Below are 57,671 nucleotides of genomic sequence, written 5' to 3'. Positions count from 1 at the left end.
GAAAAGTCCGGCAGATATCGAAAAGCTTAAGCATTCAGAGGGTGGTGACATTCATGTTTGGGGCAGTAGTAAGCTCATTCAACTGTTACTTAAGCATGACCTGGCGGACGAGCTCCGGCTCAAAATTTACCCCGTGCTTCTTGGTGAAGGAAAAAAGCTGTTCGAAAACGGCACGATCCCGACAGCGTTTACATTAACAGAAAGCCATGTAACATCAAAAGGGGTTATTATAGCCTATTACAAGCGGGCCGGAGAAGTAGTAACAGGCGATGTTGAAGCTTAAGGAAGAAGGGTAAAACGTAATTATATAAGATCATAAATGTAAAGTGGAATGCAGCTAATAAGGGGCTGTATTCCACTTTTACATTTTTACTTTTACCTCACAATAAAAACCCCCCGCTGGTAAAAACCGGCAGGGGTCTCGTGTCAATCAAAATCTAAAGTCAGTCAATTCTCTCTTCTATCAATCATAACTCCAGGAATAGTTGCAGGACAGGTTTTATATAGGATAGGAGTATTTATTTGATCGCAAATTTGCGTGTGATCTTATCATTCATCTCCCGCAGGTGTATCCTGGTCATATTATCCAGGCCCGGGTTCAGCATATTCTTTTTGATCAATGCCTGCTGCTTTTGCAGCTCATCCCTTAAAATGCCCTGCAGGTCAGAGAATGTTGGGTGAAATGCCCCAAACAATATCTGGTACGGGTCGTCCGGGGCAAAAGCCTGTTCCAGCACGCGGTTCAGGTAGGCTTGCTGCAGGTTGCGGCGGTACACATCCACATTTTTGCCCTGGTATAATTCCGTATAAATGGCTTTATCCATATCCGTCAGGAACTCCTGCACGCCATAACCTTTTTTACCTTCTTCAATTTCTGCGGTTAACAGGCGGCTTAAGCGGTTACGGGTTACCAGGGTGCCAACAGCGGAAATTTGCAGCTCAGATAATTCCTTGGTAAAATTCACCTGGCATCTTTCAATCAGGCTTTTTTCGTTTAGCCACATAGGTGTGGTAAAAAATTCCTTTTTAAGAAATTCCATGGCCTCCTGCTGTTTGGCTTTAGACACAATTTCTTCCACCGGGCCGGGCTCCGCGCCTACTTTAGGCGTATGGTACACGCCGCCAATGTATTTTATTACGTGGCCGGTGTACATTACGTACTGGCTCCATACAGTACCTAACATCTCTTTGGCGGCATCAGACTCCTCCTGCGGTGCGGTGGTCCATGCGGCCAGCTGCGGCAGTATGCGTTTCAGGTTCTTAATACCGTACAAACTGGCTTTCATGGCATTATCGCCCAGGTCCTCATTCTGGCTGCGCGGGTCTGCAGGTTCCATCTCATTGCCAAAAAATAAACGGTGGTTCTTTTTCAGGCTGTCGGTAACCATTTTAGTAAATGCCAGCTGTTCTTCCCAGGGCGATCTGTATTCCGGATGCCAGCGGTACCCCCATGCAATGGCCCATTTATCATAGTCGTTAATACGGGGGAACAGGCCTGCTTCGCCGATATTATCTTCCGGCTGCGCCACGTAGTTGAAACGGGCATAGTCCATAATGGAAGGCGTATGGCCATACTTTTCCACCCAGCGTTTATTACGCAGGCTATCTACCGGCACGGTGGAGGATGCGCCAAAGTTATGACGCAGGCCTAGCGTATGCCCTACTTCGTGGCTGGATACAAAGCGGATCAGCTGCCCCATGAGCTCATCATCAAACTCACGTTTGCGCGCGCGGGGATCAACGGCAGCGCACTGCACCAGGTACCAGTCGTGCAATAATTTCATTACGTTATGGTACCAGAAAATATGGCTTTCAATGATCTCGCCGCTGCGCGGGTCTGCCACGTTAGGGCCCATGGCATTCATGATCTGCGAAGGGCGGTAAATAATGGCAGAGTGGCTGGCATCGTCCAGGCTCCAGGTGCTGTCTTCCTGTTCTGTTGGCGCCATGCGGGCATACACGGCATTTTTAAAACCAGCGCCTTCAAAAGCATTTTGCCAGTCGTTCACACCCTGTATCAGGTAAGGCACCCACTTTTTAGGCGTAGCAGGATCAATATAAAATACAATGGGCTTTACCGGTTCTACCAGCTCTCCCCTTTTATATTTTTCAACATCTGCCGGTTTAGGCTCCAGGCGCCAGCGTTTTGCATATACTACCTCTTTCACACCCTGCGGGTTGGCATCAAAGTCACGGAAGCCGGTGGCAAAATAACCCACGCGCTCATCCAGCAGGCGGCCCTGCATGGGCTTTTCAGGCAGCAGCACAAACGAAGAGTTCAGCTCCATGGAGTAATTAGGCCCGGAAGGGTTGAGCCCTGCTGCATATGTTTTCAGGGCCCGCACCTCCAGGTTTGTGGCATAGGTATGTACGTATTTAATATAGCTCCGGTCGTTCTGCTGGCCGCTTACACCGGCCCGTTGTTTTATTTTATCGCCATGGAAATATAAGATATCATTATCACTGTTCAGCAGCTCCGTTACATCTATCACCAGCGCAGTAGAATCCTGGTTAAAGGCGGCAATGGGGAAAGCATATGCAATAGGCTGCACATTGTTCTTCTGCACTGCATTGAACATAGCGCGGGAACTGTCTGATGTATATTCCGTGAACGACAGCCTTCTCATAAACAGCTTGTTGGAAGGGCCTCTTTCAAAGCTGTAAATGGCCTCCCCTATTTCATCGCCCGCCAGGCCCCAGGGCCCGTTACGCATATCTACAGAGGCTTTGGCAATCCTGTTCACCGTCATAATATAGCGGCCGAACAGGGAAAAGGGGATCTCGAAATAATACTTATCCTCTTTGGTATGCACAGTAATAAAACCCTTGCTGCTGCGCATGTCTTTGGTGATCACCTCCTCATACTTTTTAACAGGCTGCGGACCGGTTTTCTTTTTAAGGGAATCCGCATTGTTCTTGTCAGCAGCTGCAGCTGTTGTGGTGTCTTTTTTATGCTTCTGGGCTATTGCCATGCTGCTAATACTCATTACAGCGCATAACAGCAGAGCCGCAAAAGATCCGGATCTTCGTTGCATCATAAAATCTATTAATGGTGTTGTGTGTGAATTATCTTGGGTTAGGTGTTATTTCAGGATTCAGTTTTATGTATATGTTGGCTATCGGGAACACATAACGGTTGCTGTTAGGCGCCAGCGTATAGGTTTGCCCGCGGAAATTACTCCGGGTTACCGTGGTGGCAAAGTCTGCTTCCCGGTTCAAACGTTTCTGGTCAAACCAGCGGAAACCGCGGCCCATCAGCTCTCGGCTGCGTTCATTCAATACCTGGCGTAAAGCTGTTTTCGCGTCTGTAACACGCAGGTCCGTATAGTCGGCAGGTTTATAGCGGTGTTTGCGCAGCTCATTCAGCACATCCAGCGCAGGACCCACATTACCGGCACGCGCTTCGGATTCTGCTTTGATCAGCATCATTTCCGGCACACAGGGGCCGGTATACACGCCCTGGCTGTTAATACGCATACGGTAATAACCGCGGCCAATAAATCCATTTCCGGGAAAGTTAGCCCCATCTGCCGTAAACAATGTGTAACGCAGGTCGGTATTCTCCAGCAGCGCCAGCAGGTCATCACTTAGCGGAAAGGTGGGCAGTGCAAGGGTCATTGATTTTAGAAAAATGATCTCAGGATCCTGCAGCTTCAGTGGCAGCCCGGCGGCATTATCAGCATAATCTGCCAGGTTTAACAAGGTATGCTGCCTTGCAAGCGCACTATCCGCATACTTTCCTGCATCTGCATACAATCCCTGCTGCAGGCTGGCCCTGGCCAGTATAGCATATACTGCTGCACGCGAAGGGATAGAAGAATAGGACGCTACATCTGCCAGCTCAGGCAGCGCTGCCTGCAGATCGTTTTTTACCAGGTCATACACTTCTTTAACAGATGCTCTTTTCAGGCTGCCGGTAAAATCGGGCACCGTTAATACCGGTACGCCCGCATCGCCGGCTGCAGTAGCAGCATCATATTGTTTGGCATAAATATTCACCAGCGTGTAAAAAGCATACGCACGGTGCACTAACGCCTGTGCATATATGTTCCTTTTCTCCATTTCCGTACCGCCATCGCTGTCCAGCACACCGGCAGTTACCAGGTTGCAGTAATACACCTGTTTATAAAGCCCGTCCCAGTCCCCGTCATTTACATCAATAAAAATCTCCGGCGCCCAGGTATAGCCTTTTACATCAAGGTCCCGCATATTTTTCTGGTAGTTGGTATCGCTGATATTCACTTCATCAGACGCCATCTCCGGGTAGTAGTATGTTTTTTCCATTACCTGCGAATAGTTCAGCAGGGCCTGGAAATCTTTTGTATAATGCAGGGTACGCGTGCCCACCTGGTCTATTTCCACGTATTTGCGGCAACCGGCTCCTGTTAATAAAAAAAGAGCCGCCACAGTTATATATATGATCCTGTTCATTATTGGCAAGTATTTAGAAAGTAACATTGACATTGAAAGAATAATTCCTCACCGGCGGCCAGCTGGTATAAGATCCTGAGAACATGTAATCCGGGTCTATATGCTCTTTATTCTTACGCCAGATGATGCCCAGGTTATTAGCGGAGGCCCGCACGCTCAGCGACTTCATTACCTTTATGCGGTTCAGCATTGTGGAGGGCAGCGTATACCCCAGCGATACCATCTGCAGGCGTATATGATCCCCGTCAATCACATTCACTGACGACGTCATGTAACGTTGTATGCTGGTGCCATTGAAGTTCATAAGGCCCGGTACATTGGTAAAGGCTTCATCACCAGGTTTGCGCCAGCGGTTCACCAGGGTTTTGCTGGTGCTAAGAAATCCGCTGGACTCACTGCCGGTAGGGTAATTACTAATGCTGATATCATTTTTCAACACCTTGTATCCCATGTAATAAGAGAGCTGCATACCCAGCGAGAACTGCTTCCAGCGCAGGTTCTGCGAAAAGCCGCCAAACCAGGGTGCTGTAGTGCGCCCGGCATATAACAGATCCTCCGGCGTAAAATCCGTTGTTTCGGAAGAAGAAATGATCTTACCGTTGCGGTCATAGATCTGCGACTGCCCCTGGTTATCCAGACCTGCCCAGCGGTATACAAACAGGTTATCCGTAGGGTAACCGGTGGCAACAACAGGTGATCCTGATGGCGAGGTGGTTTTGTTCGGGAAACGGTTGTCCGTTACTTTATTAGTGCTGTAAGTAATATTAAAGCTGGCATTCCAGTTCCAGTCCCTGCTTCTCAGCACATCCCCGGAAACGCTGAATTCCACACCATGGCTGCGCATATCCGCAGCGTTATAGGATAAGAAATCCCAGCCATAGGTAGGGTTAATGGGCAGGCTGGATAAAATGCCGTAAGAATGTTTGTTATAGATATCCAGGGTTACCATTAAGCGGCTGGCAAACAGCGTTGCATCTGTTCCAAAGTTCAGGGTACGGGTAGTTTCCCAGCTCAGGTCGCGGTTCGCAGGCAGCCCCACATAAGCACCGGGTAACGCCTGTGTAATGCCATCCGGAGCTACCAGGCTAATAATCGCAAAAGGTGTGGCAGACATGGGAATGGTGCCACCGGTGCCCAATGAAGCGCGTACATCCAGGCCATTTACCCAGCGCACATTTTCCAGGAACGATTCCCGTTTCAGATCCCATTTCAAACCTGCTGACCATAATGGTTTGGCCCTGTTCCTGCGCTCCACGCCTACCAGGTTATGATCATCAAACCGCAGGCTGCCTGAGGCCGTGTAACGGTAATCATAGGTATAGGAAGCATTTCCGTAATAGGAAAGGTAACGCGCCTTGCTCACCAGTATGTTGGATTGCTGCGCACCAATGGTAGCAGTGCTGCCATAAAATGTTTTATACGGTGTGGTAGGGTTTACGGATACAGAGTTATAGGTATCTTCATCAAATCCAAAATGCCCCTGGCTGTAACCGCTGGCGGTAGATTGGCGGATCTCAGTACCGGCAATCATATTAAGCTGGTGCTTGTCGCTAATGCGTTTGTCAATGCTTAGCTGCCCCCGCAAAGAATAATCTTCCGTTGCCGTATGGCTGGTATACATAATGCCTCCCAATGGAACGCCGTAAACAGGTTTGCCATTGGTGAAGGAAGTGCCGGTATTAATAAGGCTTTTCACTACATAAGAGTTCTGCTTCTGCAGGTTGCTCATGTCTACCAGGTTACGCTGGTACATACCGGAAAAGTCCAGGTGCAGCCATTCTGTGATATTACCCCTGATCTGGGAAGTAAGGCGGGTGGCCGTGGTTTTGTAAACGTTGCTGGATTGCAGCTCCTCCAGCGGGCTGTAGGTCCAGGGGATCATACCCAGCCTGGTAAGGCTGTCAATCACATGCGGCATATAATCAATGGCGCGGTTTATAGGTTTGCCCTGCTCATCCACCAGCATATCATAAGGCCGCAGGCCCAGGTTACCGGGGCTCATGGCTGTTTGCGCAGCACCATTCACCATACGGTCACTATACACCTGGTTTAAACCGGTGGTGATGGTCAGGCGCCTGTTAAAGAAATCGTTGGTAAGGTTGGCCAGTAATGAATAATTTTTGCTGCTGTTGTTCTTAAACACCGGTGAGTTGGCGGAGTAATTGCCGGAAATATAATAGCTGGTATTACCTGCCCCGCCGGAGAGGGACAAATTATATTGCTGTGTAACCGCCTGCTGCATCAGGTATTTGCGCAACTGGCTGCTGTTATTACGCTGTGAAAGCTCCTGCAGCTTTGCATCCAGCTGCGTGGAGCCGATGTCTCCGCGCTGGGCTGCATACATAGCCAATACGGCATCATCTACATTTTGATAGCGCCAGTACGTGGTAGGATCGGATTTAAAATATCCCTTATCATACAGCTCTTTCTCAAAATCCACATATTGCGCGCTGTTCATCATATTGGCCTTGCTCATATCCGGTGTGGATGAAACACTGATGGTGGAGCTGGCCGTTACGCTGGTACGGCCTTTCATACCCTTTTTAGTTTCAATCACTATTACGCCGTTAGCAGCCCTGGATCCCCAGATAGAGGCTGCTGCCGCATCTTTCAGGAAGGTAATGCTCTGGATATCGGCCGGGTTAAAAATGCTTAATATGGTAGCGTTGCTGACGGGTATTCCACTGCGGGAGTTTGGGCTTACAGCACCTTCACCCAAAGGAGAGCCGGGATAGTTAGCCAGGTTCTGCTCAATGGCAGGGAAACCATCAATAACGATCAGCGGCGTGCTTACATTTGGTACATTCCCGGTGGCAAAGTTATTGGCGCCCCTGATCTGTATCCGGTTATTGGCCAGGTCAAAATGTACGCCAGGCACTTTGCCTTCCAGCCTTTCAGCCAGGTTAATGGAAGGGTTGGCATCAATTTCTTTTGCAGTAATAAGGGTGTAAGACCCGGTGGATGTATAACGGTTGATCTTCTGATAACCGGTGCTGGCAACGCTTACCTCTACTGGTCCCAGCTCAAGCCTTTGTTTGTACATCACCAGGCGAAGGTCTACTGTTTCCCCTTTTACCTTTATTTTCTTTTCCAGCTTTGAATAGCTGATGTGGGTGATCACCAGCGTATAGTTACCCGGCGGCACTTCACCAAAGGAAAAACTGCCTGCCGGATCTGTTACAATGTGCAGGTTCAGCGGCTGTAAGGTCAGGGATGCATTTTCTATCGGCTGGCTTTCCTCATCCAGCAAACGGCCAAAAATATACTGCGGTTTTTCCTGTGCAGCACGGTCCAGCAGCTGGTTTAAAACAGACTTTTTGCTGATCACAATGGTCCGGTCCTTAAAGGTGTAGCTTAAAGGCAGGTCCTGCAAAGCCTCATTCATAAAGCTTTTAAGCGGCTGTTCCTTTGCATTCAGCGTAACGCCCTGCAGCGTATCCACCATGCCCTGGTCATAAAAAACCACGTAGCCGGTTTGCTGTTTGATAGCCTTAAATACGTTCACCAATGACTCATTCCTGCAGGTATAGGAAACGGTCTGCGAATAGCTGCTGGCGCTTACCTGTAAACAGGCGGCCAGCAAGATGATGGTTGATAACTTCATAACACGCAGTGTTAGAATGCGTAACCGGCGGTTGTCCTTTAAATTGTCGTCCCCCGACAACCGGTTACTGCTGCCTACAGGCATGGCAATAACCTCCCGGTTACAAAAAGTCTTAAAATGCATACTTTTGTAAAGGTTTTTGGTTGATTATAATAATTGTGTCTTTCAGCAGACCTTATTCTAAACCGGCCAAACGCTCTGCCGTTCTACCTCCCCGTAGAACGGCTTCTTTTTTCGCGCGGGTTTGCCCGTAGGTTAGCCGGGCAATACGATTAGCTTCTTTTCATTTTCTATTTTAAATTTTACATCCATTGTTTGCAGTATTTCCAGCACTTCAGACAGGGGCAGGCTGCGTTGTATTTCCCCGCCGAACTTGCGTACCGGTACTTTGCCGCTGAACACTACTTCTATATCATACCAGCGGGCCAGCTGCCGCATTACTTCCGGCAGTCCTTTGCCGCTAAAGTCAAAGCTGCCGTTCTTCCAGGCTATGGCCTGGTCGGTATCCGTATGGTTCAGCACCTGCAGGCTGCCATTGGCAGTGGTTTGCGCCTGCTGGCCGGGTAACAGCACCTGGCCTGCAGCGCCGGCTGTTACTTTGATGCTGCCTTGCAGCAGGGTGGTATTTACCGTGGCCTCATCCGTATAGGCGTTTATGTTAAAGCTGGTGCCCAGCACCTGTATGGCAGTATGGTTGGCTGTTACCATAAAAGGTTTGTTAGCCATTTGCGCTACTTCAAAGTACACCTCCCCCGTTACCGTTACATTCCGTTCTGCACCGGTAAAGGCCGTGGGGTATGTAATGGACGATGCAGCATTCAGCCATACGCCCGTGCCATCCGGCAGGGTTAAGCGGAACTGCCCGCCCCTGGGTGTTGTAAGGGTATTATAACTTAACAGCGCGCCGCTGTTAGCTGCATTATACAGTAAGTGCCCGCCCTGCTGGCTCACCGTGGCATTGCCCTGTTGAATGGTGCGGTTACCGGCGCTGTCCAGCATTAGCGTGGAACCATCTGCCAGGGTAAGCACTGCTTTGTTGCTGCCGGGCAAAATAACGGGTACTGCTGCCTGGCTTATTTCCTGCCGGGTGGCTAAGCGCTGCTGCCAGATAATAACACCGGCCAGCAGCATCACTCCTATTACCGCTGCTGCGGCCCAGCCATAACGGTACAGCGGTATTACCCGTTTTTGCGGAGCGCCTAAAATATTCAGTAATAAAGGCTGTCCTGTTTCCTTATTGAAACGCGCATCTGCTACAGACAGCGCTTCCCATTGCTGCTGCAGCAGTGCTGATAGCTGCGCCGGCGAGCCGGGATCGCTGGCCATTAACTCCATCAGCTCCGCTTCCTCTTCCGTGGTGATCCTGTCGTTGTAGTAAAGCTCAAATAAATGTTGAATACGTTCCCTGGATGTCATGGATCAGATTGGTGGTTTGTATATAAGACAAAACGGGAATTGAAAAAGTAGATATGGGTCAGCAAAAAAATCTATAAAAATTTCCGGAGCAGTAATAAAGGGATGGTAATCAGGGGATGGCGCTCTTTTATATAATCGCTGATGGCGGCTACGGCCAGCTGCATATATTTTTTAACGGTAGGCACGGTAAGCCCGGTTTGGGCGGCTATTTCGGCCTGGCGCAGGCGCTGCCGGCGGCTCAGCAGGTATACTTTTTTCTGCTGGGGCGGCAGGTGGTGAATGGCTTCATCTATCAGGGAATGCAGGGTATGCAGGTCATCATCTTTTTCTGTTTCCGTGTATTCCTGCAGGTAAGCGGTACGGTTACTTCTTTCCCGGGCCGTTTTCTGCAAAGCGTTCAGGGCCCGGTTCTTAGCCATTACCCACAGGTAGGGCCTGAAGGCAGTGATATTACCAAGGCTTTCCCTGGTTATCCAGATCTTGAAGAATACATCCTGCACAATTTCTTCCGTTTCAGGTAATGAGCGGGTGATGCGGAATACATGCGTAGACAGCAGCGGGTAGTATTGGTTGAATAATACGGTAAAAGCAGCTTCATCTCCTGCCGACACTTTTTTCAATAACACCTGCTCTTCCCCTAAAGGTGCCTCTTCTGCACTCAAAATTACCTCCTGGATTTACTTTACTACCGGATAAAAATAGTAAAAATGAAATTCGGGAAAAGATAAAATTCGTGCTATTTACTCCGATCTTAAGGATTGTATAGGATTTACCAGCGCGGCTTTTATAGACTGGAAGCTGATGGTGAACAGGGCCACAGCCACCGCCAGCAGGCCGGATAGGGCAAACACCCACCACTCCACCGTGGTGCGGTAGGCAAAACCCTGCAGCCATTGGTACATGACATACCATACCACCGGCACCGCTATAACAACCGCTATGAGCACCAGCTCTATCAGGTCTTTTGAAAGCAGTGTTACTACATTCAGCACAGAGGCGCCCATTACTTTGCGGATGCCTATTTCCTTGGTGCGCTGCACCGTGCTGTAAGCTACCAGGCCCAGTAAACCCAGGCAGGACACAAAAATGGCCAGTATGGAAAAATAGAAGAACAGGTTACCAAAACGTTCTTCGCCACGGTATTGCTTGTCAAAAGAAGCATCCAGGAAGTTATAGGTGAAGGGGCGGCCCGGTATCAGCGCATTCCATTGTTTTTCAATGGCAGCCATGGTATTGGGCAGGCCGGCAGCCGTTACATGTACAGAAAGCTGCCAGAAGCTGGAGGGCTCAATGCGCATGGTTAAAGGTTTTATTGCCTGCTGCAGGGAGCGTACATGGAAATCTTTTAACACCCCTATGATCTTTCCTTCCCGGCCCCATTGGCTAAAACGCCTGCCTATGGCCTGCTGCGGGGTACTGTACCCAAGCACTTTTGCAGTGGCTTCGTTAATGACCATGGCCTGGGTAGAATCTGTAGGCATATCCAGCGAAAAAGCGCGGCCTGCTGCCAGCTTCAGTTTATACTGACTGATATAATCAAAGTCTACGAAATAAAGATCCATGTTGGATTCCTGCATTTCACTGCTCACATTCTCCAGTTTCGTATAGGCGCTGGCACTGCTGCCACCTGGTACTGCGCTGGAAAAGGTGCTGCCCTTTACCCCTTTCAGGCGGCTGATGGCATCCCGGAAAGCATATTGCGGCTTTTCTACAAAAGTGCTGATCACCAGCATCTGGTCTTTTTGAAAACCCAGGTCCTGGCTGCGCATATAGCTCATTTGCCGGTACACAATTATGGTGGCGGCTATTAAGGTCAGGGAAATGGTGAACTGCGTTATTACCAAACCTTTTCTAAGCAGCACACCTTTGCCCCCGGTGGTGAACCGCCCTTTGAGCACCGTTACCGGTCTGAAAGCTGACAGCACCCATGCCGGGTAGCTGCCTGCCAGCAAACCAATACCCATAGCGCCCAGCCACAGGCACCCGATCGCGGGCCAGTTCTGGAACAGGCCTTTACTCACCGTTTTACCGGCCAGCTGGTTAAATAAGGGTATCAGCAGGGAGGAGAGGATCAGCGTTAATAAAAAGGCGCTGAAACAAAGTATAATGGATTCCCCGATGAACTGCAGGGAAAGCTGGTGCCTTACGGCGCCCACCACTTTGCGGGTGCCTACTTCTTTTGCACGTTCTGCTGCACGGGCGGTAGTAAGGTTAATAAAGTTGAAACAGGCTATCAGCAGTATCAGCACTGCTACTACAGAAAAAATATACACATTGCGTTCGCTGCCATCCACCCCGCTATAGTCCTTGTTGCCAAAGTGCAGGTACACGTCTTTCAGCGGGTGTAAGGTAAGCGTGTAATACATTTTGTTCTTTGCCATCATTTCACCGATGTGGCGCTGAAAAAAGGCCGGCAGCTTTGCTTCCAGCGTTTTGGGATTGGTGTGCGGGTACAGCAGCAGGTAAGATGCGGGGTGATGATTCGTCCAGTTATCCGCATAATTCTTTGCATACACCTGTATAAGACTGGGCATAGATAACAGCATGCTTGCTTTTATCTGCGAGTTTTCCGGGAAGTCCTCCATTAAGCCGGTTACCGTAGCCGTTCTGCCGCCATCCTCTGTGTCAAACATGAGTGTTTGCCCTACCGGATCCTCATTCCCAAAATATTTTTTAGCCGTGGTTTGTGTAAGCACTACGGTGAAGGGCGCCTGCAAAGCCTTATCTATATCCCCTTTCAGCAGCTTAAAATCAAACACGCGGAAAAAGGTAGAATCTACAGCGCGTATATTATCCTCCTGGAATTTAAGGTTCCCTTTCCTTACCAGCACCTCCAGGTCAGCCACCCGCACATAAGATTCCACTTCCGGGAAATCATTTTTAATGGCCGGTACAACCGGGATGTTGGTGATACCACTGTGTATAACCTCTGTAGGGGTTTTTACATCTGTAGCCAGGCGGTAAATGCGGTCGGCCTTCGTGTGAAAGCTATCATAGCTTAATTCAAAATGAACGTACAGGAAAATGAGGAAGCAGGCCGTCATACCAACCGCCAGGCCGGTAATGTTTATAAAAGAGAAAACTTTATGCTTCCAGAGGTTGCGCAGGGCAATTTTCAGGTAATTCTTAAGCATGTGCAGGCGCTTTAGCTGTTGGGGACGCAACAAACCTGCCAACACCGTATAATTGCCAGCAGAGCGGGTTACAGGTTCCCGGTGCGGACAAAGCTGTCCGCCCGCGAACGGGCATTGTCCGTTTACGGACAATACTTCGGGCACGTTAATTGCGGCCCCGTAGAACCATAACGGTTAAATATAAGCTGCTGATGATGAAGCGTATAGTTATACTATTAATGTTATTAATGCCTGGTTTTAGCGCTCTGGCACAGTTTAGCGATTCTACCCACTATTATGTAAAGTATGCCTCTACCGGCTCTATTAACCGTACTAACGACGGCAATTCCTATTTGCTGAACAATATGGCCGCTTTTAAGGTAAGCAAGAAAAAAGTGGTGCTGAATGCCGGCGCCAGCTATGTGTATGGGCAGCAGGACAAAGCGCTGACCAATAATGATGTAACAGCAGCGCTTGACTTTAACCTGTACCAGCGCAACCGCCACTTTTTTTACTGGGGACTGGCCAGCTACGATAAAAGCTTTTCCCTGAAGATCAACAACCGTTTCCAGGGAGGCCTGGGCGCAGCCTATGATGTGATCAGCCGCCCCAATGCCACACTTACATTAAGTGACGGGATCCTGTTCGAGAACAGCGATCTTTTCCTGAAAGATACCATCCCGGATGTATATCACACTTTCCGTAACTCTTTCCGGGTTACCTATAAATGGACCATTAAGAACATTGTTGTGCTGGAAGGCGCCCAATATTTCCAGCAATCCCTCCAGAACGGGGAAGACTATATTATTAAAAGCACCAACTCCCTTTCCCTGAAGCTGCGTTCCTGGCTGGCTATTACTGCTGCCCTTAGCTATAACAAGCTAAATCGTACCGACCGGGAGAATCTGCTCATCAACTACGGTGTGACAATAGAGAAATATTTTTAGCACGCGGTACAATCATTCAGATTTTTATTAATTTGTCCACAGAACAAGGATGCCAACTATCTTATGAGTCGTCAACACCTATTTGGTATAATCAAACAAGTGGTAGATAAGTATTTTGATTTCATGGAGGAGATCCGCGGCAACCAGTACATAGCAGAAGAAGTACCGGATGCCATGACAGACCACCGCCACCTCCCCGATGATGAAGAAATAACCTACTGGAAACCCCTTCCCAGCACTGTAACAGATACACAGCTGTATTTGCTGGAAGAGTTCTTAGGCAGCCAGCTACCCCCCTCTTACAAAGCCTTTTTACAGTACCTGCATTTTATTGAGCTACCGCTGGGCCTGCCCCGTATCTCATTCTTCAAAAGCATTCCCGATGACTGGCTGGATAGCATGAAAGAATGGATCATTGGATACCCTGCAGAGCTGATGGATCATGGCTACCTGCCCATAGCTGATTACAGCGATTATGGCGTGGTATGTTTTGACAGCCATGGCACTACCCAGCCTGATGTGGATTACCCCCTGGTATGGCTGGATCATGAGGATAACTACACAAAGCCAAGACCCTTAGCTGCAAACTTTGTGGAGCTGTTTGAGAAGCTGGATGTGCAGCTGGATAAATGGATTGTAAGGAAGCGGGCGGAGAGGGATAATTGATAATTGAATGCAGCGGATGTATTACTGGTAGTAACTTATTGCCCCTTCTCCACGACTTCTTCATAGATGCCCCTTTCTATGGTAATGCCAGCCTGCTCTAAAAACTGCGGCATGTTAAAACCGATTTTTTTGTATTCCGCCTGCACAGCGGCTTTTGCGTTGTTGATCACGGTTTCATTTTCCCATACCGCTACGGTTACAAAGATTAAATTCCCTTTTTCATCCCTATGCTGGTAAGCGGCATCGTGTATAAATCCCGGTAGTTGCTTAATGAAATTGCGGTTGTAATTTACCCGTTGCATAAAGGTATCAATAGCGGGCTGCGGTACTATGAACCGGTCGATCAGTGTTTGTTGTGTCATAATTTTCTTGTTGTTTTGTTGTCCGGAAACCTGGGTGAATGCCAGTAGCAGCAATAAACACAGGCAGCTGAATTGTTTCATATTTTTAATGCAAAGCTATTGGGGAAATAAGCGGGTGGATTGTAAAAAATCATTGATTAATATCGTAAGATGAATATTGTAGCATATAACCCAGCTTTCCGGGATGCCTGTATTGCTATTTTTGAGAGTAATATGCCTGCATTCTTTGCACCGGAAGAAAAGGCCTTATTTACAGACTGGCTGGATAACCATACTACAACAGGTTATTATGTAGCAGAACGAGATGGCGGCATTCTTGCCTGCGGAGGTGTTTTTTACTTTCCTGAGAAACAGGTAGCTGTACTTACCTGGGGCATGGTGCATGCGGATCATCACCGCCAGGGCATTGGCAAATTATTTACGCGCTATAGGTTGGAATTGCTGCAAAAACAGCACCCGGGAGTGGTTTGCAGAATTGAAACCAGCCAGCACACGAAGGCATTTTATGAAAGGCTGGGGTTTGTTGCAAAAGAGGTTGTAAAAGACGGTTTTGGGAAAGGGCTGGATAAGTGGGAGATGGAGATGGGTCATGCATTCAAAACATAACTGGTGCTTCTTCCCCCGGCAGCTTCTTTTACTAAAAGGCCACGTTCTATGAGATCCTGAATGTCACGGATCGCTGTATCCTGTGAACATTTAGCAATGGTAGCCCATTTAGATGAAGTTAATTTGCCGTGGAATCCATCCAATAATTTATTCAGCATCAGCCTTTGCCTCTCATTAATGGATTGTGCTGCCGGATTCTCCCAGAATCTTGCTTTCCTGATGACGGCTGCAAGTGTATCATCTGTAGCGGTTATAGCACGGTTAAGACATGTTAAAAACCAATCCAGCCAGGCTGTTATGTCAAGTGTATCTTTTTGAGTTCTCTCAAGTATGTCGTAATAATTTTTCCGTTCAATCCTGATCTGTGCAGACATGCTATAAAAGCGTTGCCTGCTGCCATCAGCACGTGATAGCTGCATATCAGTGATAGCGCGCGTAATACGTCCATTACCATCATCAAAAGGATGAATAGTTACGAACCAAAGATGTGCAATTGCAGCCTTTAATACAGGATCCAGTTTATCTTCTGTATTAAACCAATCCAGGAATTGGCTCATTTCTTTATCAAGAATATCTGCATCCGGCGCCTGAAAATGTACTTTTGTACGCCCCATAGCGCCGGATACAACTTGCATAGGATCATTTTTTGCGTTATCGCGCCATGCTCCTACCACAATTTTGTGCATGCCGCTGCGTCCCGTAGGAAATAATGATGCATGCCATCCAAAAAGGCGTTCATCAGCTAAAGGCAAAGTATACTGCTGTGTTGCATCCAGCATCATTTCAACAACACCCTCAACGTTCCTGTCCGAAGGAACCAGCCCTGCAACATCCATTCCCAAACGTCGTGCGATAGAAGAACGTACCTGGTCAGGATTCAATATCTCACCTTCTATTTCGCTGGATTTCAAAACATCCATCGTCAGCGTTTGAAGGGTAGCCTCTTCCTTTAAACGGAAACCTAAGCCCTCCATCTGCCCTAAAAGCCTGCCCTGGCGGTAGCGTACTTCCGCCAGCAGCATGCCAACTTGCTCGCTATTCCATTGAAAATCAGGCCATTCCTTTAATTGATGGATATACATTCTATGCATATTATGCGTCGAATATAGCCCTTATTCTCCGCAAAAGCAATTTATTCTACGCAAATTATGCGGAGGATAAGGGCTTTATTCTCCGCATTTGCTGTTACTTTTATCAGTTTTCAGACAATTAATTTTAGTTTTACTAAAGATTACTAACGCATGGAGCTTCATCATGAAAGCCATACTTTACTTCCATAACATTTAGTTGTTGCAAATAATCTTTCGAATTTATATTTATAACCTTGATAAGGTGCTGCCCTTTGTCATGGATTATTTTGTAATAGACATCATTACATTCATTGTTAATCGATCTCACAAATAAAACAGAGTCATCTCCAGCAACATCTTTGATGTTTTCGTATATCACATTTTCATTGATTCCATCTTTATATAGCACCATTGTATACTCCTTATCATCTGGTTTATTTGAACTAATCAGTGAAATATGCCCTACAAGTTCTATTTGTTTCTCAGTGAAAATATCAAAACAGCCAGCGGCTAAAAACAGTACACTTCCGAAAACTACCTTAATCTTCATTGTATTTAAACTTTTCGAAAAAAAACTTGAATTTAAAATATATCCCGGCATTTTTCCATCCCCATTGCATCCTCCGCTATAAATACCTATTTTAAAGCCTAATATTTGAAGCTTACACCACCTCCCCTATTGCATTCAGAAAAATGAACTATCAAATCATGACCATTCTAAAATTAACAAAGCACATCATTGCTGCTTCGCTCATAATACTGCCACTTTTCTCAACAGCTCAGCAGGGAGGCCAAAAACATTTCAAACTATTAAAAGGCGAGCGATGGTATGGGGGAACAGTCGACGAAGGAAACCTGGCTCCTTATGAACCAGGTTATAAGTTTAATCTTTTTGGGAATAATAACGGTAACCAGTCAGCGCCATTTTTGCTTTCTACTGCCGGAAGGTACATCTGGAGCAATCAGCCGTTTAAATTCATTCTTTCGGAAAATGAGCTGCTGGTTTCAGATAACCTTGACAGTGTAAATATTTATAACGCCGGTAAAACCCTGGCCGATGCCTTCACATCCGCCAGCAACAAACATTTCAAGGCCACCGGGCAAATGCCTGACAGCCTGCTGTTCACCCGCCCGCAGTATAATACCTGGATAGAGCTTGTTTATAACCAGAACCAAACCGATATTCTTAAGTATGCCCATGCCATCATTGACAATGGTTTTCCACCCGGTGTTCTGATGATCGATGATAACTGGGCTGACTATTACGGTAAATTTCAATTCAGGAAGGACCGGTTTCCCGATGCTAAACAAATGATCCTTGAATTACACCAGTTAGGCTTCAAGGTAATGATCTGGGTAAGTCCGTTCATATCGCCGGATACAGAGATCTTCCGTGAACTAAACGATGACCGGTACCTGATCATGGATAACAAAGGCGATAAAACCCTGAAGTGGAAAGACGCTGCCAAACCGGCTATCATTAGCTGGTGGAACGGTTATAGCGCATGCCTTGATTTTACCAATCCCGGCGCGCAAACCTGGTATAAAAAACAGCTGGATAATATGAGCTCCCAATACGGGGTTGACGGTTTTAAATTTGATGCCGGAGATATAGAATTCTATACCGGGAATATACTCACCTATGAAAAAAAGAACGCCAATGAACAGTGCGAGCTATGGGGCGTATTTGGCACTTACTATAAGCTGAATGAATACCGCGCCATGTGGAAAAGAGGCGGCCAGCCCCTTGCTGAAAGGCTCCGCGATAAAAAGCACAATTGGAACGATCTGAAAAAACTGATCCCGAACATGATCGCAGCGGGTTTATTGGGCTACCAGTTCACCTGCCCGGATATGATCGGTGGCGGGGAATACGGTTCGTTTATTGGCCTTGCCAATTTTGACCAGGACCTGGTGGTACGTTCTGCTGAATGCAGCGCATTAATGCCCATGATGCAGTTTTCCGTTGCACCCTGGCGCATCCTGGATAAAGAGCACCTGGCAGCAGTAAAAAATGCCGTATTGCTCCGGAAAAAATATGCTCCCTACATCCTTCAAACAGTAAGCGCATCCGCTAAAAGCGGGGAACCGGTTGTCCGCTGTATGGAATATGTTTTTCCTAACCAGGGCCTTTCAGCTGTCAAAGACCAGTTTATGCTGGGGGACCGTCTGATGGTAGCCCCGGTGCTTGATAAAACTTCCACCAGGACCGTGTTATTTCCGAAAGGCAAATGGGCAGGTCAAGATGGAAAAGTATTTACAGGCCCATTAAAAGCAGCGATCCAGGCCCCTATCGGGGAGCTGCCTGCCTTTGACCGGATAGATTAACAGCATCAAGGCTCATTTGATTTTGCCAAAGAAATTAAACCACCGGTAGCGCCCAGGTTCATGGAATCCAGTGCGGAACTTGGCACAATTACCATGGATCCTTTTTCCTTTAAACCTTCAAATAACATATTCATTGCTCTCAGGTGCAGGGCTACAGGATTATTAATATACTGCTCACTTGCCTTCGCAAATTTTTCGGCAATCTCTGTTTCAGCAGTGCCCAGGATCACTCTTGCCCGGCGTTCCCTTTCTGCCTGCGCTTCCTTACTCATGGCATCCGCTAATGTTTGAGGAATAATAATGTCTTTTATACCTACATTCTGGCAAGTGATGCCCCATGAATTGGTATGCTCATCTAGGATCTTTTGCAGCACTTCCGCCACCTTATCCCTTTCCTGCAGTAATTCTGCTAATTCATGCTTCCCTATCGTATCCCTTAACCCGGTTTGTGCGATATATGAAATTGCTACTTCATAGTCCTGCACTTCCAGCGCTGCCTTTTCCACATCCCAAACAGTCCAGTATACTACGGCATCCACATTTACCGGTACGGTATCTTTAGTAAGCGTTTGTTCCGCTTTAAAGTCAGTAACCCTAACCCGCTGGTCAATATAGTTATCTATTTTATCAACGATGGGAATAATAAAAAAGATACCGGGCCCTTTCAAACCTACGTATTTACCCATTCTCAGGATAATAGCTTTCTCCCACTGATCTGCTATGTGTATGGAGCTGGCAATGAATAAAGAAATAAGCAGGGATACAACCAGGAACGGAACATTCAGGTACCCTAAATAATAAAGCCCAGCGGAGGCTCCCGCCAACACAAAAAAGACGACCCTCGATATGGGGTTCAACCCTAATTTTATATTCTTTTTTGTACTCATTATATTGTTATTTTTTTAGTTGTTTAATGATGTCATCTATTGAAAAGCCATAGCTAAATGCGATAGCAGTAAACTCATTACAGATCTCCTTTAACTTGCTTTTTTTCTCCTTATCCGGGATTTGAATTTTCATTTCACTGATAAAGGTTCCCGTTCCCTGCTGGGTTTCTAAAACACGCTGAATTTCCAGCTCCTTATACGCTTTGGCTATGGTATTCAGGTTTACCTTTAAATCCACGGCCAATGCACGCACCGTTGGCAGCTGCTCTCCTGCTTTCAGGTTCCCGGCCGCAATACCAAACTTGATCTGATCAATAATTTGCCGGTAAAACGGGGTACCTGTCTTTGGGTCTAGTTTAAAGTCAATCATAGCAGTGTCTTATTGTACTATACATATAGTACAAATATACAAGTATTTCCGGATTTACAAAATCTGGTTGGGAAATAGTTTCATTTTGTAGATTTAATCCTATTAAAATCATTACAGTCTTGAAAGCTAGTATAACATTGTTAAGATCCTTGTTGTTAAATGATTACCCCTCCGGTTCCGCTATTAACTATTACGCTGGCCACCTGTATGTTATTGGAGATGATGCCAATACGCTGCTGATACTGGATAGTAATTACAATGAAGTAAATACGGTACCGTTCTTTCACTATGAAGAAAAACGGATCCCCAAAGCAAAGAAGACTGACCTGGAAACAGCAGTGATACTGGATCTTGATGGTCAAAAGCACTTGTTAGCATTAGGTTCTGCAGCTACAAAAGAAAGGGAAATGGGCGTATTGCTGCGTCTCCCCTTCACGGATAACAAACCTTCTTATATTTCATATGCTTCCTTTATAAAACGCCTGCAACAGATCCCCGGAATAAACATAGAAGGCGCTACCCTGGCAGGCAGCCATTTCATACTCAGTAACCGTGGTAATGAAAGCAATCCTGTCAATCATCTTATTATCACTACACCTGATTTTTGGGAACGTCAGGAAGATGCTGCGATCCGTATTTCAAAGCTCGTTATTCCTTTCTCATTACCCGGATTTGCCGGCGTTTCAGAGCTGTGTTATATTGAGCAGGAAGATGCATTGCTGATCATCCTGTCAAGCGAAGCTACCGGCAATACTTATGACGATGGTGTTATAGGAGATAGTTACTTCGGCTGGGTAAAACAGATCAGTCAAAAGCTGGATGGCCGGGACGTATTGCTGGATGGCATTGTTAACCTGTCTGATGCAGATCCTGCATTCAAAGGCGAAAAGGTAGAAGGGGCTTGTTTGTCAGCTGTTACGGATAAAGAGTGGTACCTGCACCTGGTAGCTGATAACGATCAGGGAGCAAGCACACTATTTCATATAAAGGTGGTAGTGGAAAATTAAACAACGGACAGGTATATACCTGCCCGTTGCTGCTAAAGGAAAAAGGGGACTGCTTTATGTTAATTATTAAGGTTCGGGTTATTCTGCTCTTCAGCCTGTGGTATAACAAAAATATAGTAAGGGCTGTTAGGCACAAAGGCAGTACCGTCTGCAAAATTCAGCGCGGTGTGGTATTTGGCAGCCACCTGTTTGGTAGTGCCATCCGGCGTTACCACCGTTACTTTTATATCATCGCCGCCAGCGTCCACATAAGGCTTACGCACAACAGCCAGCTGGTTGCGGATAATATCGGATAAGCCAAACCCTTCTCCCCACAGCTCTTTTCTTCTTTCAACCAATATTTCTTTTACCAGGCTGGCCTGCGTAGCTCCTGTGCCATCAAAAGCGCGGGCGCCTCTTGCAGTACGCAGCTGGTTCAGCGCATTAATGCCTTCAGTAAGGTTGCCTGCACGTGCATAACCTTCTGCTTTGATCAGGATGGCTTCTGCGCTTCTCATCAGCACCAGGTCTGCGGTCTGGTCTGCCCTGAACTTGAACTTTTTATACTGCAGGTACCCTTCCCGCGCAACGGCAGAACCATCCCACGAAAAAAGCGTTTTGCGTATATCACCTGCTTCAAACAGCTCCCCAAAGAAAGGATCAGCCATGAAGCTATAGTAATAAGAAGATGCAGAGGATACGTCCAGGAAGTGGAAGCTGTAGCTGCCGTCGCTCTGGCTGGGAATTTCAGGATGCCCCCAGATCCATTCTGTATTGTTTACATCATTGAATCCCTTGCTGTACTCAGCGGGCGCCATCAAAGGATAATCCCGTTGCGCTTCATCTGCCGCAGCTGCTGCCTGCGCCCATCTGCCTGTATTCAGGTAAGCACGTGCCAGCAGGCCGTTCACCACATCGGCATTGATCTTGTATTTAGCCGGCCGGTCATAACCGGTTAACAGCGTTTTTGCCTGCAGCAGATCAGAGAAGATCAGCTCATAGATCTCTTTCAGGGAAGCACGCGGATTACCCACTGTAGCGGCGGTGGTAGGCTCCGTATAAATAGGCGCTGTTTTGGTCAGGGAATCTTTCAGGTAGGAGAACTGGTAAAACGAGGCAATGGTCAGGTAGGTATGCGCCCTTAAAGCCAGCGCCTGTCCTTTGGCCACGCTTTTTGCAGTGGCATCGCCATCCACCTTATCTGCATTGGCAATGATAATATTGCTGTTATTAATGATCTTGTACAGCTGGCCCCAGATAGCGTTGACACGTGACTGTGTTTTATCATTCAGCTGCGTAAAACGGTAAGCAGTCGGAAAACCATATTTGGTGGTGATCAGCGCTACGTCATTTGCCATGGCGTCGCTGGTAAGCGCAATGGTCTTGAATCCCGGGTTACTGTAGGTGCCCCCGTAAAAATCATCCATCATGGCGGCCCAGGTGCCTTCTGAGATCGTATTAAGGTTGTCAATATTCTTCAGTACAAGATCTTCTGATACCGCATTGGAAGGAGCGGTATCCAGCTGCTTGTTGCAGGCCGACAAACCAATGATCAGCGCTGCGGCATATATATAAAATCTGCTTGCTTTCATTTTCATTCAGTATTAAACGTTACACATTAGAGCCCTACCTGTATGCCCAGTGAAAATGTTTTCATGGCAGGATACTGGTAGTAGGTAGTGCCATCTATAGACTGTTCCGGATCCATGCCCTGGTGGCCGTAAAAAGTGAGCAGGTTCTCACCCAGCGCATATACTTTCGCGCTGCTGATACCTATTCTTGACAGCAGCTGCTTAGGCAATGAATATCCCAGCGATACTGTTTTAAGGCGCGCATAGGTGGCGCTGTACAGGAAGCGGGTTGAGGTAGAGGTCCAGTTCAGGTTATCAGTAGTGAGCTTAGGTACATCCGTGCTGGTGTGCTCAGGCGTCCAGCGCTCCAGCAGCTCTGTGGACCAGTTGCGGCCAGGACTTGCACCACCGCTTAACAGCGATACATAATCCAGGTCCAGCACCTTACCACCTATGCTGTAAGCTAACAGGAACGACAGCTCAACATTTTTGTAGCTAATCGTATTGGTAACACCACCTGTCAGATCCGGCAGTGCGGAACCTGCATAATACTGTGTGGCGGAAGCATAGTTGCTGGTGGTTACTTTTTTACCGTCAGCACCACTCTGGTACCAAAGCGGGTTGCCGGTCTGCGGATCTACACCGGCCCATTCACGCAAGTAAAATTCATAGATGGAAGAGCCGACCGTCAGCTTTTTGGTGCCGCTGATAATTTCTTTTTGCGGCAGCTCCGTGATCTTGTTCTTGTTATGTGCAACGTTCAGGCCTATACTCCATTTAATATCGCGGGTGCTCACTGGTATCACATTCAGCTCCAGCTCCACACCGGTATTGCGCAGGGCGCCGATATTGGCGCTGATAGAGCCAAAGCCGGTGGATGGCGCCATGGGTTTTGCATACAGCAGATCCTTGCTGGTTCTATTGTAATAGTTGATGGTACCATACAGGCGGTTGTCAAACAACCCGAAATCCAGGCCTATGTTCAGGTTAAGATTGCTTTCCCATTTCAGCCCCGGGGTAGCCAGCCTGGAAGTGATGACGCCACCGTTGCCCAGGTTATTCCGGATATCAAAAAGCGCCAGGTAAGCATAATAGGTGCTCAGGTTATCATTACCGGAAGCGCCATAGCTGCTCTTTAGCGTAAGGGCATTCAGCCAGCTCACAGAGCGGAGAAATGCCTCTTCTGCAATACGCCAGGATGCACCGGCAGACCAGAAGGTACCCCAGCGTGAGTCCGGCGAGAAACGGGAGGAGCCATCCCTTCTCACCGATGCTGTGAAATAATACCTGTTCAGATAATTATACTGGCCCTGGCCAAAGAAGCTCAGCTTCGCATAGTTATCTGAAATACCCGTAAAATCATTTAGCTGCGAGGCTGCTGCCGGCTCATACAGGCCTGGTAATGCAAACTTCTGCCGGTTGCCGCTTTGGGTGCTGTAATTGTAATAATAGTATTCATGCCCGGCCAGCAGGTTCAGGTGATGCCCGCCTAACAGGTCTGCATCATAGGTGAGTATATTGTTCCAGGTATAACTCAGCTCCCTGTTATTGGATTTGCTGATAGCACCGCCTATCTCTGCATCGCCACCCACGGTAGGGTTGGTGTAAAACAGCGAATTGCCGTTCACATAGTCAATGTTATAGCTGGTCTTAAAGTGCAGGGCTTTGGTAAGCGATGCTTCCAGGAATGTTCTGGCAGATACGTTCTCATTGCTGTTCCGGTTCTTGTCCAGCGGTAAGGAACCTATCAGGTTCTCCCGTGCCAGGGCTGCAGAGGGGCGGTAAGCGCCGTAATCAAACTGCTTTTGTCCGCTGGCATCCAGCTTGTAGGAGCCATCGGGGTTGCGCTGGTAAATAGGATAAAAGCCGGGAACCGTTCTGCCAAACAGCACTACGTTGTCTGTACGCGAATCGGAAGACGCAGGATAATCCTGTGCAGAGCTGGAGCCACTCAGGTTCACGCCTGCTTTTAGCCAGGGTTTAGCCTGTAAGGTGAGATTGCTTCTGAAATTATAACGTTTAAAGCCGGAGCCTATATAAGCGCCTTCATTGTTCACATAACCGCCGCTAATATAATAGGTAGACTTATCGCTGCCACCGCTGAAGCTAAGCTGCGCCTGTGTATATTTCCCGGATTGCTGGATGCCTTTTTCCCAGTCATCGTTCCACAAAGGCCGCGCACCTGCTACTATCTTTCCGTCTGTGCCTACCGGCTGCAGGTAGTTAGGGCCATATGGGTTGATGCCCAGGTCCCCTACTACACGCGCACTGGCTGTTGCTGCTGCCTGCGTAGGTGACTGCCCGTTAGTGAGCTGCTTATTACGCAGCGCTTCCCAGTAAAGCTCAAAATACTGATCGGTGTTGATCTTGTCATAGTCTTTTACCGCGCGGCTGCTCCAGCCCTGGTTAAAGGTGACGTTCACTGCGGGCTCCCCTTTTTTGCCCTGCTTAGTGGTAATGATGATCACTCCATTAGCAGCCCGTGAGCCATAGAGGTTAGCGGCAGTAGCATCTTTCAATACGCTGATGGATGCAATGTCTGCCGCATTAAGCGCATTAATGTCGCCCTCATACGGAGCGCCGTCCACAACAAACAGCGGCGCGCTGGAGGCATTGATAGAGCCTACACCGCGTATACGTATGGTGGAGCTGTTGCCCGGCTGCCCGTTAGACGAAGTAGTTTGCAGGCCGGTTACCAGTCCCTGTAAGGCATTAGTAACATTGGGCGTAAGCCGGTTATTGATCTTGTCTGAGCTTACAGTGGATACGGCTCCCGGATACCCTGAGCGTTTTACATTGGTATAGGCCACTGCCACTACTTCATCCAGCGTAGTATTGGCGGGCTTCAGGAGAATGATGACGTTTGCATCCTCTTCCCGTACTTCTGTTTCCACTGCTTCCCTGCCGATGAAGGAAACGGAAAGCACGGCTTTGCCGCCAGGAATGTTCAGCTGAAAACGGCCATCCTGGTCAGTAGTAGTACCCAGTGTGGTGCGGTTGATCTTTACGGTCACTCCGGGCAATGGCTGCTTGTTCTCCGCAGCGAGCACCTGCCCCCGTATTTGTTTTTGCTGCGCAAAAAGCACTGTGCTGAACAGCAGCGCAAGCACGAGTGTTACATTTTTTTTGAACATGCGTGTTTAGATTATAAGAATGGAGGAATATATTGCCTTTAGGGCAACAACATATATACCAGGTGCCGGGAAAAGCAGCTGGCGATGGTTGACGTATTATCTGCCTAAATTATGCGTTGCTACAATAACATCTTATGCTTACAAACAAGGGTTTTGAATAGAATAAAGCTGGTAAAAGTAAAGTTGATCTTCTCATGGTTTCTTGATGCTTGTTGTCATTATTCCGATCTATCAGATACTACTGGAATATGTATCTGGCACCGCAAAAATAGAATAAATATTTAGTCCATCAAAATAGTAGGATAATCTTTTCAGACAATTTCAACTATCTTATCTTGATGCGTTATATTTTATTACAATAAAGATGGCCTCACAAAGTGAAGCCATCTTTATCTGTTATATGCTTAACGTTGTACTATGTAATAAAACTTATTTATTGACTGATGCCACTCATAATTTTACTAACAATGACCCACTTGCCATCAATCCTGTGTAACGACAAAAAATCATGATAAACCATATCATACGCCTTCACCTGTACCTCTGCAACCGCGACAGAGTTCACCTCCTTAACACTCAAGATCTCTCCTTTAAATGGCTTCCCCGAATCTTTCGGACTCTCCCGGTTCGCTACCACATCCAGCCATTCATCCAATGTTTTGCTATAAGGTTGCCCTTTTACATCGCCAAACAGCCTGGTACCCGGGTGAAAGATCTGTTTTAACTTATTCAAATCGCCTTCATAACTTCCCTGAAAATAATATTCTTCCAATGCCTGCGCAATGGTGGATCCATCTGTTAGTTGAGTTGTCATACTTTATATGTTTAGTATGCCGCGAAGGTATGACGGGCACGAAAGTAAATTGTGTGATGCAAATCACATTTTTCAGAGGACCGCAGCTCAGGAATTATTCAGGCGGTAAAGTGTTTCTCTTGAAACACCTAAATAAGCGGCAATCAGTCTTTTGGGCACCATATTGTACAACTCAGGGAATAAAGTTATCAGTTCTTCATAGCGGTATTTCACGTCGTTGTTCATTGTGCTTAGCAATCTTTTTTGAGAAGCCACATATTCACTGGTCATATGAGCGCGGAAAAAATGTTCTACCTGGTGAAACTTTTTACAGGCGTCCTCCCGTGCCTTGTTCGACAGGCACAACAATTCTGTATCTGTAATACAACCTATATTGATAGTAGCTCTTGTGCCACTATACAGGGCACTGTAATCCGATGCCCAACACGAAGGCATTGCAAACTGCAGCACAAACATTTTCTGGTTATCATTTACATAGAAGGTTTTAATGCAGCCACTAAGTACAAAATATTCACAGTCTATTCTTTCGCCTGCGGTAATAATATAGGCTCCCTTTTTATAGGATCTGGTTGTAAAGCAATCGAAGAAATCGTCGAACTCATTATCCGAAAGTTTAGTGGTTTTCGCCATGTGCTCTTTTAGTAGTTGTCTTGGATCCATGCCTTATTGAGGTTTAATGCTGGCACTTTGTCTTCCGGCCGCAATCAAGGTAATAATTTTTGCCGTTAACACCGTAGCTGCTTTTAATTATACTTTTCTTGACCGGTAAGTGTGTGTCATGAATGCGGAACTTATGTTTAAGCTGCATTACTTACACGAGATCAATGATGGGGGATTGTCAAGATCGTGACTCGCAGGATATGCGGCATCGCACAGAATGAGTGCCAGGCCCCGCCTCGCTATATCCGCCCAACTTATGCCCGGCCATATCTCCTTTTTAACGGAAATTATTTTGTTCCCTTCATGAGCTATTTGAGATTTTCTTAGTAACAGCGTCTGCTTTTATATTATCATTCTCTACCATATTACTGAAGGAACTATAATTGTTTCAACCATGCAAATCGAACATTTTATGTTATATTTGCATGGTTAATTGATATTTTACTCTGCAAATCGAACATTTTATGTTATATTTGCAGAGATGATAAAACGTAGACTCGAAAATAAAATCCGGGAATCCCTTCAGCGCAGCCCCTCGGTTGCACTCATGGGGCCGCGTCAGGTCGGCAAAACAACCATTGCCCTGAATATCTCCGAAAATATTCCTTCGATCTATCTTGACCTGGAAAACATGCTTGACCTGGAAAGGGTGCGGGATATCACTGCTTTCCATGAAGAAAACAGGGAAAAGCTGATTATCCTGGATGAAGTGCAACGTAAGCCGGAAATGTTTGCTTCACTACGGGGCATTATCGACAAGGAGCGCCGCAAAGGCAATAAAGCCGGGCAGTTTCTTTTTTTGGGATCAGCCTCAATTGATCTTTTACAGCAATCCAGCGAATCGCTGGCTGGGCGGATCGCCTATATCGAGCTGCACGGCATCGATGTCTTAGAATATACCGCGCAAAATTCCGGGTTGATCACTCCACTTTGGTTGCGGGGTGGATTTCCAGAAAGTCTGCTGGCGGCATCCGATCAAGACAGCCTGAAATGGCGCCGCGATTTTATCAAAACCTATCTTGAACGCGATATCCCCCAATTAGGGCCACGCATTCCGGCCCAAACTCTTGAGCGTTTTTGGACAATGCTTGCGCATAACCAGGGTGGAGTAATGAATGCCGCGCAATTGGCACGAAACCTGGAAGTGTCTGCCGTAACAGTCGGTCGTTATCTTGATCTTATGGTAGATCTATTACTTGTCAGACGTTTACAGCCCTGGACATTCAATGTGGGCAAGCGGCTGGTACGCGCTCCGAAGATCTATGTACGCGATAGCGGCATAACGCATGCTTTGCTGAATATTTCCACTTATAATGATCTGCTGGGCCATCCCGTCGTGGGGGGAAGCTGGGAAGGTTTTGTAATTGAAAATCTTCTCTCCGTTGCACCGTCCAACGCTTTGCCTTTTTATTACGGCACACCAGGCGGGGCGGAAATCGATCTTATCCTGGAATTTTCAGGTAGTGAAAAATGGGCCATTGAAGTAAAACGCAGCTCCGCTCCTTCTTTATCGAAAGGCTTTCATATCGCTTGCGAGGACATAAAAGCCGACAGGCGTTATGTTGTTTATTCCGGCAATGAAAGATTTCCCATGCGTGAAGGTGTGATTGCCATTCCCTTGCATGATCTTATGCAGGAACTTTTGAACACCAAAAAATGATGGCGGTTTATCAGCTTGATAAATCGCCAAAAGCTAATAAGTCCTGCAGGAAAAGGTTAGAGAATTTGCCCCTTCTTATAAGCTATAATCAGGGTGCTGTCTTACAAGTTCTAAAAGGTATTCCCTTTTATAGGTAGCAAGGCATAAAAGATCCCCCCAATTTGGCTTTTTTGATTCTTCTAATGATATTTTAAACTCATTTTTAGTCCATATTCTTATATTATCTTTAGGATAATAACGCTGGGGCCTTGCAATACTTTTCATGTGGAAACCGATCAGCAATAATATATACCGGTTGAACTTTCTTCTTATACTCTCAAACTAGTTTTGAAGCTTAATATTTAGAATTAGCGCAATAAATAATTGGGGGAATCGCGTTAAATACGAAAATTAATACATCGCACAGCCAAACGCTTTGATCTATTTTTTTTTGTTGATAGAATGGCATAAAATAAAATGCGCCTCCTCCATCCTCTTTATTGCAAATTTCTGTCAAGTATAGCGCATCAGAATTTTGAAAAGGAACAGTGTCAATAAACAACGATACTGAGCTTTTATGCTGAGAATATAAATCAAGCATGACATCAGCTCCCGCAACCATTTCCAAATCTGACTCTTTCCCTCCAAGTGCAAGATATTGTGGCAGATCTATATACCATTTTTCATTTTTAAAGATGAAATTAAATAGCCGCATAATGAGATCATCCAAGTTTATCGGTTCCTAGTAACTGAGATAACATCTCAAGCTCTTGTAAGATTTGAACTTTTCGTGGATGTATTGATGAAAATAAAAATGAAATAAAGGTTGGGATATATTTGTCTTCTTGAGGCTCTAAAATTTCTCTGTCTATTTTCTCAAACTTATAGTCTTGGGCAAAATGGTTAAACCATCGATCAAATTTATCGTTTCTCTTAACTTGCTTACCTTCATCAATAGCGCAGTTGTAAACTAAGAGGCATCTCATATCAACATTCGCTAGGTAGTGTTTGATAATCTCTACTACAGTTATTCCAATCCTGCAGTCAAAATATAAAGATCCACCTGGTTGAAGAATATCTAAAGTGACATATATTGCGTTTGATATAACAGGATACTCATCAAGTAATTCTGTTATTTTAGTTGCCTCAATAAAAGTAACGCCATATTTATGGCCATATTTAGTATGAAAAACGTAAGTAACATTTACCTCAATTGGTGTTATAAGAGGCAGGAATTCATATGGGGTAAGCAACTTATTAAAGCTCTTTAGTTTTGGGGGGATTATAATCTTTCACGTTGCCACCATTTAATACATATAAGCGCAAAGCAGCCTTTGCCTCATGTAGCTTTTTTATAGCTTCACGAGCTTTTTTATTTTCACGCTTTATTATAAGTATATTACTCATGGTAAACAAATTTACCATTAATTTTTGAAATGGAAATAATAAATGAATGATATCGGGGATCTTAATGAATCCAAAACAACAATAACTACATGTTAATTAATATTTTACATATAAATCAGGTATATACTATCTGAAATATACCTTATGGGAATGCCTCCGCTCACACCCCTTACTTCCCCCTTGAAACCCAGCCTGGCGCACTACCCATCTGCCGGCGCAAAAGCATATTCAATTGCGCTGCATGATGCTGCACATGCCGCATGTTATATAATAATATTTCCGGCACTGCATAATTCATATCACCTCCTTCCTCTATCCATCGCTCTTCTATATTTTCTTCTGTTAAGCCTGTAATTACCTGGCGGCACTTTTCACGGTTTAATTGCAGGTAGTCCAGTAATTCTTTTTTGCTGTAAATACGGTTAGGCATTATATCATCTAATGCGTCAGGGTCTATTTCATCTTCAGATGCTGCGAGCGTAAAGGGTAACGAGGCCGGATTGTTTTTGTGTGGAATGGTAAGATAGTAATCCAGGAATACCAGGGTATGATAGGCAATGTAAAAAAACTTCCTGTTGTTATCCCAATGATCTTCAGGGTATGAGGTTATCGCATTTTCGAGCATGTCTATGCTTGCTCCAAATTGCGCCCACAAACTTTGTTTTAAGGTGTTGAGCATGTTACTCTGTTACTTAGCTATTACTTCCCTATAAAACCCGAGATAACATTCACACCTATATCCCTGGCTAAATCGAATACCCATGGACCTAATTTCTTTAAATATCCTATTAGGGTTTGGCCATCTTCGCAAGACGCTGCTTCTTCTGCCCGTATAATATCTGATAGGGCAAGTATTTGGGCTTCACTTTGTGGCATGGAATAGAGTACGTCTTTAAGCTTTTTAATTTCCTCAAGTATTACACTGTAATCATAATTTCCAGATGTTGACGTTACATTTCCATAGTTAACAGCGCCTCTTCCGACAGCCCCAATTGCTGAATTATGTATACTTATTTTGTCTCCCATGACTTCATCATTTTTTTTCATACCGGCATTTAAGGATTATTGTTGAAAGATCCCATCTTATCAATATTTGAGTCATTGACCTCGTATTTATCGCGTGCCACATGATCACCGAATATTATCTTGTCGCTGCTAAAATTTACAGTTGTATTGACCGGCTTGTCACTTGTCATAGCCGAAGTGATCCTTCTATGTACTTCCTCTATGCCCCCTCTATCTACACTGCTGAATATATGATGATAGGAAGAATTTAATTCAATAATAAGAGCATATAACTTCGGCCGAAAAAATTCATAGATCCCATATCCTGCAACTGCAGCAGCGATAAAGGAAATAAAACCTAAACCTTTCCAGGATAACGACAGAAAAAATATTACTGCGGATGCTATCAGTAATATAGGAGAAATTTTATGAGTCCGCTTAATTTCACGCGTTCCAAACCTTGTTACATTTCTTAGTTGAATAGTAGTACCATTAAATGCAAGGGTATGATTAGTGAAAATTAACGAGCCCTGATACGGGCTGCCTCCTTTTTCTCTGCTATTAATACTCATGCTATTTGTTTTAGGGTCAAATAATATATTAACGTGAAAATTATACTGAAAATACGAAAAAATATTTCATTGTAACGAATATGCTGCTTTGCTAAACGAATAGAACATATGTATTATACTATCAATCTGTCATATTTACAAAGTACCGAATGCCGCTCCTTCCTCCTTCTATTTCAGCCTCAGATCCAGCAGGTGTGCCTCCCCCTACTCCTTCCTGATCCTGTCCCTTTCATCCTTTGCACCACCCTCCTTCCTGACAGCACTCTTTAACCCATTCCCGCCAAAAGACCGTGCATACGTTAACCTGAAAACCGGCCGCACCGTAGATTCTGTATGAATAAACACATTGTTTACAATATCAAACGCTTCCCTGGTAAGCGTACCGTACTGCGTATGAATACTAAAGCTGCGCAGCACATCTGTTACAGATAGCTGCAGGCTGCCGGCATTGTTATTCAGCTCCTTTTTAATACCGGCATTTATAACGCCAAAGCCATCCACCTTTACAGAACCATTGTAAGAACGGGCATTATACCAGCCGGATAGTTCAGCGGAGAAACGCCCAGGCAGCTGAAAGGTTTCACTGAAGTTAAAGGAATAACCCAGGTAGGTTTGCTTCACCGGCTGCAGGGTATGCACCACTTTGTAATTATACAATGCACCGGTTAAACTGTAGCTCATGGTCCACCAGTCATTTACCTTTACCGGTACATTGGCCTGGAAGCTAATGCTGTTCAGGTAAGCCATGTTCTGCGGGGAAATGTATAACAGGTTGGCAGCCGCGGTTTGGCTGATCTGGTAACGGATAATGGGATTATTATCCCGGCTGAACAGCAGGGAAAAAGTATAACCTTTATTGTTATACCCCAGCTTTATATTATGGGTAATGGCAGGCCGCAGAAAAGGATTACCGGTATACACGGCAGTAGGATCACTGTAGATCACGTAAGAAGCAAGATCATTGTAGGAAGGGCGGCTGATCCTTTTGCTGTAAGCCAGCTGCAGCTCGGCCTCTTCATTTAACTTGCGGGAAAGGGATATATTGGGGAACAGCACGCCCAGCTTACGGTTCAGGGTACTTTCACCGGTTTGCGGATTATCCATACGGGTATGGGCATATTCATAACGTAAACCGGCAACCAGGCTGGTGGCAGGGTTCAGCTGTACATTAACGGAGGTATAAGCTGCGCCAATACCTTCCTTCATTAAAATATTATTGAGGGTTTCAGAACGGTTCAACCATTTATCATTGATCAGGCTTTCAATGTGCGATGTGCTGGTGCTGCGTGTATACGTTCCTTTTATACCGGCTTCCAGCTTAATGGCGGCATTCAGCTGCCTGGAATAATCTGCCTTAGCTACTCCTACCTGGATGGTAGTATTGGCAAACCCGCGCTGCAAAGGCGCAAAAAGACTATCGTTCTCCCCCGCTCTTGCACCATGTTCATTTACAAACTGGCTGAATACTTCTGAAGGGTTGTTATTATTAAAGTACAGGTAATCCAGATCCAGGTTCAGCTGCTCCCCTGCCCTTAATTTCTTTTCCAGGTAAATGGATGATAGCAGGTTTTGCCAGCGGTTACGGCCATTTACAACACCATTGTATTGCAGCAGGGAATCCGGCAGCACATTATAACCGGCATTGGCAATGGTAGTTGTATTAGAGCGGCTGCTGTTATAGGCTACGTTAGCGCCAATGGTGGTTTTATCATTCAGCTGGTGATCTATACCCATAGTAACATCATGATTGTGCTGTACCTGCTGGGTGGTATCCCAGGCTATCACCTCCATGCGCCCGCCCAGCACCGGCATATCCTGCGCGCTGGTAATATACAGGTCTGAGTAGATTTTGTTCATGGAATAGGTATAGGACCCATACAGGTTGGTACGTTTAGTGTTGTGCGCCAGGTTCATGCCGGCCGTACCTTTTTGCCGCCAGCCATAACCGCCGGTAACTGAAAAAGTGCCATGAGTGCCCTGCTGCCGGTCGTTCTTTAGCACAATGTTGATCATACCGGCGCTGCCATCAGCATCGTAACGGGATCCTGGTGTGGTAAGCAGCTCTATTTTCTCAATGTTATCTGCGCTCATACTGTTCAACAGGCTCACTACCTGGTCCATAGACATGCGTACCAGCTTCCCGTTGATCATTACCATCACCCCGCTTTTGCTATTCAGCATAATACTGTTGTTGCGGTAATCGATCATTACCCCGGGCGAGCGTTCCAGCACGTTCAGCGCAGAGCTGCCTTTGGTTAACAGGCTGTTTTGCACATTCACCACCATACCGTCTGTACGGGGTTGAAATAAGGGTTTCTCCGCCCGTACCACTACCTCTCCCAGCTGCCGGGTATCTTCCGCCAGCGCCAGGGTGCCTGCATCTTTTTGCGGTTGTGCAGCAGTTAGTATAAATGGGGCCGACGTAAAAACCTGGTAACCTACATTGCTGTAACGCAACAGGTATTGCCCCGGTGTTGTGGGTTCTATGCGGTAAGCGCCCTTTTCATCTGTTAAAGCAGCTTTTACCAGCGAGGTATCGCTGCTTTTTAACAGCAGCACATTGGCAAAGGGAATGGGCTGCCCGGCAGCTGTAGTAAGCCGGCCGGATACCTGGCCAAAGGCAGCTGGTGCAAAACCGCACAGTAATAAGCACAGGTGTAAGATCTTCATATTGCAGGCTGTTTAGAAAGTTCTCCAAAGAAATACGCACCTGCACACTAAAAAAAACCGGAATGACCATCCGCTGCCACTAATTGATGAAGCGCAGCAAAAGCCCTTAAAACCGGCTGCAAAGGCACAGTACAGGCAAGGGATGCCTTTCATATACCACCGGTTGCAGCTGGTCAATTATTTAAGCCTGTTTACATAGTACTGCTTTCAAATAGGCGGAAAGTCCTGTATCTTTAAAAGAAGCATCTGTCCTTAAATTTTTATACAATGCAAGCTGCCCATCCGCACTGGTTTATCCGGTATAAGTTATACCACCTGCCGTTCTGGCTCCTGTACCATTACATTTGGTGGGTAGTAGCTATCGGCAATCCTTTTAAAGCGGCAGATGCCATCCTGCACAGCACCTATGCTATTAAGTTCAGCTTTTACATTGTGTTCCAGGCATTGGCGGTGTATTTCAACCTGTATTTCCTGATACCGCGTTACCTGGAAAAAGGCCGGTTCACGATTTACCTCAGCTACCTGTTATTAACCGTGATCTGTGCTACAGCGCTTATTATACCGGGTTATTATCTAACCGCTTTTGCAGCAGGCCAAACGGTTGGGGATTATTATAAATCAGACGGTAACTGCATTTACCAGTTCATTGGTGCAGCCTTACCTTCTACCCTGGCCAGCATGACCTTAGGCATGAGCATTAAGCTGGCCGGTAACTGGCTGCAAACACAAAGAAGGCAACAGCTGCTGGAAAAAGAAAAGCTGGAAACAGAGCTCAACTTTTTGAAGTACCAGTTTAACCCGCATTTCCTGTTCAATTCCATTAACTCCATCTTTTTCCTGATCCATAAAAACCCGCACATGGCATCGGCCTCGCTGGCCAAATTCTCCGACCTGCTGCGGTACCAGCTGTATGAGTGTAACGATAAACAGATACCGCTCAGCAACGAGATCGCTTACCTGGAAAATTTTATAGAGCTGGAAAAGCTGCGGCAGAACGATAACCTGCAGGTGACCTTTAACATACAGCAGCAAAGTACAGCTCATCTAATGATAGCGCCCTTTATACTCATGACATTTGTGGAGAATGCTTTTAAACACGTATCCAAACATGCGGACACGCCCAACTGGATCAACATGCAAATGCGTATGAACGAACAGCAGCTGGATTTTATAGTAACCAACAGCACCTCTGACAATGCTTCCAAAGATGTGCTGCACTATGGCGGCATCGGGTTAAAAAATGTGCAGCGCCGGCTGGACCTGCTGTATCCCGGTCAGTACCAGCTGGAGATACAAAGCAGCGACACACGGTTTGGCGTACACTTTCACCTGGATGTATCTGCGCAGCAGCAAACACAATCTGTACCGGCATTAGCCTTCAACTATAAATAGTATGATGAACTGTGTAATTATTGACGATGAGCCCCTGGCCCGGGAAGGTATGGCCAACTATGTGCGGGAAATTGATTTCCTGCAGCTGACCGGCACCTGCGAAAACCCGGTGGAGCTGATGAAGCTACTGGACAAACATCCCATAGACCTGGTATTCCTGGACATACAAATGCCCAAGATGAATGGTATTGATTTCCTGAAGATCGTACAAAGGCCGCCCATGGTTATTATTACCACCGCCTTCCCCACCTATGCGCTGGAAGGTTTTCAGCTGAATGTGCTGGACTACCTTTTAAAACCCATCACCTTTGACCGCTTTTTTAAATCAGCCAATAAAGCCAAGGAATACCATCAGCTTATTACCAACGCCAGCATGCCGGCTCCTCAAACAACAACAGAAGGCATCGATCACTTTTTCATTAAATGCGGCAGCAAATACGAAAAGATCTACTTTGATGATATTTTGTATGTTGAAGGCATGCAGAACTACGTAACCATTTACACACGTAAAGGCAAATATGTAACCCTGTTATACCTGAAACACCTGGAAGAGAATTTAAACCGCAGCTCCTTTATCCGCGTGCATAAGAGTTACATTGTATCCATCCAGAAGATAGAAGGTATTGAGGGCAATGAGATCTTCATACAATCGCACAAAATTCCCATTAGCCGTAATTACCGGGAGCAGGTAATTGAGCAGGTGGTGATGAATAAGTTGTGGGATAAGATTAAGTTTTCATAGCGACCTCAATAAGATTTTCCCTATATTAATTGTTAACCAATTATTTATAGATTAACAATTACTCAGCTACACGGCCTTACTCAGATAGGCAATTCAAAATTCATGATTCATGAATCATGAATTACGTATCTTAGGGGTATGAATCAGCACAATGGGATGCGGCCGCAAGACATCGCCGTATTGTTAAAAATAGTTGTATCTCCTTCAAATTGGATGAACAAGGACATTGCAGAAGCCTTGTTTTTGAGTCCTGCAGAAGTAAGCTATTCCTTACAGCGGTCAGCCCTGGCAGAACTTATTGACCATTCTAAGAGAAAAGTTATGAGAAAAACATTCCTGGAATTCATCCAGTATGGTCTGCCTCATGTGTTTCCCGCTATTAAAGGTTCAATCGCAATAGGCGTACCGACAGCATTTTCATCTCCTGTTATGTCGAGATACCTTATGACAAATCAATCAGGGGAAATGGTTGTATGGCCTTATGCTGAAGGTCAAGCCCGGGGGGAATCTATTACTCCATTATATCCTAATGCAGTGAAGGCTGCTCTTAAGGATCCTGAATTGCACGAATTATTTGCGCTCGTAGATGCAATGCGTTTAGGAAAAGTCCGGGAGAAAGAAATCGCCCTTAAGTTATTAAAAGAAAAATTCAGTCCGCACCATGCATGAAAATCTTGTTCGGATTAAAGCGGTGGCCAATATTCTGAAAGGACTTGATCAACCTTATGTATTTGTTGGAGGTGCAACTGTTTCTTTATATTCAACACAAAAAGCACTGGCCGAAAGCATCCGTCCAACAGATGATGTAGATGTTGTAATAGAGCTTGCTTCTTATGCAGATCATTCTAAAATGGAGGAAAGGCTCAGAAAGCTGGGGTTTGTCAATAATATAGAATCAGGAATAATTTGCCGCTATAAAGTACAAGGGATTATTGTTGATATAATGCCCACTACCTCACAAGGACTTGGGTTCAGTAATAGCTGGTATCCTGATGGCTTTCAAAACGCAATTCCATATAAGCTGGATAACGAGACAGAGATCCGGATCTTCTCTCTGCCATATTTTCTTGCATCCAAATGGGAAGCTCACAAATCCAGAGGAGCAAATGATTTGCGGACAAGCCGGGATTTTGAAGACATGGTGTATGTTTTTGAGAATTGCCGGGATTTCGATGAACAACTTTTAACCGGTCCGGCTCCTGTTAGAGAATACCTCGCGCAGGAGCTTTCAGCGTTCCTGGAACATCCGGATTTCGAAGAAGCCTTGTATTGTCACATGGAAAGTGCCAGGTATGGTGCAAGCGTAGGAAAGCTGATCGCTAAGATAAAAGCAGGCCTGATGTTACGGGAAGCATAAATAACAACAGCCATGACCTTTGGAAACAACTTACTATTTTTCTTTAGTGCGCTGGGGGCATTTAACGGTCTCATTATCGGCACATACTTCCTTTGCTTCACCACAAAGAAAACCCTGTCCAATTATTTTCTGGGCGCTCTGTTGATTGCACTGAGCATCCGTATAGGAAAGTCTGTCGCCTATTTTTTTGACTATAATTTACCAAAAACAATCCTGCAGCTTGGGCTGACGGCCTGCCTGTTCATTGGTCCTCTTTTATACTTCTTCGTAAAAACAGAAATGCAGCAGGTGCGGAAACTGCCGGTATCATGGAGCATACAGCTGCTAGCCTGGTTGGCAGTGATCCTGGTAACCGGTTTGGTTTTTCCCTATGTGCGCTTCCCGCAGCTCCTTACCTGGATAATGGACAGAAAGTAGTATTGAGGATATCCGGAGACCGCGACACGATCTTCATGCGAAAGGACAAAACCTCAGTAATTATAAAGGGGTTAATATGATCACGCACGGAGGGCATACAGCTGCTTTCCGCACTTTTATGGGCCGCTTCCCTGATGAGCATCTGGCCATTATTGCCCTAAGTAATGATGAACACAATGAAAGGCTGAATGCCCGCTGGCAGATCGCTGACTTTTATATAAAAGACAAGCTGAAAGAGGAAAAACCATCTGCCACTATACCCGGCCAATCAATAGTTAAACCTATCGTAGCATACCCCAACAATCTAAAGGACTTTACAGGCGGGTATTACAGCGATGAGCTCAGCACCAGCTATACGTTCGCCGTGCGCGGGGATACACTTATCATGACCCATCTGAAGCTGGAAGGCATTGAATTGAAGCGGGTAGGCGGCAATAAATTTTCAGGCTCGGGCCCGGAAACCTTTGCATTTGAAATGGAGTTCCTGAAAAATGAAAACCATGCCGTGACCGGCTTCACGATCTCGAATTTTGGAGTAAAGAATTTAAAATTCATGAAAGTGAAGTAAGCAGGTGCAAGTTTGATCACCCCACTGCTGCTATAACCGCACAGCCCCTGCCCTTCACCTCTTCAATCTCACTGGCTGTTAAAGGTTTTCCCATTTCAAGTCCTATAAACAACAGGAAGGTGGCTGTTTTATCCCATCCTTCCGGAAGTTCCAAAGGCAGCTCTATCCGCTGGGCATTAAATGTTTGCTGATTGCCATGCCACTCTGTAGCAGTAGAAAAAACAGCCGGCAATGGTTTGGGGTTAATCTCCGTATAATCCCTTCCGTTATGCTTTATATCGGCAATGGCGCCCATACCTAATACAAAACGGTACAGCGGCGGGTTTGGGGGCAACAGCAGGTTTATGCCCGGCGTTAGCTCCGGCAGCTGTACCACACCTTTGCCGGTGGCGCGGTCAATGGAACAAATGGGCGTTTGCCGTACCGTACTCTCAAAAGGATTTTTCAGGTTCAAACGAAAGCCCTGCAGCAAAGCCGCATGCTGTGAAAATAAGAGCCCCCGTTTGCCTCTTTCACTTACGGTATCCCGCGGCTGCATTCTTTTTCTCAATAAGGAACTTAATGCAGATGTGAAATTGTAGTCTGCCAGGTTATTTACAGCATTCATCATTCGCTTGATACGGCCAGCAGTGGATGCACAAATGCCAAACTCCGAATTATTTTCCCGCGTACGTTCAAACCTGGGACTAGTAGCGATCTGCTCTTTAGTGGCGCCACCCTTGCGGCGCAGGATGATCTTGTCTGAACCTTTAGTAGTATAAGCGGAGATATTGCCCACGCTTCCGGTAAATTGGATGCCGTCTTTCAGGATTCCCATAGGAAGAAAATTTATGATTTTGGTGTATGAAATAAATTACGGTGGCAATGATAAGTAATATCAAAACCTTCAACAACATATTTATAACACGTATATAAGCCATCCTTTATAAGGGATAGCTTATATATGGCTCACATATAGCTTACATATGGCTTATATATAGCTTATCCTTTTATTGCAACCGGATGCAAAGCGAAATGTAATATTGAAACCATTAGTATCCATTAGAGCTAACAGCTCTAAAAACATAACGGCCTGACGGTTTCTAAAAAAAACATCAGGCCATTGCATACATAAAACAGCTAAAATTCACACCATCACTTCCCGGTTAAACCGGTTCCGGTAATCTACCGGCGACATGCCCGTAATGCGTTTAAATATATCCCGGAAAGATTTGGTATCGTTATAACCAATATCGTACATCACTTCATTAATGCTTTTCATACCGCGTTCCAGCAGCTTTTTGGCTGCCTCCACCTTTACCATTTGCACATACTCCACTACGGAGCTGGTAGTAGCCTGTTTAAAACGGCGCTCAAAATTGCGGCGGCCCAGGGCTACCATACCAGCCAGCTGGTCTACCGTTATACGCTGCTCATAATTTTCTTCAATAAACTCCTGCACCTTTAAAATATTTTCATCCTGGTGGGATTTGTAACCTTCAAAAATAATGAAGTGTGATTGTTTTTTCCGGTCTACATCAATAGCAAATACTTTGGAGATCCAGACCATTACATCGCGGCTGGTATATTTTTCAATGATGTATAAAATAAGGTTCAGGTAAGAGTAGGCTGCGCCACTGGTGTAGATGCCCTTTTCGTGCGTCATGATCTCGTCTTTCACCAATTGTACCTCAGGGAAAAGATCGCGGAACTCGTCGGCATGGATCCAGTGGGTAGTGCTTTTTTTACCGTTCAGCAAACCGGTGGCTGCCAGCAAAAAAGTACCGGTGCAAAGGCTCATGATCTCTGCCCCTTTCTGGTATTGTGAAATGATCCAGGGCAGCAGGTCTTTATTTAGCTCTATCCCTTTGACCACATCGGTATGCAGGGCTGGTATAATGATAAGGTTTGTGGTAAAATCTTCAGAGATCAAACGGCCGGTATGTACGCTAAAGAAATTCTCCTTCATAACATTATCGATCCGTTTGCCTACCAGCTGTAAATGAAAAGCAGGCGGTTTGTCCTGCCTTTCAAGGAGCTTATTTACTTCAATGAACATATGGTGGATGCCTTCCACATTACTGAGGCTGATGTCTCCTTCGGGGATTAAAACAGACACGTGTTTCATATTACAAAGATAATCATCGCTATCTTTGGCACAATAGTATCATAATAATGCGTAAAAAAACAACCTCCATTCCTGTAAACCATTTTGATGGCGAGCTTAACTCAGGTATTTTCATTGAAAAAATATCTTTTAAAGATCTACCTGGTTTTGAGGAATTGGAGCGCCCGGAACGGCACGACCGTCATTCATTCTTCCTGCTTGAAAACGGAACCATTACGCTCGAAATTGATTTTAAAAAGTATAAAATTAAGTCTCCATCTGTCATTTACATGCATCCCAACCAGGTGCATCGGATCTTAGCATTTGAAAATGTAATGGTCTGCAGTTTGGGGATCAATAATGAAAATCTCAATCCTGCATATTTAAAATTTCTGGAAGAGATCACCCCCGCAAAACCTTTGCTGTTAAAGAAAGAAACATTTTCCCTGATCTCCGAAGCAGTATCGCTTTGCCTCAGATTTTCTAAAAGAAACCCTGATAAGTTATACCATTCTTTACTAAAAGATAGCTGCAACGCATGGGTCGCATTGGTCATTTCACAGTATTTAGAACAATCCAGATCCACAGACAAACTTTCACGATTTGAAATTGTTACCAAAGCCTTTAAGGAAATACTGGAACATCATTATGCGGTTGTTAAACGCCCGGCAGCGTATGCGCAGAAACTAAATATATCTACCCCTTACCTGAACGAATGTGTTAAAAAAGTAACCGGTTATCCCGTTACCTATCATATACAGCAACGTGTTGTTTTAGAAGCAAAACGTTTGCTCTATCATTCTGACAGATCGGTAAAAGAAATTGCATTTGAACTGGGTTATGATAATTACCCGTATTTTTCGCGGCTGTTTACTAATATTTCAGGGATGACACCATTGGCCTTCCGGAATAAAAACCTCGATTAGTATAATACCTACCTTGTATTGTTATTGTTCACGTTGATTGTACGATGTTCCTTTGCAGCAACAAAAGATCGTATAAAAAATGGAAGCACTAAAAGAAAAAAAAGTACTTGTTTCGGGTGCAGGTTTTGCCGGCCTTTCAACCGCTTACTGGATGAACAAACTGGGCTATAAAGTAACGGTTGTGGAAATTGCAAACGGGCTTAAAATGGGCGGAACGCCTGTGAATGTGGAGGGGAATACCATTAACATCGTTAAGCATATGGGGCTTTTTGAGCAGATCAGATTAAACAGGCTGGTTATGGAAATGCTGGAATTTAAAAATGCAGATGATGTTACGGAAGGAGCAATGACCTTAAAGAAAGAGGGTGAGGAGCTGCCGGATGATGCATATGAAATTGAGAGAAATACCTTGCTCAATATGTTATTTGACACGGTGAAAAATGATGTTATATTCATTTTCAACAACAGCATCACTGCCTTAAACGAAACAAAGGATCATATCGAAGCTACCTTTAAAGATGGCTCACAACAAGCTTTTGACCTGGTGTTTGGTTGTGACGGCATCCATTCGGCTATCAGAAAGATCTGGTTTGGCAACGAAGCTGAATACTCACATTTTCTCGGGCAATATTTTTCCATCACCATCGTAAACAAATTGCTGATAAAGGAAAACACCACACAATTCTATAATGTGCCGGATAAGGCTGTAATGCTGAATGCCTATAACAATAAGACCGATATAATTTTTTGTTTCCGTTCAGAAAAAGAGATCCCTTACGATTATCGTGATGAAGAACAACAAAGAAAAATTATCCTGGAACAATTTGCCGGCCAAAGCTGGAGAACCCCGGCACTACTGGAAGAAGTAGAAAGATCGAAAACATTTTACTTTGATAAGCTTTGCCAGATAAAAATGCCGTCCTGGACCAAAGGCAGAGTGGCGCTGGTGGGCGATGCAGGCTATTGTGCTTCGCCAGCTGCGGGAAAGGGCGGATCGCTGGCAATAGATGGAGCTGCCGCATTAGCAGATGCTTTTCACCAAAACAACGGAAATTTTGAATTAGCGTTCCTGGATTACAATAAAAATTTCCGTCCCTTTATTGAGGAAGTTCAGGCTAAAGTGGTAAGCGTGGGATTAGATATACTTGTTCCAGCAACTGAAGAAGCTATCCGCAAAAGGAACACAGAAGGCTTTGGCCCTGACTTTTAATATGTATACACTTTAGGGGCTGGCTAAAAAGAATGTAAAATCATAAATGCAAAATTTAAAATGTAAAAGTAAAATGCCGCGAGCATGAGTCTGTACCTGGTATCTCGGCATTTTACTTTTACATTCTTCCTGTTAGCCCTACAACCTCAGGATCTTTGAGGCATTCTTATTGTAAATTTTCTCCAGCACTGTATCCGGCAGGTATAAACCATAGATCATCCAGCGCGCCTGCATATGGTGGCTGGGCGACGGATCAATATATTCATCCTTTGTTTCCAGGAAACGGTAATAAATGCGGTAGGCTGCTGCATCACAGGGCGTATCCGTACCAAACAGCACGCGGTCCTGGTATTTGATCAGGAAATCGCGGCTGGTGTAGGGCTGCCTTCCCAGCTCACTGATCCGCGCTGAGATCTCTACATATAAATTAGGGTATTTATCCAGCCAGCCGGATACGCGCTCCAGCTCTTCCGGCAGGTTACCCACATGCGCGCCTATAAAAATAGTTTTGGGATGGCGCTCAATGATGTGATTGCGCTGTGTAAGGATGGTTTCTTTGGAGGGGAACTGCGGCCCGTAAAAAGACCAGTCAGGGTGCGCTCCCAGCTCATCGTAGCGTTCATTATAACGGTCTACCGGCGTAAAAAACGCTTTGGGATCAGATACATGGATCAGTACCGGTATACCCAGCTCACCGCATTTTTCCCAGAAAGGATCAATACGCGGGTCATCTACCGGCACCAGCTTCCCGCTTTTATCCTTTATGATCAGGCCCAGCTCCTTTGCGATCTTTACCCCTTTTATGCCCATCTTCACAGCTGCTTCCAGCTTCTTTCCTTCTCTTACGCCAAAATCAGGTTCATCTATCCGGCTGAAGTCCGGCCGGAAAAATACCAGGAACCTGTCTTTAGATACTGCCTGCGACGCTTTCAGGTGCTGCAGGTACTGATCACCGGCTGAATAACCATCCAGGCTTACACATTTTATTACACCGGCTTTATCCATTTCCGACAGGTAGGTGGCGGTATTCTCCAGCTTACCCAGGTGATTGTGAATATCGATCACCGGGAACTTTGGTTTCATTAATTTGGTTTCCTTTACTACCAGCTGGCTTCCTGGCTGCCAGTCCAGCAGCTTCAGATCCCCTTTTTGTGCAAACAATATTACAGGGGTCAGTAACACGTGAAGGGCCAATAATATATTTTTCTTCATGTTATTCTTCTTTATGGTTATTTAAGCTCATATACCCGTACATAATCTATGAGAAAATCTGCCGGAAAAACGGTGGGATCTATGCCCTGCTCAGCGCCCCAATCGCCGCCTATAGCCAGGTTCAGTAAAAGATATTGTGGTACATGATAAGCCCATTTGCCTTCAGGTACATCTTTCCTGTAGTAAGAGAAATACTTCTGGTCATCAAAGAAAAAATCGATCCGGTCATTGTACCACTCTACCGCATATACGTGGAAATCTTCCCAGGGTTTTTCCACCGTGATCTTACCGCCACGGCTGCCGCCTTCATAACCTGGGTGTATGTTAGCATGGATGCTGTTGGGATCATGGCCTACAAACTCCATGATATCAATTTCAGAATACACCTGCGAAGAATCCCCCGGTCCCCAGGCCATGTTATTGCCCAGGGTCCAGATGGCAGGCCACACGCCCCTGCCATGCGGCAGCTTGGCCCGTACCTCTACCCTGCCGGTGGTGAATTCAAAAATATCTTCTGTGTTCAGGCAGGCGGATGTGAACTCCCCGCCGCTGTCAGAAGTAACAAAGCTGCTGCCGCCTTTGATCAAACGCAGCGGCTCTTCTTTGATGGCACGTATCACCAGGTGACCATCTTCCACATGCGCGTTCTCATACCGGTTCTTGGTATAATACTGCGCTTCGCGATGTCTTACAAAACCTTCCTCATAGCGCCATTTCTTTGGATCAGGGTGCCCGGTATAATTAAATTCATCTGACCAGATCAGCTTACCTTTCTGCGCAAAGGTTATAACAGGCATCAAAAAAAACATACAGGCTAATAATTGCTTCATATCATTATGTATTAAAAAATTAGATGATTATACCAATCAACCACGTCATTGCGAGGAGCCTGGAGGATTTTTGTGGGCGAGGCGCGACGAAGCAATCTCCAGCCATTCGTGGGATTGCTTCAGCATGCTCCGCACAAACCCGCACTATGCTTCGCAATGACGAAACAGAGTGGGGGACTATTCAAAAACCAGGCGGCCGAATTTTTCTATCTCATGAAAGCTGCTGCCTGTGAGCTGCCATGACCATTCCACTGCGTCTTTATCATAGTCAACCCGGTACAGGTTGACCTTCCAGGTTGTGCCTTTCCGGGGAACAATATTCCTTAATGGCCGCAACAGCTTAAAGGGAATGAAAAACTCTGCTGTCCAGCTATTCAGGGCTGCGCCGCTTTTCTTTTCTCCGCCAGACACCGTGGTGGCGTGCTGCGTTTTCCTGTCTGCATCATAATGAAAGGGCAACCAGCGTACCAGGTCGCCCTGCTCATTGGAGATCAGGATGGGCAGCTCGTAGTTCAACGGGGAGATCTCGTATTCAAAATAGGCCGGCTGTAAAGTGTCCGGCCACAGGAACACTTCTGCTACGTCTTCTGTCCACAGGTCCAGGAAATCCGCTTTCATGGCGGCGCTCAGCCGCTGATCCTCGCAATGGAAAAGAAAGTAGATACCGTTATTTGAGTATAGCGCTTTTACTTTTGTTGACTGCTGCTGCTGCCCGCTGCGCTGTGGCAGCGTGATCCAGCTTGCCTGGTTCCAGCCGGCATTGCTGCCATCGCCAGTAACCTTAAAGTCACTTATGGGTATTACGCTCAGCTGCTGTGCAAATATCTCTGTGCTGCAACAAATGCACGCAAGTACCAGCATCCATTTACAAGCTATTATCATGGGTTCTGTGTGAGGTTAGGATTAAGGCCGGTTTCACGTTCAGGAATATAATTGATCACCTGCGGATCTGTTGGCTGAATGGTTTGATCAAACTGGTTAGTACCATGAAAGCCCGGATAGGCGCGCACCATAGGGCGGTTGTTCCGGTACAGGTCATAAGGACGGTGCGCTTCAAATGCCAGCTCAAGGCGGCGTTCTTCCAGCACCACATCCAGTACGGAAGCGCGCCCTTTCAGATCAGCAACTGTGTATAATGCGGTTCCGGATAAACCGGCGCGGCGGCGGATCAGGTTTACATCATCAATGGCTGGCTGCGCATTTCCCAGCTTGGCATTGGCTTCTGCACGGGTCAGGTACATTTCCGCCAGGCGCAGGATAACGGGCGAGCTCAGATTGGCAACCCCTTCCTGCCAGTTGTATTTATTGATATAATAGATGGGCGTCTGGTTACGCATCAGCATGTTACCATTGGCATCGCGTTGCGGTTCCACAAAGCTGTGACGCACATCCTGCGGATATTGATCCAGCAGCTTCACATAAGCAAGGGATGCATATACTTCTCCCCAGCCGGTGGACTGTGTAACCGGGTCATTATAGTACATGGAGCCAATAGCATCCTTACCGCGATCGTCTGCCAGGGTATGCCTGATGGCAAAGATGGTTTCCGGGTTCTCTTCCGGTATTACCCGGAAGTAGGTTTTGTAAGGCTGTGTTTCTACCAGGTGATAACGGTTGGAGTTGATCACCTTATTGGCATACAGCAAGGCATTGGCGTTATCTTCCATATACAGGTATACCCGCGCCAGTAAAGCTTCGGCTACTTCTTTGGATGCAAAGGCTGCATTTTTGCTTTCCGTCATCAGGGCAGCGGCATGTTCCAGGTCAGCTATCACAAACGCATATACGTCTTTCACAGAGCTCCTGGATGGGCGGTCGTCTTTTGTATTGTCTTTGATCACTACGCCCGGGTTGTTGCCGCTGCCCTGCGGATAGGGCCTGCCGAAAATACGCACCAGGTCAAAATGTGCCATGGCGCGCAGGTACAGGTTTTCGCCCTTTAGCTGGTCCAGCTGCGGGGAAGTGCCATCTGTTATTCTTTCAATAATGGCATTGGCAGAATAGATCACTTTGTAAGCGCCCTGCCAGAACTGTTCCGTGTTTCCCATGCCCGGGAAATGTGTATAGGTATAGGTATAAAATACCTGGTCGCCGGTAGCGCCGCTTAATGCTACATCATCACCGGGATATTCACCCAGCTGGTTGAGGTTCTTGGTATACATCCTGTCTACCAGCCCGGAATAAGTACCGTATGTAGCTGTTTGCAGGTCTTCCGGCGTTTCCAGTGCAGCTTTATCCGATTTGCCGTTGTAAGGCTCCAGGTCTTTGTTGCAGCTGCCGGTTACAAACACTATAGCGGCAAAAATTGCCGTCATTGCGAGGCGAAGGGGGGATTTTGTAGGTGAGGCGCGACGAAGCAATCTTGCGAAGGGATGGCAGGAGATTGCTTCAGCATGCTCAGCACAGACCAACGCTATGCCTCGCAATGACGAAAGAGGACGGATAATCATATAATATTTTAAAAGCTTCTTTTTCATAGCTGCTGTTTTTAAAAGGTGACATTAATACCAACCAGCACTTTTTTGGACAGCGGGTATTTGGTGCTGTTCTGCTGGAAGTTGTTACCGCTTTCGCCTACCGGCTGCGCATAGGGGCGTAATCCCATTTCAGGATCCATACCGGAGAAACCGGTCAGCGTCCACAGGTTGTCGCCACTGATAAATACCCTTGCGTTATTCACCTTTATGCGGCGCAGGAAACTTTCCGGCACATCGTAAGAAAACGTAACGTTGCGCAGACGCAGGTAGCTGCCATCCTGCAGGAAGCGGGATGATTCCAGGTCGGAGTTCTTATTACCTCCGTACACTGCTTTGGGATCAGTGGCTATGTCTCCTTCTTTTTGCCACCTGGTACGGTTCTTAGGCAACACCCTTGAATTGGAAGTGGGCTCGCTGCCGTCATTGGTATTCTCTTCATATACCTGGTTGCCGCTCACAAAATTGAAGAAGGCGCTGAGTGTAAAACCCTTCCATGAAAAGCGGTTGTTAATGCCACCGGTGAAATCAGGTGATGCGGTACCTGCGTATTGCAGCGTGGCATCATCGTAAGAGTTGGTGGTGCTGATGGTTTGTTTGCCATTGGCGTCTGTGCTCACTACTTCCCATAAGGGATCGCCATTCTTTGCGTCCACACCGGCCCATTTGCGCATATGCCAGCTATAGAGGTCGCGGCCTTCGCTGATCCACTGCAGGGAAGAGTAAGCAATATCTTCACGGTTGTTCAGCTTCAGCACTTTGTTGCGGTTAATGGAGAGGTTAAAGCTGGTTTCCCATTTAAAGTGCGCGCTGTTGATATTCCGGGTGTTCAGGTTAAACTCTATTCCCCTGTTGCGCACAGAACCAACATTACGTGTAATATAATCATAACCGCTGGTATAGGGCACCGGCACATCCAGCAGCAGGGCGCTGGTGGTTTTATCATACACATCTACGGTAAGGGTTATACGTTTCAGGAGATCTATGTCCAATCCGATGTTGGTGGTCTTTGACTTTTCCCAGGTAAGATCGGGATTCTGCAATACTGACGGCACAGAACCCGGATTGGAAGCATATTGTGAAGTATATGCATAAATGCCTAAGGACTGGTAATCGCCTATTTCTGCATTACCGGTAATACCATAGCTGGCCCTGATCTTCAGCTGATCTATTAACCGCTGATCTTTCATAAACGGCTCGCTGCTCAGGATCCAGGAAGCTCCCAATGTATAAAAACCTGCGGAGCGGTGATTAGCGCCAAAGCGGGAGGATGCTTCATTGATATAGGCGCCTATGAGGTTATACTTTTCGCGGTAGGTATAATCTACCTGCACCAGCCCTTTTGTAAACCGGTTCTCAGATTTGCTGCCAGGGCCAAATGGCGATTGCTGGATGTTGGCGGCTGCATCCATAATATGCAGGCCTGCCGGTATCTTATTGCCATACAGGCTGTTGTTTTCAACATAGTTCTTCTCCCCTTCTGCTACTGCTATTGCGCTCAGGGCATGCTCCCCGAAGGTGCGCTGGTAGCTGAGGCGGTTGGAGGTTATGAGCTTTGATTCATAACCGGAGTTGTTGTACAATTCTCCCAGGCCCCTGCCTGCTTTGGAGCGTACATCATAATACAGCTCACTGCGCAGGTTAGAGTAACTTACACGGTTGTAGGTTGAAAAGGTAAGGTTGGGTGTGATATAATAGTCCAGGTTCACATCTGCAGCAGTGGTGAGCTGTTTGCCTTTATCATAGTTAAATTGCCATCCGTGAAGGAAGTTGTCGTGCTCACGGCCTATCCATCCTTCTTCTGTGCCCATTTTTATGGACCCATCGGCATTATACGGATTATCCCAGGGTAAATTGATCTTTGACAACACCAGCGCCCCGTAGTTTCCCGATGCTTCATTTTCAAAATTGCGGGAAGCAGCGTTGATACGGGTGGTTAGCTTCAGCTTTTCATTGATCCGGTGTGTGATATTTGCACGAAGGTTATACACTTCATTGCTGGTATGCCGGATAATACCTTCTTCCTTATAATAATTCCCGGAAACGTAGAACTGTGTTTTTTCAGAGCCGCCGGATACGGAGAGCAGGTGGTTCTGAGTAAGACCGGTATGGTATGCAAGATCCATCCAGTCCGTATTCTGCGATAGCAGGCTGGCAGGGCGGTCCCGCGCAAAATCGGCGGGGGCAAAATAACTTTTCTGGTAATCATACAGCTGCTGGCTGTTCATGAGCTTCATATTACCCATGCTCATTTTATTGAACCCTACGCTGGAATTAAGGCTGATCTGCGTTTTACCGGCCTGCCCGGATTTAGTTGTGATGATGATGACTCCGTTGGATGCCCTGGCGCCGTACAGCCCTGCTGCAGCGGCATCTTTCAGGATGGTAACGGAAGCAATATCGTTCGGGTTGGCGGTACCGCCCACAATACCATCCACCACGTACAAAGGCCCGGAGCCGGCGGTAATGGAGCTGGAGCCACGGATGGTAACGTTAGCGGCTACACTGGGGTTACCGGATGCGTTCTGTACTACTACGCCGGCTACCTTTCCCTGTAACAGGCTGGCTACGTTGTTGGAGGTTACATCATTCAGCTGTTTGCCGGTTACCACCGCCACTGAGCTGGATACCTGCGATAATCTTTTAGAAGTGTAACCGGTTACTACTACTTCGTTCAGGTTGGCGTTCTCCGCCTCCATCTTTACGGTTATTTTGCTGCGGCCATTCACCGGCAGCTCCTGCGTTCCAAAGCCTACTGCCTTAAAAATAAGCGTGCCTTTTGCAGGCACCTTTACCTGGTAACGCCCATTGGCATCGCTGGCAGTGCCGGTTTTCAGCGCAGGCACATACACGGTAACACCGGGAAAAGGATCTCCCTTTTCATCTGTAACCAGGCCGGATACCGGTACCAGTGTATCCTGTACCGGTGCGGCCATACTTTTTTTGCTCCCCAATAAAAATAATAACAGGATCAGGCATGCATAATTATACAGGTATTTTCTTTTGGCTGACGGCCCGGTTAACGGGCCCTTCTTCATAAATTGGAAATACATACGCTTACGGTATTAGGTGATATGTAGATGGTTGAGTATTGGCATATTCTTAGAGCTGCATTAACTTCAAAGCATTCCCGCGGTAGATCTTTTCCAGTATGGTGGCACTTAATCCCAGCCCATAGAGCGGCCAGTGATAAGTGAAGATCTCATGTTCATAAAAATGATCATCGGTTGATTCCATGATCCGGAAAGCGGTACGGTAAAATTTAGTGGCGTAGTCCATATTCATGGCCGGGTCGTAGCCCAGGTCTGTGCCGAATAACAGCCGGTCCTGGTATTTTTCATAGAACGCCGCGGCAAAACGTGGTATGGTAGCAGTTTCTGCAAACCTTGCGGCATTATCCACATACAGGTTGGGATAACGGTCCAGCATTTTACCTACAATGCTGAGATCATAGGTGCAGTTAGCAAAATGGCAGGCTATGAAAATGGTGCCGGGGTTTTCCCTCACTACATTCTCAAAAGACTGTATCAGCGCGGCATGGCCCAGGAGGCCCGGCTGGCTCTGATCTATGCGCCACTCGTAGGCGTTCATTAACCCGTCGTTGGTGGCATCCATGGGCAGGTACATCCACATGGGATCTGCAATGTGTATGTTCACCGGCATATGCAGCTGCCCGCATTTTTCAAACAATGGTTTCATTCGCGGATCATCCAGGTGCAGGCCATAAGCGGCTACGGGGCGGGAATAAAACTCACCCAGTCCTTTGTCGCCCAGCTCTCCTACACCTTTTGCGCCCATGCGATGGCAGCGTTCCAGTTCCGCAACTGCATGGTCTGTCCAGCTGCTGCCTGGCTGGTCATAACCCGTATAATCAAAGCCGCACCACAGGTCAAAGCGGTTAGCATAGGCCGCATATTGCCTGGTCACTGCGTCAAAACCGGCGCCGGTTTCAAATGTGAGCACTACACTTTTTTCAATGTTTGCATCATCCATCCGGGCCACCCATCTGCTAACATCCAGCTCCGGCTGCCATGCGTGCGTATGGGTATCAATTACCGGGAAAGCTGCTTTTACAATTGATGTTTCCGGCATTTTGAATACCGACTGCGGGCGGTAGTCCTGCAATCTGATATGCTCCGGCGATGACGGAACATTTCCTAATGGCTTTGGTTTTACTTTGTCGAGATCCATGTTTATTTATTTTAATGATTATCCGCTTTCATATACCAATCCCGTCATTGCGAGGAGCAAAGTAAAGCCAGGGTGTGGGGGGGCAACGATTGATTGGTATATGAAACCGGACAATTTTATTTTTAACATCCACTACGGCAGCGTCACGTATTTTACCTGGTATGGATTCAGGTTTACGGCCAGCGTACTATTGATCTTTGTTTTCTGCAGCGAAGCGGTTTTATTGATCAGCATTATTTTTGTTTGTGATGCCATCACCATCACGCTTGTGGCGGATACCGTGGTGGTATACAATTTTGTACCTGCGGGGAAATAAGTGTTAAAGTCTTTGTACACATAATAATTGTTGAACGGCTTACCTCCGTTTGGCACCAGGGTGCTGCTAAAGAAGTTGCTTACATTACCGTCTCCTTCCTGTTGTTCCGGCGACCATCTCAGTGATACAGCATCGCCGCCAAGCGCATGGTATACCAGCATGCATCCCAGCGCTGCAGGTTGTTTGGTGGTATCGGTGTTTAAGCCCACATAATCTTCCGACCACCATACCGGCAGATCTGTTTGTGAATGCAGCCAGGTGCTTATATCCTTGAATTTTTTGGTAGCTCCAATGATGTCGGTGGCATCTTCGTCGTTGGAGTCAATGCCGCCGTCTACGCAGAGGAAATCACCGCCGTGTTTGTGCTGCAGCCAGTAGGTAACTACATCCAGGCAGCGTTGGTCCAATGTGCCATAGGCAGGGTCTGAAATGCTGCTGGCGGCGCCGAATGGCGGGTCTATCCAGGAATCTATGCCAATGTATGGGCCGCCGATGATAGCATCCGGGCGTACTTTCTTAACAGAGTCGTACACCAGGTTATACAGGCGGGTATAACGTTCATAGTCCCAGTGGTTCTCGCCCGGAACTGTATCCCACATGCTTTTCAGCTCATTCCATACCTGGAAATATCTTACATTGTTATAACGTTTTGCAACTTCCGCACAGAGGTGTGCAAAGTCTTTTTCTTTTGAGAGCAGCGGCGCCCATTCTATCTTATCCCAGTCGGTATCGTCATCATATTTGCCAGGGGCCCAGGTGGGATCCGTCATCCAGGTGGGCGCGGTAGCAAAGGTGATCACCGGTGTTGACTGCATAGTGGTGGTCATAAGGCTTACGCGGGTATCCAGGGAAGTCCAGTCGTAAACACCTGGCCGGGGCTCAGGATTATCAGCACCAAAACCAAAGATGTGCTGATTGTGATAAACAACGGCGCCTTTCAGCAAATTCGTTCCCCTGGTAATGGAGGGACCATCACCCCAGGAATCCAGTGTGTTCTTCATATAGGTCACTCCTAATTTGAGTGAGGTGGTCATGAGCTGCGTGCTTTTGTTTACCGTAATTCTTACGGTATCCGCCAGCAATCCTGCTTTTGTGAATGCTTCGTTTTCAGGCAGTAACTTCGGATCAACTTTACATGATCCGATAAAGGCTATCATAGCCGGGGCAATAAGGAATGTTTTCCATTTTAGTGTGGTCATTCTGTGAGGTTTTTCCAGTGCTTTTAATTTTTTACACTGCAGGTGAACAATAAATAAAAATCAATACTACGTACAGCCGCGGGCGTTACATGCGCCCGGACCGGTATATTCCAAATCCTATTTATTTTTACTCAGACAGAATGAAGATTGCCACTGCTGCCAGCAGCAATCCTGTTGTGAGCACCGCATCCGGTACTACACCATAAATAATGAGGGAAAGAATGACTGTAATAACAGATGATAAGCTGGTTAATGGTATTACAATGATGGCTTTACCGTAACGCAGCGCGTAAACCAGCATCAGCGCACCGATGGCATTTAACAGGTGAATGGGCACAGCCAGCCCGAACCCTTTCCATCCCCAGTTTATTGGGCGTGAAAAATCTGTTATGCTTATGGCTATAGGCACCAGCAGCACTGATGCTGCCATCATATAGAAAAAGATACTTTCTGCTTTCATGCCGTTATTGGCAAACTTCATTACAAAGCCCTGGGTAGCCCACATTACAAATACCAGCATTGCCATTATGAGCCAGGTATATCCCTGCGCCTGTTTATTTTGCCCGGGCTGGAAGGCCAGGAAAAATGCGGCAAGCAATGCTACACCTATACCTAACCATTGCCTGCGGGAACAGCTTTCCCTGAGGAACACCACTGAGAGCAGGATGGTGAGCAAGGGAAAAAGGGCGATGAGTGGAAACAGGATATATGCCGGCCCTGTGCGCAATGCTTCAAAAAGGATCAGCTGCCCGCCTGCACCCAGCAGGCCCACCATAGATCCCTGGAAAATATGCTTTGGGCTGCGGTCCAGTTTCCAGTTAATGATCCATAAGGCTGCAACAGCACAGGGCAGCATTGTCAGCGTCCATACAATATATCCCAGTGTTGCCGGGAAACCGGCCTTTTCAGGTATTTCAATAAACGCTCCCCAAACTCCTACAAAAACAGTATTAATTGCGGTATATAAAAGCCAAAGCCGGGATCTATTCATATGTGGAACATTTATTGTTTCAAGGCCAAGCAACCTTCCGAAACCTTATCTTTTCTCTCTAAAACAAAGTAAATATAAGATATTTAAATAAAAAACAAGCAATAAATATTTTTTTACAAGGATTTTGAAGAATAATAACAAAGGAAACGAAGGGTTTAATGTATATAAAGCCCCAAAAAAGCGAAGCAGCAAAGATCACCCGTCTGACAGATAACTCTTGCTGCTTCGCTGATTTGTGTGCTGAATGCTGGGATAGGTTATGCTATGATCACCTTTACGTCCAGGTCTTCCAGGCGTTTTTTATCTTCTGCGCTTATACCGGCGTCGGTAACCACAGTATTTATCTTGTTGACCGGGCAAATAAATGCCAGGCTTTTTTTGTTGAACTTACTGGAATCTGCCAGCACAATCACTTCGTTGGCTATTTCTATCATGATCTCATTCAGGTGGGCTTCTTCCATATTAGGCGTATAGATCCCATTACGGGTATCAAAGCCATCAACCCCCAGGAAAACCTTGTCCACATGGAAGCTGCGCAGGTTCTTCTCCGCCAGGGGGCCTATGAGCGACATAGAATTTTGCCGCAGGTAACCGCCGGGGATGATCACATTTATATTGGGATAACCGGATAACATGTTCACAATGTTCATGGCATTGGTGATCACATTCAGGCTTTTGAAAGATTGCATGTGTTTAACCATCTCCGCGGTAGTGGTACCGGAATCAATGATCATGGTATCATTTTCATTGATAAGGGCGGCAGCGCTTTTGCCGATGGCTACTTTTTCCACATAATGGATCTTATTTTTTTCACTGATACGCTGATCCATCCCTACATTATTTTCCAGCTTGATAGCCCCGCCCCTGGCGCGTAACAGCATATTCTTCTGTTCCAGCTGATCCAGATCATTGCGGATAGTTACCTCGCTTACATTAAACTCTTTGCTCAGCTCACTGATGATCACCTGGCCGTTCTTATACAGCTTCTGCAGTATCTCCTTTCTCCGGTTTACAGTTGATCCGTTTTGGCTCTCTTCCATTTACAGTTGTTTATTTTGAGTTTTTAGCTATTATAAGCCAGCTAAGTTACAGATTATTGTGTAATCTCTTTCAAACGAAATTTAAAACAAATTATCTGAAATAATAAAAAGGTTTTGAAAGTAATACACCTTTTGATATATTTGTATTGTATTACCTCACTTATAACTCAACTATGCAATCAGTACTTGAGCTGGAACCTTCCGTATTGCAAGAACAAGGAGCTTTCCACACTGCCCGGGAAATTGTACAACAGCCTTATATATGGGAAAAGATCATGAACAGCCTGACGGCTGACACCACTGCGTTACTGGCATTCCTGCAGGAAGCTTACCAGGCGGCGGACAACATTATTCTTACCGGTGCAGGTACCAGCGCCTTTATTGGCCTTTCGCTTACAGGCAGCTTTTTCCGGCACACGGGCCTTATTACCCGGACCATCCCCACAACGGACCTTGTAGCGCACCCGCACGACTATTTCCATGCCGATAAGATACCGCTGATCATTTCTTTTGCGCGCTCCGGCAACAGCCCTGAAAGCTGCGCTGCGCTGGAGCTGGCCGATAATATTTCCCGGCGCTGTTACCACCTGGTGATCACCTGTAACCAGAACGGGCAGCTGGCCGGCTGGCAAAGCAAACACGCGCAACACGTGATCCTGCTGCCACCGGAATGTAATGATAAAAGCCTGGCCATGACCAGCAGCTACTCCGGCATGCTGCTTACCGGCGCCCTTATTACCCGGCTGCACAACATCCCTGTTATGCAGCAACAGGTAAAAGCCCTGTGCAGCTATGGCGATCACCTGCTGGGGCGCTACACCGCTTTACTGCGCAGCATTGCCGGTAAAAAATTTACCCGGGCTGTATTCCTGGGCGATGGCCCATTCTACGGCACCGCTACGGAAGCGCACCTGAAACTACAGGAGCTCAGCGGCGGTAAGGTTATTTGCAAAAGCGACAGCTTCCTTGGCTTCCGGCATGGCCCTAAAGCTATCATTGACGAACACACGCTGGTGGTATATATATTTTCCAACACCGGTTATGTTTTGAATTATGAAAAGGACCTGGTTATGTCCATGAAACAGGGCAATAAGGCACTCATGGAAATTGGTATATTACCTGCCAACGGTGAAGTACCGGAGCTGGATGCCATCCTGCTTACGGGCGATCAGCAGCAGGTGCTGGAAGAAGACCTTTTATGTGTATGCAGCATACTGCCGCTGCAGCTGCTGGCCTTTTATACTTCTTTGTCGCTGGGCCTTCAACCGGACAATCCTTCTGTAAACGGCGCCATCACCCGCGTGGTGGAAGGCGTTGCCATTTACCCGCTCAATGCCTGATAAAAACAGCGTTATGAAAAACACCACATTTGATGTATTGGTGGTCGGAGAACTGAATGTAGACCTGATACTCAACAAACTTAACATGCTGCCTACCCTGGGCAGGGAAATACTGGCAAAAGACATGACCCTTACCCTGGGCAGCAGCGCCGCCATTTTTGCCTGTAACCTCAGCACCCTGGGCGCTGCCGTTACCTTTGCCGGTAAGATCGGTAACGATCTGTTTGGCCATAAAGTGCTTGCTGAACTTTCTTCCAAAGGGGTAAATACTTCCTGTATTTCCTACAGTCCTGCAAGCGGCACGGGCATCAGCATTGCTTTCAGCCACGAACAGGAAAGGGCCATGATCACCTATCCCGGCGCGATGGAAGAGCTGAGCATTGCAGACATTACAGATGCTGTACTCACCAGTGCCAGGCACCTGCACGTAAGCTCCATATTCCTGCAACCGGCCCTGAAACCAGGGCTAACACAACTTTTTGCCCGTGCAAAAAGGCTAGGGCTCACTACCTCACTGGACCCGCAATGGGACCCGGCAGAGCGATGGGATATTGACCTACAGGCACTGCTGCCGCATGTGGATATTTTCCTGCCCAACATTGCGGAGCTACGCGCATTCACAGGCCAGGCCACTCTTTCAGCCTGCCTGGAAACCATCTGCCCTTATGCCAATATTATAGCGGTGAAACACGGAGAAGCAGGCGCCTATATATGGGATGGCCAGGCACTGTTTCACCAGCCCTCCTTTAAACAAACAGATATTGCAGATTGCATTGGCGCAGGCGACAGCTTCAACGCCGGCTTTATAAGTCAGTATATCCGTAACCATTCCCTGCGCCAATGCGCGGAATATGCAGCGCTGGCAGGCGCGGTTAATACCACTGCCCCGGGCGGCACTACGGCCTTTCACAGCCTGGATACCTTTTACGCCATTGCCAGTCAAAAATTTAACTACCTACCCGCATGACCTTAAAGCAACAACTACAGCAATGCTCACAGGCAGGCACCGCCCTGCTGGCCGTGAACTTCTATAATTTTGAAACACTGAAAGGCCTGCTGATGGCGGCCAAAGCAGCTAACTGCAGCCTTATACTGCAATTATCAGAAGGCACCCTGCAATAC

At 46.4% G+C, this 57,671-nt stretch carries 52 protein-coding genes (2 of these 52 cut by a window edge); 18 read left to right on the top strand and 34 right to left on the bottom strand.

Features of this window, described 5'->3' with window-relative positions:
- A protein-coding gene (locus KVT36_RS12100) for a dihydrofolate reductase family protein (protein ID WP_217603754.1) crosses the window boundary here: on the top strand, positions 1-283 show its 3' portion. It extends 311 nt beyond the left edge of the window; the window shows 283 of its 594 coding nt (coding positions 312-594); its start codon lies off the left edge, out of view; its stop codon occupies positions 281-283.
- 235 nt (positions 284-518) lie between these two features.
- On the opposite strand, the gene KVT36_RS12095 is transcribed toward KVT36_RS12100, so the two are convergent.
- The 6 genes from KVT36_RS12095 to KVT36_RS12070 all read right to left on the bottom strand — a co-directional run bounded on the left by KVT36_RS12095 (position 519) and on the right by KVT36_RS12070 (position 12,585).
- Entirely contained in the window at positions 519-3,038 is a 2,520-nt protein-coding gene (locus KVT36_RS12095; RefSeq protein ID WP_217603753.1) for a zinc-dependent metalloprotease, read from the bottom strand.
- Between the two features lie 28 nt (positions 3,039-3,066).
- A complete protein-coding gene (locus KVT36_RS12090) occupies positions 3,067-4,431 on the bottom strand; it encodes a RagB/SusD family nutrient uptake outer membrane protein (RefSeq protein WP_217603752.1) in 1,365 nt (454 codons plus the stop codon).
- A gap of 13 nt (positions 4,432-4,444) precedes the next feature.
- The gene (locus tag KVT36_RS12085; protein WP_217603751.1) at positions 4,445-8,035 is read right to left on the bottom strand and encodes a SusC/RagA family TonB-linked outer membrane protein; all 3,591 of its coding nucleotides are present in this window, start codon (positions 8,033-8,035) and stop codon (positions 4,445-4,447) included.
- 255 nt (positions 8,036-8,290) lie between these two features.
- A complete protein-coding gene (locus KVT36_RS12080) occupies positions 8,291-9,451 on the bottom strand; it encodes a FecR family protein (protein ID WP_217603750.1) in 1,161 nt (386 codons plus the stop codon).
- A 71-nt stretch (positions 9,452-9,522) separates the two neighbouring features.
- Positions 9,523-10,113, bottom strand: a complete 591-nt coding sequence (locus tag KVT36_RS12075; protein WP_217603749.1) for an RNA polymerase sigma factor — start codon at positions 10,111-10,113, stop codon at positions 9,523-9,525.
- A gap of 78 nt (positions 10,114-10,191) precedes the next feature.
- On the bottom strand, positions 10,192-12,585 hold the full coding sequence (locus tag KVT36_RS12070) for an ABC transporter permease (RefSeq protein WP_217603748.1): 2,394 nt from the start codon (positions 12,583-12,585) through the stop codon (positions 10,192-10,194).
- Between the two features lie 191 nt (positions 12,586-12,776).
- Here KVT36_RS12070 and KVT36_RS12065 point away from each other — a divergent pair, with 191 nt between their 5' ends.
- Both KVT36_RS12065 and KVT36_RS12060 read left to right on the top strand, forming a co-directional pair.
- Positions 12,777-13,511: a DUF481 domain-containing protein gene (locus KVT36_RS12065; protein WP_254639962.1), complete on the top strand. Its 735-nt coding sequence runs from the start codon at positions 12,777-12,779 to the stop codon at positions 13,509-13,511.
- Between the two features lie 63 nt (positions 13,512-13,574).
- A complete protein-coding gene (locus tag KVT36_RS12060) occupies positions 13,575-14,177 on the top strand; it encodes an SMI1/KNR4 family protein (protein ID WP_217603747.1) in 603 nt (200 codons plus the stop codon).
- A gap of 35 nt (positions 14,178-14,212) precedes the next feature.
- Here KVT36_RS12060 and KVT36_RS12055 read toward each other — a convergent pair whose 3' ends face one another.
- Positions 14,213-14,539 (bottom strand): hypothetical protein, encoded by a 327-nt coding sequence (locus KVT36_RS12055; RefSeq protein ID WP_217603746.1) that lies wholly within the window; start codon positions 14,537-14,539, stop codon positions 14,213-14,215.
- Positions 14,540-14,689: 150 nt separating this feature from the next.
- On the opposite strand from KVT36_RS12055, the gene KVT36_RS12050 reads away from it, so the two are divergent.
- Positions 14,690-15,145: a GNAT family N-acetyltransferase gene (locus KVT36_RS12050; RefSeq protein WP_217603745.1), complete on the top strand. Its 456-nt coding sequence runs from the start codon at positions 14,690-14,692 to the stop codon at positions 15,143-15,145.
- Here the strand turns inward: KVT36_RS12050 and KVT36_RS12045 are convergent.
- The gene (locus KVT36_RS12045; RefSeq protein ID WP_217603744.1) at positions 15,127-16,227 is read right to left on the bottom strand and encodes a Fic family protein; all 1,101 of its coding nucleotides are present in this window, start codon (positions 16,225-16,227) and stop codon (positions 15,127-15,129) included. The genes KVT36_RS12050 and KVT36_RS12045 overlap by 19 nt on opposite strands.
- Positions 16,228-16,369: 142 nt before the next feature.
- Positions 16,370-16,765 (bottom strand): hypothetical protein, encoded by a 396-nt coding sequence (locus KVT36_RS12040; protein ID WP_217603743.1) that lies wholly within the window; start codon positions 16,763-16,765, stop codon positions 16,370-16,372.
- Between the two features lie 158 nt (positions 16,766-16,923).
- Here KVT36_RS12040 and KVT36_RS12035 point away from each other — a divergent pair, with 158 nt between their 5' ends.
- Positions 16,924-18,543: a glycoside hydrolase family 31 protein gene (locus KVT36_RS12035; RefSeq protein WP_217603742.1), complete on the top strand. Its 1,620-nt coding sequence runs from the start codon at positions 16,924-16,926 to the stop codon at positions 18,541-18,543.
- Between the two features lie 5 nt (positions 18,544-18,548).
- On the opposite strand, the gene KVT36_RS12030 is transcribed toward KVT36_RS12035, so the two are convergent.
- Both KVT36_RS12030 and KVT36_RS12025 read right to left on the bottom strand, forming a co-directional pair.
- Positions 18,549-19,430, bottom strand: coding sequence for a slipin family protein (locus KVT36_RS12030; RefSeq protein WP_217603741.1), 882 nt, complete (start codon positions 19,428-19,430; stop codon positions 18,549-18,551).
- Positions 19,431-19,437: 7 nt separating this feature from the next.
- Positions 19,438-19,800, bottom strand: a complete 363-nt coding sequence (locus KVT36_RS12025; RefSeq protein ID WP_217603740.1) for a GntR family transcriptional regulator — start codon at positions 19,798-19,800, stop codon at positions 19,438-19,440.
- A 119-nt stretch (positions 19,801-19,919) separates the two neighbouring features.
- Between KVT36_RS12025 and KVT36_RS12020 the strand changes: the two genes are divergently transcribed.
- Positions 19,920-20,807, top strand: a complete 888-nt coding sequence (locus tag KVT36_RS12020) for a hypothetical protein (protein ID WP_217603739.1) — start codon at positions 19,920-19,922, stop codon at positions 20,805-20,807.
- Positions 20,808-20,866: 59 nt separating this feature from the next.
- Here the strand turns inward: KVT36_RS12020 and KVT36_RS12015 are convergent, their stop codons facing one another.
- The 4 genes from KVT36_RS12015 to KVT36_RS12000 form a co-directional block, all read right to left on the bottom strand.
- Positions 20,867-22,378 (bottom strand): RagB/SusD family nutrient uptake outer membrane protein, encoded by a 1,512-nt coding sequence (locus KVT36_RS12015; RefSeq protein ID WP_217603738.1) that lies wholly within the window; start codon positions 22,376-22,378, stop codon positions 20,867-20,869.
- Positions 22,379-22,404: 26 nt separating this feature from the next.
- Positions 22,405-25,491 carry a TonB-dependent receptor gene (locus tag KVT36_RS12010; protein WP_217603737.1) on the bottom strand — a complete coding sequence of 1,029 codons (3,087 nt, stop codon included), beginning with the start codon at positions 25,489-25,491 and terminating at the stop codon, positions 22,405-22,407.
- 433 nt (positions 25,492-25,924) lie between these two features.
- Entirely contained in the window at positions 25,925-26,305 is a 381-nt protein-coding gene (locus KVT36_RS12005; RefSeq protein WP_217603736.1) for a nuclear transport factor 2 family protein, read from the bottom strand.
- Between the two features lie 87 nt (positions 26,306-26,392).
- Complete coding sequence (locus KVT36_RS12000) at positions 26,393-26,965, bottom strand: Crp/Fnr family transcriptional regulator (RefSeq protein WP_217603735.1); 573 nt, start codon at positions 26,963-26,965, stop codon at positions 26,393-26,395.
- A gap of 481 nt (positions 26,966-27,446) precedes the next feature.
- Here KVT36_RS12000 and KVT36_RS11995 point away from each other — a divergent pair, with 481 nt between their 5' ends.
- A complete protein-coding gene (locus KVT36_RS11995) occupies positions 27,447-28,625 on the top strand; it encodes an ATP-binding protein (RefSeq protein ID WP_217603734.1) in 1,179 nt (392 codons plus the stop codon).
- A 75-nt stretch (positions 28,626-28,700) separates the two neighbouring features.
- On the opposite strand, the gene KVT36_RS11990 is transcribed toward KVT36_RS11995, so the two are convergent.
- The 8 genes from KVT36_RS11990 to KVT36_RS11955 form a co-directional block, all read right to left on the bottom strand.
- Positions 28,701-28,889 carry a hypothetical protein gene (locus KVT36_RS11990; protein ID WP_217603733.1) on the bottom strand — a complete coding sequence of 63 codons (189 nt, stop codon included), beginning with the start codon at positions 28,887-28,889 and terminating at the stop codon, positions 28,701-28,703.
- Positions 28,890-28,959: 70 nt separating this feature from the next.
- On the bottom strand, positions 28,960-29,319 hold the full coding sequence (locus KVT36_RS11985) for a DUF6717 family protein (protein WP_217603732.1): 360 nt from the start codon (positions 29,317-29,319) through the stop codon (positions 28,960-28,962).
- A gap of 7 nt (positions 29,320-29,326) precedes the next feature.
- Positions 29,327-29,857, bottom strand: coding sequence for a DUF6169 family protein (locus tag KVT36_RS11980; protein ID WP_217603731.1), 531 nt, complete (start codon positions 29,855-29,857; stop codon positions 29,327-29,329).
- A gap of 4 nt (positions 29,858-29,861) precedes the next feature.
- Entirely contained in the window at positions 29,862-30,011 is a 150-nt protein-coding gene (locus KVT36_RS11975) for a hypothetical protein (protein WP_217603730.1), read from the bottom strand.
- A 169-nt stretch (positions 30,012-30,180) separates the two neighbouring features.
- A complete protein-coding gene (locus KVT36_RS11970) occupies positions 30,181-30,690 on the bottom strand; it encodes a DinB family protein (protein ID WP_217603729.1) in 510 nt (169 codons plus the stop codon).
- Positions 30,691-30,710: 20 nt separating this feature from the next.
- On the bottom strand, positions 30,711-31,058 hold the full coding sequence (locus KVT36_RS11965; protein WP_217603728.1) for a hypothetical protein: 348 nt from the start codon (positions 31,056-31,058) through the stop codon (positions 30,711-30,713).
- Positions 31,059-31,066: 8 nt separating this feature from the next.
- Positions 31,067-31,588, bottom strand: a complete 522-nt coding sequence (locus tag KVT36_RS11960) for a DUF6232 family protein (protein ID WP_217603727.1) — start codon at positions 31,586-31,588, stop codon at positions 31,067-31,069.
- A gap of 204 nt (positions 31,589-31,792) precedes the next feature.
- Complete coding sequence (locus KVT36_RS11955) at positions 31,793-34,258, bottom strand: TonB-dependent receptor (protein ID WP_217603726.1); 2,466 nt, start codon at positions 34,256-34,258, stop codon at positions 31,793-31,795.
- A gap of 267 nt (positions 34,259-34,525) precedes the next feature.
- On the opposite strand from KVT36_RS11955, the gene KVT36_RS11950 reads away from it, so the two are divergent.
- The 6 genes from KVT36_RS11950 to KVT36_RS11925 all read left to right on the top strand — a co-directional run bounded on the left by KVT36_RS11950 (position 34,526) and on the right by KVT36_RS11925 (position 38,734).
- Positions 34,526-35,650 (top strand): sensor histidine kinase, encoded by a 1,125-nt coding sequence (locus KVT36_RS11950; RefSeq protein WP_217603725.1) that lies wholly within the window; start codon positions 34,526-34,528, stop codon positions 35,648-35,650.
- A 1-nt stretch (position 35,651) separates the two neighbouring features.
- A complete protein-coding gene (locus tag KVT36_RS11945; RefSeq protein ID WP_254639961.1) occupies positions 35,652-36,392 on the top strand; it encodes a LytTR family DNA-binding domain-containing protein in 741 nt (246 codons plus the stop codon).
- Between the two features lie 138 nt (positions 36,393-36,530).
- Positions 36,531-37,061 carry a hypothetical protein gene (locus KVT36_RS11940; protein WP_217603724.1) on the top strand — a complete coding sequence of 177 codons (531 nt, stop codon included), beginning with the start codon at positions 36,531-36,533 and terminating at the stop codon, positions 37,059-37,061.
- Positions 37,054-37,749: a nucleotidyl transferase AbiEii/AbiGii toxin family protein gene (locus KVT36_RS11935; RefSeq protein ID WP_217603723.1), complete on the top strand. Its 696-nt coding sequence runs from the start codon at positions 37,054-37,056 to the stop codon at positions 37,747-37,749. Before KVT36_RS11940 ends, KVT36_RS11935 begins: the two co-directional genes overlap by 8 nt.
- Positions 37,750-37,761: 12 nt before the next feature.
- On the top strand, positions 37,762-38,166 hold the full coding sequence (locus KVT36_RS11930) for a hypothetical protein (protein WP_217603722.1): 405 nt from the start codon (positions 37,762-37,764) through the stop codon (positions 38,164-38,166).
- A 76-nt stretch (positions 38,167-38,242) separates the two neighbouring features.
- Positions 38,243-38,734: a hypothetical protein gene (locus KVT36_RS11925; protein ID WP_217603721.1), complete on the top strand. Its 492-nt coding sequence runs from the start codon at positions 38,243-38,245 to the stop codon at positions 38,732-38,734.
- Positions 38,735-38,750: 16 nt separating this feature from the next.
- On the opposite strand, the gene KVT36_RS11920 is transcribed toward KVT36_RS11925, so the two are convergent.
- The gene (locus tag KVT36_RS11920; RefSeq protein ID WP_217603720.1) at positions 38,751-39,551 is read right to left on the bottom strand and encodes a hypothetical protein; all 801 of its coding nucleotides are present in this window, start codon (positions 39,549-39,551) and stop codon (positions 38,751-38,753) included.
- Between the two features lie 309 nt (positions 39,552-39,860).
- Positions 39,861-40,841 carry a GlxA family transcriptional regulator gene (locus tag KVT36_RS11915; protein ID WP_217603719.1) on the bottom strand — a complete coding sequence of 327 codons (981 nt, stop codon included), beginning with the start codon at positions 40,839-40,841 and terminating at the stop codon, positions 39,861-39,863.
- 47 nt (positions 40,842-40,888) lie between these two features.
- On the opposite strand from KVT36_RS11915, the gene KVT36_RS11910 reads away from it, so the two are divergent.
- Both KVT36_RS11910 and KVT36_RS11905 read left to right on the top strand, forming a co-directional pair.
- Positions 40,889-41,746: a helix-turn-helix transcriptional regulator gene (locus tag KVT36_RS11910; protein WP_217603718.1), complete on the top strand. Its 858-nt coding sequence runs from the start codon at positions 40,889-40,891 to the stop codon at positions 41,744-41,746.
- 79 nt (positions 41,747-41,825) lie between these two features.
- Positions 41,826-42,956 carry an FAD-dependent monooxygenase gene (locus KVT36_RS11905; protein WP_217603717.1) on the top strand — a complete coding sequence of 377 codons (1,131 nt, stop codon included), beginning with the start codon at positions 41,826-41,828 and terminating at the stop codon, positions 42,954-42,956.
- Positions 42,957-43,094: 138 nt separating this feature from the next.
- Here KVT36_RS11905 and KVT36_RS11900 read toward each other — a convergent pair whose 3' ends face one another.
- From KVT36_RS11900 to agaR, 9 genes are all read right to left on the bottom strand, one after another.
- Entirely contained in the window at positions 43,095-44,168 is a 1,074-nt protein-coding gene (locus KVT36_RS11900; RefSeq protein ID WP_217603716.1) for an amidohydrolase family protein, read from the bottom strand.
- 17 nt (positions 44,169-44,185) lie between these two features.
- A complete protein-coding gene (locus KVT36_RS11895; RefSeq protein ID WP_217603715.1) occupies positions 44,186-44,998 on the bottom strand; it encodes a family 16 glycosylhydrolase in 813 nt (270 codons plus the stop codon).
- A 177-nt stretch (positions 44,999-45,175) separates the two neighbouring features.
- Entirely contained in the window at positions 45,176-45,880 is a 705-nt protein-coding gene (locus KVT36_RS11890; protein WP_217603714.1) for a carbohydrate-binding family 9-like protein, read from the bottom strand.
- Positions 45,877-47,313 (bottom strand): RagB/SusD family nutrient uptake outer membrane protein, encoded by a 1,437-nt coding sequence (locus KVT36_RS11885; protein WP_217603713.1) that lies wholly within the window; start codon positions 47,311-47,313, stop codon positions 45,877-45,879. Before KVT36_RS11885 ends, KVT36_RS11890 begins: the two co-directional genes overlap by 4 nt.
- A 173-nt stretch (positions 47,314-47,486) precedes the next feature.
- Complete coding sequence (locus KVT36_RS11880; protein WP_217603712.1) at positions 47,487-50,525, bottom strand: SusC/RagA family TonB-linked outer membrane protein; 3,039 nt, start codon at positions 50,523-50,525, stop codon at positions 47,487-47,489.
- Positions 50,526-50,574: 49 nt separating this feature from the next.
- A complete protein-coding gene (locus KVT36_RS11875) occupies positions 50,575-51,663 on the bottom strand; it encodes an amidohydrolase family protein (protein ID WP_217603711.1) in 1,089 nt (362 codons plus the stop codon).
- Between the two features lie 132 nt (positions 51,664-51,795).
- Complete coding sequence (locus KVT36_RS11870; protein WP_217603710.1) at positions 51,796-53,178, bottom strand: hypothetical protein; 1,383 nt, start codon at positions 53,176-53,178, stop codon at positions 51,796-51,798.
- A 127-nt stretch (positions 53,179-53,305) separates the two neighbouring features.
- A complete protein-coding gene (locus tag KVT36_RS11865; RefSeq protein ID WP_217603709.1) occupies positions 53,306-54,169 on the bottom strand; it encodes a DMT family transporter in 864 nt (287 codons plus the stop codon).
- Between the two features lie 257 nt (positions 54,170-54,426).
- A complete protein-coding gene (agaR, locus tag KVT36_RS11860) occupies positions 54,427-55,209 on the bottom strand; it encodes a transcriptional repressor AgaR (RefSeq protein ID WP_217603708.1) in 783 nt (260 codons plus the stop codon).
- Positions 55,210-55,382: 173 nt separating this feature from the next.
- Between agaR and KVT36_RS11855 the strand changes: the two genes are divergently transcribed.
- The 3 genes in view from KVT36_RS11855 to KVT36_RS11845 are tightly spaced (at most 13 nt apart) and all read left to right on the top strand, a layout consistent with a single transcriptional unit that may run on beyond the window.
- Positions 55,383-56,549, top strand: coding sequence for an SIS domain-containing protein (locus KVT36_RS11855; RefSeq protein WP_217603707.1), 1,167 nt, complete (start codon positions 55,383-55,385; stop codon positions 56,547-56,549).
- A 13-nt stretch (positions 56,550-56,562) separates the two neighbouring features.
- Positions 56,563-57,516: a carbohydrate kinase family protein gene (locus KVT36_RS11850; protein ID WP_217603706.1), complete on the top strand. Its 954-nt coding sequence runs from the start codon at positions 56,563-56,565 to the stop codon at positions 57,514-57,516.
- On the top strand, positions 57,513-57,671 hold the 5' end (the start) of the coding sequence (locus KVT36_RS11845; RefSeq protein WP_217603705.1) for a class II fructose-bisphosphate aldolase. 651 nt of this gene lie beyond the right edge of the window; the window shows 159 of its 810 coding nt (coding positions 1-159); it begins with the start codon at positions 57,513-57,515; the stop codon falls past the right edge of the window. The genes KVT36_RS11850 and KVT36_RS11845 overlap by 4 nt, the downstream gene beginning before the upstream one ends.

The organism is Chitinophaga sp. GbtcB8, from assembly GCF_019091455.1.
In the GTDB taxonomy this organism is placed as follows: domain Bacteria; phylum Bacteroidota; class Bacteroidia; order Chitinophagales; family Chitinophagaceae; genus Chitinophaga.
The sequence above is the reverse complement of the archived record's forward strand: the minus strand, read 5'-3'. Positions and strand labels throughout refer to the sequence as shown.

What these genes read in the sequence shown, in the direction of transcription:
- KVT36_RS12025 (WP_217603740.1), bottom strand. Translation starts at nt 19,800, where the DNA reads ATGATTGACTTTAAACTAGACCCAAAGACAGGTACCCCGTTTTACCGG.
- KVT36_RS12095 (WP_217603753.1), bottom strand. Translation starts at nt 3,038, where the DNA reads ATGATGCAACGAAGATCCGGATCTTTTGCGGCTCTGCTGTTATGCGCT.
- KVT36_RS12060 (WP_217603747.1), top strand. Translation starts at nt 13,575, where the DNA reads ATGAGTCGTCAACACCTATTTGGTATAATCAAACAAGTGGTAGATAAG.
- KVT36_RS11950 (WP_217603725.1), top strand. Translation starts at nt 34,526, where the DNA reads ATGCAAGCTGCCCATCCGCACTGGTTTATCCGGTATAAGTTATACCAC.
- KVT36_RS11910 (WP_217603718.1), top strand. Translation starts at nt 40,889, where the DNA reads ATGCGTAAAAAAACAACCTCCATTCCTGTAAACCATTTTGATGGCGAG.
- KVT36_RS12030 (WP_217603741.1), bottom strand. Translation starts at nt 19,430, where the DNA reads ATGAGTACAAAAAAGAATATAAAATTAGGGTTGAACCCCATATCGAGG.
- KVT36_RS11880 (WP_217603712.1), bottom strand. Translation starts at nt 50,525, where the DNA reads ATGTATTTCCAATTTATGAAGAAGGGCCCGTTAACCGGGCCGTCAGCC.
- KVT36_RS12080 (WP_217603750.1), bottom strand. Translation starts at nt 9,451, where the DNA reads ATGACATCCAGGGAACGTATTCAACATTTATTTGAGCTTTACTACAAC.
- KVT36_RS11930 (WP_217603722.1), top strand. Translation starts at nt 37,762, where the DNA reads ATGACCTTTGGAAACAACTTACTATTTTTCTTTAGTGCGCTGGGGGCA.
- KVT36_RS12070 (WP_217603748.1), bottom strand. Translation starts at nt 12,585, where the DNA reads ATGCTTAAGAATTACCTGAAAATTGCCCTGCGCAACCTCTGGAAGCAT.
- KVT36_RS12040 (WP_217603743.1), bottom strand. Translation starts at nt 16,765, where the DNA reads ATGAAGATTAAGGTAGTTTTCGGAAGTGTACTGTTTTTAGCCGCTGGC.
- KVT36_RS12090 (WP_217603752.1), bottom strand. Translation starts at nt 4,431, where the DNA reads ATGAACAGGATCATATATATAACTGTGGCGGCTCTTTTTTTATTAACA.
- KVT36_RS12010 (WP_217603737.1), bottom strand. Translation starts at nt 25,491, where the DNA reads ATGTTCAAAAAAAATGTAACACTCGTGCTTGCGCTGCTGTTCAGCACA.
- KVT36_RS11955 (WP_217603726.1), bottom strand. Translation starts at nt 34,258, where the DNA reads ATGAAGATCTTACACCTGTGCTTATTACTGTGCGGTTTTGCACCAGCT.
- KVT36_RS11850 (WP_217603706.1), top strand. Translation starts at nt 56,563, where the DNA reads ATGAAAAACACCACATTTGATGTATTGGTGGTCGGAGAACTGAATGTA.
- KVT36_RS11890 (WP_217603714.1), bottom strand. Translation starts at nt 45,880, where the DNA reads ATGATAATAGCTTGTAAATGGATGCTGGTACTTGCGTGCATTTGTTGC.
- KVT36_RS12045 (WP_217603744.1), bottom strand. Translation starts at nt 16,227, where the DNA reads ATGTATATCCATCAATTAAAGGAATGGCCTGATTTTCAATGGAATAGC.
- KVT36_RS12085 (WP_217603751.1), bottom strand. Translation starts at nt 8,035, where the DNA reads ATGAAGTTATCAACCATCATCTTGCTGGCCGCCTGTTTACAGGTAAGC.
- KVT36_RS12015 (WP_217603738.1), bottom strand. Translation starts at nt 22,378, where the DNA reads ATGAAAGCAAGCAGATTTTATATATATGCCGCAGCGCTGATCATTGGT.
- KVT36_RS11985 (WP_217603732.1), bottom strand. Translation starts at nt 29,319, where the DNA reads ATGCGGCTATTTAATTTCATCTTTAAAAATGAAAAATGGTATATAGAT.
- KVT36_RS11995 (WP_217603734.1), top strand. Translation starts at nt 27,447, where the DNA reads ATGATAAAACGTAGACTCGAAAATAAAATCCGGGAATCCCTTCAGCGC.
- KVT36_RS11975 (WP_217603730.1), bottom strand. Translation starts at nt 30,011, where the DNA reads ATGAGTAATATACTTATAATAAAGCGTGAAAATAAAAAAGCTCGTGAA.
- KVT36_RS11990 (WP_217603733.1), bottom strand. Translation starts at nt 28,889, where the DNA reads ATGAAAAGTATTGCAAGGCCCCAGCGTTATTATCCTAAAGATAATATA.
- KVT36_RS11960 (WP_217603727.1), bottom strand. Translation starts at nt 31,588, where the DNA reads ATGAGTATTAATAGCAGAGAAAAAGGAGGCAGCCCGTATCAGGGCTCG.
- KVT36_RS11970 (WP_217603729.1), bottom strand. Translation starts at nt 30,690, where the DNA reads ATGCTCAACACCTTAAAACAAAGTTTGTGGGCGCAATTTGGAGCAAGC.
- KVT36_RS11920 (WP_217603720.1), bottom strand. Translation starts at nt 39,551, where the DNA reads ATGGGAATCCTGAAAGACGGCATCCAATTTACCGGAAGCGTGGGCAAT.
- KVT36_RS12005 (WP_217603736.1), bottom strand. Translation starts at nt 26,305, where the DNA reads ATGACAACTCAACTAACAGATGGATCCACCATTGCGCAGGCATTGGAA.
- KVT36_RS11905 (WP_217603717.1), top strand. Translation starts at nt 41,826, where the DNA reads ATGGAAGCACTAAAAGAAAAAAAAGTACTTGTTTCGGGTGCAGGTTTT.
- KVT36_RS12000 (WP_217603735.1), bottom strand. Translation starts at nt 26,965, where the DNA reads ATGGATCCAAGACAACTACTAAAAGAGCACATGGCGAAAACCACTAAA.
- KVT36_RS11925 (WP_217603721.1), top strand. Translation starts at nt 38,243, where the DNA reads ATGATCACGCACGGAGGGCATACAGCTGCTTTCCGCACTTTTATGGGC.
- KVT36_RS12065 (WP_254639962.1), top strand. Translation starts at nt 12,777, where the DNA reads ATGATGAAGCGTATAGTTATACTATTAATGTTATTAATGCCTGGTTTT.
- KVT36_RS11855 (WP_217603707.1), top strand. Translation starts at nt 55,383, where the DNA reads ATGCAATCAGTACTTGAGCTGGAACCTTCCGTATTGCAAGAACAAGGA.
- KVT36_RS11965 (WP_217603728.1), bottom strand. Translation starts at nt 31,058, where the DNA reads ATGAAAAAAAATGATGAAGTCATGGGAGACAAAATAAGTATACATAAT.
- agaR (WP_217603708.1), bottom strand. Translation starts at nt 55,209, where the DNA reads ATGGAAGAGAGCCAAAACGGATCAACTGTAAACCGGAGAAAGGAGATA.
- KVT36_RS11875 (WP_217603711.1), bottom strand. Translation starts at nt 51,663, where the DNA reads ATGGATCTCGACAAAGTAAAACCAAAGCCATTAGGAAATGTTCCGTCA.
- KVT36_RS12055 (WP_217603746.1), bottom strand. Translation starts at nt 14,539, where the DNA reads ATGACACAACAAACACTGATCGACCGGTTCATAGTACCGCAGCCCGCT.
- KVT36_RS11895 (WP_217603715.1), bottom strand. Translation starts at nt 44,998, where the DNA reads ATGAAGCAATTATTAGCCTGTATGTTTTTTTTGATGCCTGTTATAACC.
- KVT36_RS11900 (WP_217603716.1), bottom strand. Translation starts at nt 44,168, where the DNA reads ATGAAGAAAAATATATTATTGGCCCTTCACGTGTTACTGACCCCTGTA.
- KVT36_RS11940 (WP_217603724.1), top strand. Translation starts at nt 36,531, where the DNA reads ATGAATCAGCACAATGGGATGCGGCCGCAAGACATCGCCGTATTGTTA.
- KVT36_RS11945 (WP_254639961.1), top strand. Translation starts at nt 35,652, where the DNA reads ATGATGAACTGTGTAATTATTGACGATGAGCCCCTGGCCCGGGAAGGT.
- KVT36_RS12050 (WP_217603745.1), top strand. Translation starts at nt 14,690, where the DNA reads ATGAATATTGTAGCATATAACCCAGCTTTCCGGGATGCCTGTATTGCT.
- KVT36_RS11935 (WP_217603723.1), top strand. Translation starts at nt 37,054, where the DNA reads ATGCATGAAAATCTTGTTCGGATTAAAGCGGTGGCCAATATTCTGAAA.
- KVT36_RS12035 (WP_217603742.1), top strand. Translation starts at nt 16,924, where the DNA reads ATGACCATTCTAAAATTAACAAAGCACATCATTGCTGCTTCGCTCATA.
- KVT36_RS11885 (WP_217603713.1), bottom strand. Translation starts at nt 47,313, where the DNA reads ATGACGGCAATTTTTGCCGCTATAGTGTTTGTAACCGGCAGCTGCAAC.
- KVT36_RS11870 (WP_217603710.1), bottom strand. Translation starts at nt 53,178, where the DNA reads ATGACCACACTAAAATGGAAAACATTCCTTATTGCCCCGGCTATGATA.
- KVT36_RS11915 (WP_217603719.1), bottom strand. Translation starts at nt 40,841, where the DNA reads ATGAAACACGTGTCTGTTTTAATCCCCGAAGGAGACATCAGCCTCAGT.
- KVT36_RS11865 (WP_217603709.1), bottom strand. Translation starts at nt 54,169, where the DNA reads ATGAATAGATCCCGGCTTTGGCTTTTATATACCGCAATTAATACTGTT.